Raw genomic sequence first — 56543 nt, 5'->3', positions numbered from 1 at the left:
GATCTGGGCGGTGCTGACGAACAACACGGCGCTGGCCGCGATCCCGCACACCCTGGCGGGCGCGTTCTCGGTGGCGGCGGCGTTCCTGGTGGGCGTCGCGGGCTGGCACCTCTGGCGGCGGCGCTCGAACCAGGACGTCTGGCGCTCGTCGCTGCGGCTCGGCGGCTGGGTCGGCATCGCGGCCTTCGCGGTCCTCGCCGTCACCGGTGACGCGCAGGGCAAGCTGATGTTCGAGCAGCAGCCGATGAAGATGGCGTCGGCGGAAGCGCTCTGCCACACGGAACAGCCGGCGAGCTTCTCGATCATCGCGATCGGCGACGTCGCGGGGTCGAACTGCGAGGACGTCAAGACGTTCAACGTGCCGGCGCTGCTCTCGTTCCTGGCCCACAACGACTTCAAGACCGAGGTCAAGGGCGTCGAGGACCTGATCACGGAGTACCAGGCGAAGTACGGCACGAACTACCCGGACGACCCGGCGCTCGGCTCGCTCGCGGGCAAGCCGATCGACTACGTGCCCAACCTCCCGGTGACCTACTGGGGCTTCCGCATGATGATCGGCTTCGGCGCGGTGTCGGCGGGCATCGGGCTGCTGGCCCTGTGGCTGACCCGCCGCGACCGGATCCCGACCGGGCGCTGGTTCCCGCTGCTGGTGCTGGGCGGCATCGCGACGCCGTTCCTCGGCAACAGCGCAGGCTGGATCTTCACGGAGATGGGCCGTCAGCCGTTCGTGGTGGTCCCGAACCCGTCGGGCGTCGACGGGGTGTGGATGTTCACGGCCCAGGCGGTGTCGCGGCTGACGACCGGTGAGGTGTGGACGTCACTCATCGCGCTGACCACGGTGTACGCGGCTCTCGGCCTGGTCGAGCTGTTCTTGATGCGGAAGTACATCCGCGGCGGCGTCGAAGCGGTGATGCCTCCGGAAAAGCAGGATTCCGACAAACCGGGCGACGACACGCTCGCTTTCGCCTACTGAGGTGCTGACGATGAGTGCCGATGTGATCACCCTCGCGGGTTACCCACAGCCTACCTGTGGACAACTCGGCAAGTTGTGGACAACTCACGGCGACCACGTGGGAGGAGCGGCCCGATGACCCTCGAAATCGTCTGGTTCGTCGTCATCGCTTTCTTCTGGCTCGGCTACCTGTTCCTCGAAGGGTTCGACTTCGGCGTCGGCATGCTGCTGCCGATCCTGGCGCGCGACAACACCGAGCGCCGGGTCATGGTCAACACCATCGGGCCGGTCTGGGACGGCAACGAGGTCTGGCTGATCGTCGCCGGCGGAGCCATGTTCGCGGCCTTCCCCGGCTGGTACGCCAGCCTGTTCTCGGCCGCCTACCTGCCGCTCCTGCTCCTGCTGCTCGCCCTCATCGGCCGCGGCGTCGCCTTCGAGTACCGCGGCAAGGTCGACTCCGACCGCTGGCGGCGGAACTGGGACCGCGTCATCGTGCTCGGCTCGTGGATCCCGCCGCTGGGCGTCGGGCTCATCCTCGCGACCACCGTGCTCGGCCTGCCGCTGGACGCCGAGGGCAACCGCGCCGGGTCCGCGTTCGCCGCCCTCCGCTGGGACACCCTGCTCGGCGCGGTCGCCATCGCCGCCTTCTCGATCACGCACGGCGCCGCGTTCCTCGCCCTCAAGACCAGCGGTGACCTGCGGGAACGCGCCCGCAGGCTGGCGATTCGCGCGCTGCCGCTCGCGATGGTGCCGATCGTCGCCTTCCTGGCGGTCGTCCAGTGGCGCGAAGGCACGCTGTGGACGCTGCTCGCGTTCGGCGTTGCCGCCGTGGCGGCGGTCGTCGCCTGGCTGCGGCTGCGCGCCGACCGCGACGGGCAGGCGTTCGCCGCGCTCGGCGTCGTCATCGCCGGGGCCGCGGTGGTCCTGTTCGGTTCGCTCTTCCCGAACGTCCTGCCCTCGACCCTCGACGCCGCCAACACGCTCACCATCGAGGGCGCCGCGTCGAGCCCGTACACGCTGACGGTGATGACCTGGGTCGCCGTCTTCGGCGCCCCGGCCGTGCTGATTTACCAGGGCTGGACGTACTGGGTGTTCCGCAAGCGCATCGGGACCCAGCACATCCCGGCGGTCCACGCACCGTGAGGCCCCGGCCGTTCCCGCTTCCCGGGCGCGCTCCCCTTTCCGCCTCGGAGTCCACAGTGGACTCGGCGCGGCCGGGAAAGGGCCCGCTCGGCGCATTGCCGGCCCTGGTGCCGGCCGTGCGTCGAGCGCTGGCCCTGGTGGGGTTCCTTTCGTTCCTCAACGCCGCCGCGCTGGTGGCACAGGCGTTCCTGCTCGCCGACGTCCTCGCGGCGATCGTGGGAGCAGGCTCCGGGGGAAGCACCGCCCAGCTGGCCGCGCTGCTCGCGCTCGTCGCGACGCGCGCGCTGACCGGCTGGGCGGTGCGCACGGTTTCGGCCCGCGCGGCCGCGACGTCCCAACGCGAGCTGCGCGCCCGGGCCGTCGACCACGCGCTGCGCCTCGGCCCCGAGTGGATCGCCCGGCGCGGCCACGGCGAGCTGACCGCGCTGACCACCCGCGGCCTCGACGCGCTCGACGCGTACTTCCGCGAATACCTGCCCGCCCTCGTGACGGCGGCCGTCGTCCCGCTCGGCGCCGGCGCGGCGATCCTGTTCGCCGACTGGCCGTCCGGCGTGATCATCGCCCTGACCGTCCCGCTGCTCCCGATGTTCGCGATCCTCGTCGGCAAGTACACGGCCGGACGCGTCGCCGGCGCGACCGACGCAACGCACCGGATGTCCGGACTGCTGCTCGAGCTCGTGCGCGTACTGCCGGTGCTGACCGCGTTCCGCCGCGCGGCCGCGCAGGCCGAGACGGTCCGGCGGCTGTCCGAACGCCACCGCCGCGCGACGCTCAAGACGTTGAAGGTCGCCTTCTCCTCGGCGTTCGTCCTCGAGCTCGCCGCGACGCTGTCGGTGGCGCTGGTCGCGGTGGTCATCGGCGTCCGGCTGGCCGGCGGTCACCTGCCGCTGGCCATCGGGCTCGGCGTGCTGATCCTCGCGCCGGAGTGCTACCAGCCGCTGCGCGCGGTCGGCGCCGCGTTCCACGCCAGCGAGGACGGCGTCGAAGCGGTCCGGCGCGTCGCCGACCTGCTGGCCACGCCGGCCCCCGCGGCCGGCACCGCGATCCCCGCCCGCGGCGAGCTGCGGGTGTCATCGCTGCGCGTGGCCCGGCGCGACGGGTTCGCCCCCGACGGCGAGACGTTCTCGGTCCGCCCCGGTGAAACGGTCTGGCTCCGCGCCCCGAGCGGCGGCGGCAAGTCGACGACGCTCTCGGCCCTCCTCGGTTTCGTCCCGGCGCACGACGGCGCCATCGCGGTCGGCCCGGTCGACCTCACCGACGCCGACCTCGAGCGGTGGCGCGAGCAGGTCGCGTGGGTGCCGCAGTCGCCGGTCTTCACCGGCGGCACGGTCCGCGAGGAGGTCGGCTCGGCCGCCCTGCTCGACGAACTCGGCCTGACCGGGCTCGCGGACCGTCCGGTCGCGAAGCTGTCTCTCGGCCAGCGCCAGCGCGTCGCCGTCGCCCGCGCGCTGGTCCGGGTCCAGCGCGGTGCCTGGCTGCTCCTGCTCGACGAGCCGACGGCCCACCTCGACGAGACCACCGCGCGCCTGGTCCTCGACGCCGTCCAGCGCGCGGTCGACAACGGCGCCGCGGCCGTCATCGCGGCCCACGAGCGCACGGCGGCGGTTTCCCTCGCGCCCGAGGGTTTTGCTGTTCCTGAACCGTCCACAAAGGACACTTCGAACGAGTCCCTGGGCTGGCGCGCGCTCCTCGACGGCCGGCTTTTCGGGGGAGCGGCGTTGGGCGCGGTGGCGCTGCTGGCAGGGGTGGCGCTGACCGCGACGTCGGGCTGGCTCATCGCGAAGGCGTCGCAGCAGCCGCCGATCCTGACCCTGACGGTCGCGGTCGTCGGCGTCCGCGCGTTCGGGCTGGGCCGCGCCGGGCTGCGGTACGTCGAGCGTCTGGTCACCCACGACGCCGCGTTCCGCATCGCGGGCCGGCTGCGCGTGCGGTTGTGGAATTCCCTGGTCCGCCTCGGCCCCGCGCGCGGCCTGCGGGCGGGCGAGGGGCAACGCCGCCTGGTCGCCGACGTCGACACCGTGCGCGACCTGCTGCCCCGGGTGGTCTCGCCGCCGCTGGTGGTGGCACTGGTCGCGGCCGGTGCGATCGCCGTCCAGACGTGGGTCCTCCCCGCGGCCGGCCTGACCCTCGCGGCGGCGGTGGCCCTCGGCCTGTGCGCGCCGTGGGTCGCGCTGCGCACCGAACGGCGGGCGACGTCGGCGCTGGCGACCGGCCGCCGGGACGTGGCCTCGCGAGTCCTGGTCCTGTTCGAAGCGGCGGCCGAGCTCCTCGCCTTCGGCACGGCCCGCGCCCACCGCGGCGCGCTGGCGGACGCCGACACCCGCCTGGCCGCGCAAGCCCGCCGTCAAGCGTTCGGCGCGGGCGCGGCGGAAGCGCTGGTGACGTCGGCCTGTGGAACGGCCGCGGTCCTCAGCACGGCGTTCGCCGCTTCGGCGGTCTCGGCCGGGCAGCTCGACCCGGTCCTGGCGCCCCTGCTGGCACTGGTGCCGCTCGCGCTGGCGGAAGTCCTCGCGCTGCTGCCGCCGGTGGCGCAGCACTGGGACACGCTGCAGCGCGCCCGCCACCGTCTGGCCGACGCGCCGCCCGCGGCTACCCGGCCCACGCACCCCGGGACGGGCGTCGAGCTGAAGGGAGCGGACCTCGGCTGGCCGGACGGCCCGCTCGTGCTCCACGACGTCGACGTCACCCTCGCGCCGGGCACGTACGCCGCGGTGGTCGGCCCGAGCGGCGCGGGCAAGTCGACGCTCGTCGCCGCCCTGCTGGGGTTTCTCACCCCGCGAGCCGGCGTGGTCAGCGTCCCGGACGTCGTCGCGTGGGCACCGCAGGAGCCGATGCTCGCGGCCACGACGGTCGCCGAGAACCTCCGCCTCGCCCGCCCCACGGCAACCGAGGAGGAGCTCCGGCAAGCGCTCCACGAGGCCGCCCTCGACGACGTCGACCCGGCCACACTCCTCGGCAGCGGCGGCACCGGCCTGTCCGGCGGCCAAGCCCAGCGAGTCGCACTGGCCCGAGCGATCCTCGGCGCACCGGCGGCGGGGCTCGTCCTGCTGGACGAACCGACCGCGCACCTGGACGAACCGACGGCCCAGGCGGTGCGCGCCCACCTGCGCGAAGCCCTGGCCGGCCACACGGTGCTGCACGTGACCCACCGAGCCGACGAGGCCGCCGGCGCGGACGTGGTCCTCGAGGTCCGCGACGGCCGCGTGGTGACCCGGGTACCGGTGCCGTGATCGCACCGCCACTGCGCCGCGCGATAATGACGGCACTCATGGATCCGACGCTTGCCGCGCGGGCACTGTCCGCCGCCACCGAGATCACGAGCACCGCCCTTTCCGGCGACGACCCGGGCGCGGTGCTCGACACGGTCGTAGCCCGAGCAGCCGAGCTAGCCGACGCCGACTTGGGCTTGGCGATGGTGAGCGCCGACGACGGCCGCGTGGTGGTCGAGGCCGCGCACTACGCCAGCCCCCACCCGACCGCGGGCGGCCACGTCGGGTCCGCAGCCGGCCTGGGGTTTGGTGCGCGCACGGCCGAGCTTGGTGCCGCGTCCGGCGAGCCGACCGCGGGCCAAGGGGTTGATCGCACCGCCGGTCTGGCCGCAAGCGGCCCTGCCAGCGCGCCTGCCGGTCCGAGCGGGGGCGGCACCGCGGGCCAGGGGGTCGATCGCACCGCTGGTCCGGCCGCTAGCGGCTCCACCAGTGCGCTCGCCGGTCCGAGCGCTGGCGACACCGCCAGCCCCCGCGCCGCCGGCCCGGCTGCAAGCGGCCCCGCCAGCGCGCCCGTCGGGTCGAGCGCGGGCGACCCCGCCAGCCCAGGTGCCGATCGCACCGCCGGTCTGGCCGCAAGCGGCTCCACCAGCGCGCCCGTCGGCCCGAGCGCGGGCGACCCCGCCAGCCCAGGTGCCGATCGCACCGCTGGTCCGGCCGCAAGCGGCTCCACCAGCGCGCCCGTCGGCTCGAGCGCGGGCGACACCGCCGACTCGAGCGTCGACGGCACCGCCGGCCAGGGCGCAAGCGACCCCGTCAGCCCAGGCGCCGGCCGCACCGCGGGCGACCCCGCCAGCCAAGGCGCCGATCGCACCACCGGCCCGGCCACGGATTCCGCTGGCTCAGGTGCCGGCGCGTCGAACGGGGAGTCGCTGCGGGGCCTCGCCCTGCCCGCCGATTCCGCTGCCGGGCACGTCGCACGCGGGGGAGAACCCGTGGCGAGCGATGACTTCACCGTCGATCCGCGGACCGCGCCCTACGTTCCCGCCGAACTGCACGGCTATGGGCCGTTCGCGGCGGCGCCGTTCGGGTCCGGGGGGCGGGTGCTCGGGGCGCTGACCGTCTACCGGAAGCGGGGCAGGGAGCCCTTCTCCGCGGGGACCGTCGAGATGCTCGTCGCTTTCGCCGCGCAGGCCGGGGTTGTGCTCGCGCTCGCCGAGGGGGCCAACGCGCGGCATCGGGTCGCGCTGTACGAGGAGCGGGAGCGCATCGCTCGCGAGCTCCACGACGTCATCGTCCAACGGCTCTACGGCGCCGGCATGCAGCTGGACCGGGTCCGGCGCAACATGCGCAAGCGGTTCGCCCAAGCCGACGGGGCTCGGCTCTCCGACGCGATCGACCAGCTCGACCAGACCATCGAGGAGATCCGCGGCACCGTGCGCGCTCTGCGGTCGCCGGAGCCTCGCCACGACACCGGCACGCCCACCGACCTCGCCGAGTCGGCGCGCGGCGAGGTCCGCATCGCCGGCGAACTGCTCGGCTACCCGCCGACACTGGAGCTGTCCGGCGAATTCGCCGACATCCCCGCGGAACACGCCGACCACATCCGGGCCGCTCTGCGCGAAGCACTGTCCAATGTGGTCAGACACTCCGGCGCGAGCGAAACCCGCGTGACGCTGGCCAGGGACTCCGACGGTGTCAAACTCCGCGTCCGGGACAACGGTTCCGGTGTCCCCCAGGGCGTCGCCACCCGTGGTCTGCGTCATCTCGCCGAACGCGCGGACGCCGCGGGCGGGAAGTTCTTCCTGAACTCCTCACCCAGTCTCGGCACACTCGTCGCGTTCGACCTCCCACTCGACTGACCGGTTCTCCTGCGGACTCAACCTTCTCGGGTCATCCAGCCTCCCTTCCACGCCCTCGAAATGATCGTACCGCTTGATCGAACACACATTCGACTCACGTTCGAGTGAATCTTGTGCGGCAAATGGCCAGGACGGCATGGCGGACCGTGACCGGTCCGTAAAAAGCAAGCAGCGAACGGCGGATTGCGGACGCGCCGGTCGCGAGGGGTTACTTCTCGCGCCGCGCGATCCAGGCGGCGGCCTGGGTCCGGCGCTGCATGCCGAGCTTCGCGAGCACCGAAGTGACGTAGTTCTTGACCGTCTTCTCCGCGAGGAACAGCCGCTCGGCGATCTCGCGGTTGGACAGTCCCTGGCCGATCAGCTCGAGCACGTCGCGCTCGCGCTCGGTCAGCGTCGCCAGCTCGTCCGTCGGCGGGTGCCGCATCTTGTCCAGCACCCGCGCGGTGCTCAGCGGGTCCAGCAGCGAGCGCCCGGCCGCGACCTCGCGCACCGCGTGCACGACGTCCTGCCCGCGCACCTGCTTCAGCAGGTACCCGGCCGCGCCGGCCATGATGGCGCCGACCATCGCCTCTTCGTCGTCGAACGCCGTCAACATCAGGCAGGCCGGCGGGTTCGGCTTCGAGCGCAGTTCGCGGCAGAGCGTGATGCCGTCGCCGTCGCCGAGGCGGACGTCGACCACCGCGACCTCCGGTTCGACGTGCATCGCCACCGCCAGCGCTTCTTCGACGCTGCTCGCCTCGGCGACGACCTCGATGTCGGGCTCGTCGCCGAGGAGGTCGCGGAGCCCGCGGCGGACCAGTTCGTGGTCGTCGACGAGCAGCACCTGGATCGGCATACCCCGAGGTTACGGGGTCGCGCACGGCCCGGCGGCGGCCGGTCGGCGCCGTCACACGTGAATTACGTCAAACGTGTGAACGCGTGAGCCGTAACATTCCGCGCGGTACGCATTTCCGGTCCGAACACCCGCAGGTCGAAGCCGAACCGGGAAAGAATCACGGAAATCCCGCGCAGTGGTGGATCGCTGCCATTCCGGAAATTCGGGAATGGTCCGTAACGGTGTCGCGGACGTCGCGATACTAACCACGCAATCGCACCGATTCCCCTCTGAAAGGACTTCCGTTGTCCTTGTTCCGCCGTGCCCTGACGACGTCCGTCGCCGTCGCCGGGCTCGCCATCCTCGGTCCGGTCCCCTTCGCGTCCGCGCAGCTCGCGACGCCGCTCGCGGCCGACGTCGACTGCCCCGATTTCCAGTACCAGGAAGACGCGCAAGCCGTCCTGGACGCGACGCCGGGAGACCCGAACCACCTCGACGCCGACAACGACGGCATCGCCTGCGAATCCCTGCCGCACCGCCCGCAGCAGGGCAGCACCGCGCCCGCGCCGACGTCCGAGCGGCCCACCACGGCGACGAAGACCCGCACCCAGCCGGCCCCGAAGACGACCACCAAGCAGCACGCCGGCACCCAGGTCAAGGTCAAGCCGGTCGGCGGCGTGGCCACCGGCGGCGGCGAACCCGATCCCGAAGTCCCCGGCTTCCTGCTGCTCAGCGGCGCCCTCGTCGCCGCGGCGGCGTCCGGCGGCATGGTGCTCTACCTGCGCCGGCGCCCGAGTTGAGGCACCCGCGCCTGTGGCCCGCGGTCACGGCGGTCGTCGCCGCGCTCGGGGTGGTCCTGGCCGTGGCCCTCGTCCTCGTCCTGTCGCCGCGGACGCCGGACCCGATCGCGCCGCCGAGCCCCGCGGTCCCGGCCGCCACGGGCACCTCGGGCGCCCCGGGGACCGCGGCCGCGACCGCCGGCGGCCTGCCGGCGGCGAAACCGGCGTCACTGAGCATCCCGGCGATCGGCGTCCGGGCGGACGCGCTCGAGGACCTCGGGCTCACCGCGGACGGCGCGCTCGAGGTCCCGCCGGACGCCACGACGGTCGGCTGGTTCACCGGGGCGCCGTCGCCCGGCGAGGTCGGCCCGGCGGTGCTGGCCGCGCACGTCGACTACAAGCACGTGCCCGGCGCGTTTTCCCGGCTCAAGGAATTGCGCCCCGGCGAGCAGGCCCGGGTCGGCCGCGCCGACGGCCGGATCGCGGTCTTCACCGTCTACCGCGTCGACCGCTACGCGAAAGCCGAATTCCCGACCGGTCAGGTGTACGGCGACACGGCCGATCCCGAGCTGCGGCTGATCACCTGCGGCGGCGCGTTCGACCGGGCCAGCGGCAACTACCTGGACAACGTCGTCGTCTACGCCCGGCTGAGCGCGGTCGAGGTCTGAGCCAGGTCGATCCGCGCGAGCTCGAGCCGCCGGTAGGCGTGGTCCCCGAGCGACCAGACGTCGAGGACGTCGCCGTCGAGCTCGGGGTACGCGATCACCAGCCGCGCGGGCTCGGCTTCGGCCGCGCGGTACACGACGTCCACCGGGATCCCGGCTTCGAGCTGCCAGCAGAGTTGCTGCTGCTTCGGCGTGAGCCGGCCCGCGTACCGGTCGCTCATGGCGCGCGCCAGCTGGCCGCGCAGCAGCACCGGGCCGCTCGCCGGGGCCGCCAGCAGCCGTTCGGCGTGGTCGGCGGGATCGGGCGGGAGGTCCCCGGGATCGGCGTCGCGGAGGACGGCCTTCGGTTCGGACTGTTCGCGCGCGGGCAGCAGGATGGTGCCGTCGGGGGCGTGGCGGGTCGGCGCGTAACCGGCTTCGCGCAACGCTTCGAGCGTGCCGGCGGCGTCCACAGTGGACGTCAGCACCGTCGGCGCCACGGACCGCAGCCCGAGCTTGGCGAGCCTGCGGTGCGCGGCGAGCTCGGCCAGCATCGCGGGTTCCCCGACGACGACGCTGGCGACGTCGAGCACCTGGACTTCCCCGTGCCGTCGCGCGACGTCGTTGACCAGGTACACCAGCGGTTGCGGCAGCTCGCCCGCGGCGATCGCGCCGAGGTCGGCGAGCAGCTCGGCGGCCGTCGCGCCGTGGTCGAACGCGCGCCGGACGGACGCGGGGGAAAACCGCCAGCTCGTCGCGGTGCCCTGGGCTTCGCGGTCGCCGACGCGGTCGAGCAGCGCGGCCAGCCGGGCGTCGGGTGAGCCCGGCACGATCGCCGTCAGGTCGGTGCCGAACAGCGCCGTCGTCCGCGCGCGGGCGACGAGTTCGCCGGTGACCTCGACGAGCCCGTCGCCGGACAGCAGCGCGCGCCCGGTGGCGGTGACCGCGCCGTGCGCGAGGACGCCGAGCAGTTCGCCCTCGGCGACGGCGGCCTCGACGGACGCGGCGAGGTCGTCGGTGGGCAGCAGCGGCGCGTGCCACTCGGCCAGGTGGGTCAGGTCGCCGGTGAGCGCCGCGCCGGGCTCGAGCCGCGCCAGCAGCCGCACGACCAGCCGCCGGACGAACGCGTCGACGTCCGTTCCGTGGTCGGGCGGCACCGGGTGCCACCAGGTCGTCAGCAGCAGGCGGTACAGCAGCGCCGGCGCGGGCCGGGCGAGGTCGGGATCCGGCGCGAGCGTGGGCGGCGGTGCCTTCTGGCCGCGGCGCGGAACCGGCGGCTCGTCGGCGAGCAGCAGGCCCGCCTGCGCCGCGAGGTCGATGGCCAGCTCGATCTCCGCCGGTGTCGCCCCGGTGTCCTTGGCGACCTTCTTGATCAGCCGGGCCCCGATCGTGCCGTCCTTGAGCAGCGGCAACGGTTCCGCGGCAGCCAGGTCGAGCACCGCCGAAACGCGGTCGAGCAGCCGCAGCGCGGCGGCCGACGACGTGGCCTCGCCCGCCTCGGTCCCGACGTGCGTGACGGCGTACTCCGGCTCCTCGGGCGTGAACGGCAGCCGGTGGTCCGCCCCGCGCAGGGCGAGCGAGATCTCGATCGGCATCGCGGTGCCGCCGTAGTAGGTGCCGAACAGGAACCCGTGGTCGAGCGCCCAGCCCAGCGGCGGCATGCCGTCGACCTCCGGGACGCCCTCGGCCATGTCCCGCAACACTTTCCGCGTCTGCTCGGGTGCCGTGGCGAACAGCGCGCGGACGCGGTCGCCGTCGCGGAAGTACCGGACGAGGTCCGCCGGCGGCACCCCGAGGTTGCGGGCCAGGCGCGCCCGCTGGATCGTGGTGAGGTCCGCGAGCAGGTCGGCGACGGGCTGCCCGAGGCCCTCGGCGCGGAAGCTGTTCCGCTGCAGCACTTCCAGCAGCACGATCCGGTCGCCGTCGCGCCACAGCAGCGCGCGCTCGGCGAGTTCGTCCACAGAGGACTCGACGGCGGCACCGCCGAGCAGCGCGCGGACGTCGTCGAGCGGCACGGGCCCTTGGCTGAGCGCGTCGCACAGCTGGACCGCGCGCAGCACCTGGGTCAGCGGCAGGGACAACCCGAGCAGGACTTCGTCGACGGATTCGGGTGACGCGAGCCTCGCCGCGACGACGTCGAGCCGCCGCGGCCACGGCTCCGCCAGCACGTCCGGCCGGTGGGCCAGCACCTTCGCCAGCCCGTCCCGGTCCAGGCCCGCGAGCCTGCCGAGCAGTTCCTCGGCGGTGGTCATCGGACCAGGTTAGATCACCGTTCGCAGGCCACGCCGTCGCCGTCGCGGTCGAGTGCGGACCGGTAACCCGGTTCCCCGCGGTAGAGCGGGGCGGCGCCGGCGGCCTTCGCGGCGGAGCAGTTCGCGTAGTAGGCGCTGTGGTCGGGTTCCGGGGCCGGCGGAGCTTCCTCGGTCGTCCGGACGACCGGCGGCGGCTTCGGGGCCGCCTTGGTCGCGGGCGCGGGCGGGGCGACCGGCGGGGCCGCGGTGGTGGGCAGCGGGGCCGGCGCGGGCGCGGGGGCGTCGATGGTGCCGTTGCACGGCGGGCCCCACAACCCGGTCGTGGCCTGCTTCGCCGCGGTTTCGGCGGCCGCGAGCGCCGGCAGGGTCGCGTTCGCCGCGTACTTCAGATAACCCAGCTGGATCGCGAGCGCCGCGTAATCGCGGCCGTCGGCCAGCGTCACCGCGATGCCTTGCGCCGTTTCCGCGCCGAGCGTCACGACTTTGCCGGAAAGCGTCGTGGCGGCCCAGCCCAGCGATTCCGTCGCGTAGCACCCGGTGCCGGCGAGCGGGGCGACGACGCCGAGCACGTGCACCGTTTTCGTGGTGCCGTCGCTGCCGTTCACGACGACGGTGGCGCCGTCGGTCACCGTGCCGACGGTGTGGGTCACCGCGACCGGGGTCGGCGTCGGCGACGGAGTCGTGCTGGTCGGCGGGGGTGTGGCCGACGCCGGCGCCGCCGCGGCGACCGGTTTCGGTGCGGGCGCCTCGCCGAAGACGGCGCCGAGCACGAACAGGACGCCGAAGGCGGCCAAGACGATCTTCAGCCAGTTCGGAATGCGTTTCATCCGGGATTCCCTGTTCTCCGACGCGGTGTGCCGACGGTGTACTCGCGAAATCTCCCGCCGTTGTTACGCGCGTTCCCGTGATCGACCACCAGTCGTTATCGGACGGAATGTTGCCGTCACGATCCCGTCACGAACCACCGATCCACGCCGAAAAGCTGTCACAACGCCCGCCGGGAAAACGACCAGCGGGGCGTGATCGAATCCCTCTCGCTGCTCGGTGCCGGCGGCCATCCCGCGCGGGGCACCGACTTCACCGCGCTGGACATCCGCACGACCGGGCTGCGGCCGGGGCACGTCGTCGAGCTGGCCGCCGTGCGGGTCCGCCCCGACGGCACGGTCGCGGGCGAACTGTCGACCCTGGTCGACCCCGGACCCGGCGTGCCGCCCGGCCCGGTCGCCCTGCACGGCATCACGCGCGCCGACCTCGACGGCGCACCCGCGTTCGGCGCGGCGCTGGGCTCGCTGCTGAACCTGTGCCGCGGCAGCGTCGTCGTCGCGCACGACCTGCCGTTCGTCGCGTCCTTCCTGGACTCGGAGGCCGCCCGGATCGGCGCCCGCGTGCCGGTGCTGCCCGGTGTGGACACGCTGGCCGCCGCGCGGACCGCCGTTGGGCTGCCCAACCACCGGCTCGCCACCGTGGCGCCCGCCTTCGGGATCGCGGCCCGGCCCGGCCGGACGGCGTTGTCCGGCGCGCGCACCGTCGCGCAGCTCGCCGTCAGCCTCTTCGGCCGCCACGGCTTCACGTTCGCCTCGCCACCCGTTCTCCCCGCGCTGCCGCAGTTCGCGGCCGGCCCGCTGCGCCCGCGCGCCGACGTCCCGGCCGGCGAACCGGGGTGGATGGCCGAGGCCGTCGAGCGGGTGGCGATCGGCGCGGACGGCGACGCGTACCTGGACCTGCTCGCCGGCGTCGTCGCCGACCGGCACCTGGCGCCGGACGAGGTGGCGGCGCTGGCCGGGCTGGCGGCCGAAGCCGGCTGGCCGGCCGAGCGCGTGCGCTCGACGCACGAGCGGTTCGTGGTCGCCCTGCGCGAAATGGCGGAACGGGACGGCGTGGTGACCGCCGCGGAAGCCCGTGAGCTGCGGCAGGTGGCGACCGCTCTCGGCGTCGCGGACGCCGGTGACCTGCGGCCGACGGCGGACGGCAGACCGGCCCGGGTGCTCGTCCTCGGCACCACCGCGGCGGCCGACCGGCTGCGCGCCCGCGTGCTGGCGGAGGGCGTGCAGCTGGCCAAGAAGCTCACCGCGAGCGTGACGCACCTGGTGGCCGACCCGAGCGTGCCCGCGAACGAGCCGCGCCTGGCGCGCGCCGCCGAGCTCGGTGCGGACGTGCTCGACGTCCACTCGGCACCGGTCGCGCTCGGCTTCGAACCACCGCCCGCGCCACCGGCGCCCGCGCCCGCGCCGGTTCCGGCGAGGGCCCGGCTGCCGAAGGTTGTCGGCGGGCGGGTCCTGATGGGTGCCGGGCTGCTGCTGATGTTCTTCACCGTCGTCGGCATGTTCGCGGGGACACCGCTGGTCGCCGGGATCTTCTTCGCCTTCTTCGCGGTCGGCGCCCTGCTCGGCGGCTGGTGGCTGGCCGAGCCCGCGCCGCGCTAACGTCGGGGAAGTGCCGAAGCTGATCCACTTGAACGGGCCGTCCGGGATCGGGAAGTCCACGATCGCGCGGGCCTACGCCGAGCGGCACCCCGGAGTGCTGAACCTCGACACCGATCGGGTCGTCTGCCTGATCGGGGGGTGGCGGGAGACCTTCTTCGAGACCTTCCGGGCCGCGCAGCTGCTCACCCGGGCCATGGCCGAGACGCACCTGAAGAGCGGGCACGACGTCGTCATGCCGCAGCTCGCCACCCGGGTCGCCGACATCGAGGCCTTCGAGCGGGTCGCCGCGGACTGCGGGGCCGAGTACCGGGAAATCCTGCTCACCGCCGGCAAGCCCGTCGCCACCCGGCGGTTCGCCGAGCGGGCCGCAAAGGGGGACGCCGAAACCGAAGGGGTCGACGGCGTCCTGAACGCGCGCGGCGGCACCGCCATGGTCGAGCGGATCCACGACCAGCTCACCGCCTACCTCCCGCAGCGGCCCGGGTGCGTCGTCGTCGAGACCGGCGGGCGGGCGCCCGAGGAAACCTACGACGCCGTCGTCGCCCAGCTGAGCGGGCGGTGACGCGGTCCGGTTCACTGTCGGCATGGCGGGCATCCCGGAATTCGCGCTGCGGCAGATCGAGCGCTGGTGTGCCCGACGCGTGCCCGAGCACCTGCGGGACCAGGTGCGGGTCGAGTGCCGCACGCGGGGGCGGGCCGTCACCATCGTCGAGCTGCGGGGCGGGAGCGAGCAGAAGATCGCGCAGCTGCGCGTCGACGACTTCGGGATCTGGTCGGTGTTCTGGGCCGAGGAGAACGGGCGGTGGCTGGCGCACCCGGACGCGCCCGTCGCGAGCACGCCGCCGCCGTTGCTGGCCGAGATCGAACGGCGCTGCGAGCGGGACTAGGCGGGCGGCGGGAAGCGGACCTCGTTGCGGTCGATCTTCGCGTGCGCCGCGGCCGGCAGGTCGACGCCGAGGCGGTCCGCCAGCTGCAGCAGGTACAGCGTGACGTCGGCGATCTCGTCGAGCACCTTCGCCTCCAGCTCGGCGTCTTCACGCCACGCGTCGGACTCCTCCGGCGTCAGCCACTGGAACAGCGAGGTCAGTTCGCCGACCTCGCCGGAGAGCGCCATCACGAGGTTTTTGGGCGTGTGGAAGGGCTCCCAGGCGCGGGCCGCCGCGAAGCCGCGCAGCCGCTGGGTCACGTCGTCGAAGGTCACGCGGCGATTGTGCCCGGCCGTCACGGTGCGCTAACGGCCGTATGGCGGATTGGCGTTGACCGGTGAATCTCTCACTCAATAGGTTGCACTTCGTCGGGATGCTTGCGGGGCCCAAGGCTGGGAAAGGAACGTCTTGAAGTACCTGCGGTCCGTCCGCGGCCGGATGCTGGGCATCGCGCTCCTCCCCGGTGGTGCCCTCGTCGCCGTGGCGATCGTCATCACCGCTTTCCTGCTCCACCAAGCGGTTCGCACGCGCGACCTCGCGGTCGAGACGGCGAACGCCGCGGACCGGACGGCTCGGGCCGTCGTCGCGTTGCAGGCGCAGCGGAGCGCGGCGATGGCCGCGCCGGAGCTGCGGACGGCCGCGTACGCGAGCTACACCCAGCGCATCGAAACCGCCATCGCCGGGCTGCGCGACTACGTCCGCCGCGCGCCGGACGCCGAATCGGCCTACCAGCAGACGACCGCCGTCGAGCTGCTGTCCGTCGCCGAAGGCATGGATCGCTCGGATTCCCTTGCGCTGGCGGGACTCGACGGCGTCACGCGGCGGCCGTACGCCTCCGCCGTCGCCGCCTACCGGGCCGGGCTGACGCGGGTCGCGCCGCAGCTGACCGACAGCGGCCGGATCGCTTACGAGTCGCTCACGCGCAGCGCCGACTGGAGCCGGCTGGCCGCCGCCGAGGATGCGTTCACCGCCGCCGAACCGCTGCCCGTGGCCGAATCCACGTGGCGCAGCGCCGCCTTCACCGTCTCCGAGCAGCTCGGCCGGCTCTACACCCAGCAGAGCCAGTACGCCGTGCAGCTCACCCTCGACGACGGCCGCCGCACGCTCGCCGGCGCGCTCGCCGCGGGGACCGCGCTGCTGCTGGGCGCGGTGCTCCTGCTGGTCGTGGTGCGGCGGCTCGTGGCGCGGGTGCCGGTGCCGGTCGTCCCGATCATGGTCCCGACCGTCTGCTCGCCCATCCCGCGTCCCCGCCACGCACGGTCACGACGGCCGCGCGTGCCCGAGCCGTGGCCGCTGAAAGCCGTGCTCGACGACTTGCGCCGCCAGTGAGCGCCTCACCGAGAGTCACTCGTTACTCCGAAAAGAGCACGCGGTTGGCCCACACGCCGCCTTGCCGGGCTCGGGCAGACTGGTGCGCGTGAGTCCCCCCTCGGATCTTCGCCCCTACCTGCGCACTTTGGACGCGGAGACACTGGCGGACCTGCTGCACGCCCAAGCCGAGCGTGACCCTGAGTTGCGGCACTCGCTCGAACTGCGCGCGGCAACCCAATCCGGTGACGTCAGCGAGGCGCACCGCTTGCTCGACACCGCCGTGACCGACGGGAACGTCGAGTACACCGCGAAGGTCGGCGCGGTGCTGGACACGCTGCAGCGGATGCTCGACGCCGGCAGCCGCGCCGACCTGGCGCCGCTGGCCCGGCGCACGGTCGACGACATCAGCGAGGTGCTGGAGCAGGCCGGCGACCACCCCGGCGACCTCGGCGAGCGGCTGGACCGGGCCGTCGAGCTGTACGCCCGCGCGTGCGCCGCCCGCCCGCCGGACCCGGAGAAGCTGGCCGGCTGGATCGTCGAGGTGGAGTTCGACGGCCCGGGGTGGCCGGTCATCGACCTCGCCGATTTCGCGACCGCGCTGGGCGAACGCGGACTCAAGCTGATCAAGTCCGTGGTGGACGACGTGCTCGCGGCGAACGTCCCGGGCCACCGCCGGGACGTGGCCGAACGGCTGCGGGAACAGCTGGCCGAGGTGCGCGGCGACGTCGACGAGCTGGTCGCGATCCTGTCGGCCAAGCCACCGCGCGTCGACGTCAGCCTCAAGATCGTCCGGGTGCTGCGGGCCGCGGGACGGCACAGCGAGGCCATCGCGCACGCCGCCCGCGCGCTCACCCACGACAAGCAGCCGCCGGCGCCGCCGGAACCCGAGGACGAGACTTCCCGCCGCCGCAAGGACTTCGACGCCCGGCCGGACCGCGAGACGTTCGCCGCACTGCGCGAAGCCGCGCAGGCCGCGGGCAAGTGGACGGCGCAGCGCCGGGACGCGCTGGCGACCCTGCGCGAACGCGCCGCCGAAGGCGGGGCCGACGAACTCGTCCGCGTCCTGCTCGACGACGGCCGTCCCGACGAAGCCTGGCGCGCCTGCGTCCGGTTCGGGGCGTCGCCGGAGCTGAAGCTCGAACTGGCCGAGCTGCGCGCGGCCGGGCACCCGGCCGAGACGATCCCGGTCTTCCGCGAGCACGTCGATGAGCTCATCGAGCGCAAGGACCCGCAGGCGTACCAGGAAGCCGCCCGCCGGCTGAAGCTGTTGCGCGGCTTGCACAAACGCGCCGAAACGCCGGAAGAATTCACGGCCTACCTGGCCGCGCTGGTGGAAACCCACCGCCGGAAGTCCCGGCTGATCACGGAAATCCGCACCGCGCGGATTGCGCTGCCCAAAGCCGTAACTTCCCCGCGCGCACCTCGTTGACCGCAGTGAACCGGTGTGCACGTGCACCGGGGCACCGCGAGCCCGCCATGGCGGAGACGTCCTGGCCAGCGCCGTCGCGGTGGCCCTGTCCCGTCGCCCCGCCCGGCGCCTCCCCGCCGGGCACGCGACCGGGACCCGCGCCAGGGCCACCGCGACCGGCTCGCCGGTAGGTGAAAACATGGGCCTATGAGCCCGGTTAGTCGTGCCCGCAAGAGGCAGCCGCAGCCCGTCACCCACAGCGTGACCGGCCTGTTCAAGGACGTCCTGAACGACTTCTCGGCGCTGGGTGCCGAGCCCGCGCCGGTCGACGTCGAGCTGCTCGCCTCCGAGGTGCTCGGCCAGTTCCACGACGTGCCCGTCGAAGACGGCGAAGAGCCGCTCGGCCTGGAGCTGATCGCCTTCGCGCAGCGCAAGATCACCCCCGGTGCGGCCGCGCTGCTGGCCGCGCTGAAGGTCGTCGCCGAAACCGACGTCGAGCGCAAGGCCGCCGACGCCGGGCTGCAGGTCGTGCTCGGCCGCGGCATCCCCGCGCCGACGTGGGCCGGTGACCTGGGCCGGGTGCGCGCCGGCGAGTGCTGGCGCACCGGTGACGTCTACGGCGACGAGTCGTCCCTGCTCTGCGTCTTCTCCCACGGCGACCAGGCGTACGGCCTGCTCGCGCTCCTCGACTTCACCGAGGGCGGCCGGGTGCGGGACCTCGTCGTCATCGACCAGCCCGCCGACGTCCTCGGCGAAATGCGGGAGCAGGCCGAAGCCGATCCGGAGCTGGTCGTCTTCGAAGCCGTCGAGCCCGCCGAGGCGCACCGCCTGATCGCGGACGGTCTCGCCGCGACCGACCACCTCGAGGACGCCGACGTCAGCGAGGACTACGCGCGCTTCCACGCGGTCACGCTCACCTGGTGCCGCGCGCTGCCGGAGCCCGCGCTCGTGCCCGAGGTGGCCGAGTGGTCCGAAGCCGAGCGGGCCGCGGTCGTCGAGCAGTTCGTCGCGGCGAGCGGTGAGGACGCCGACGCCGCCCGCGCGATCGGCCGCCTGCTGCTGGAGCACGGGCTGCGCACCGACCCGGCGAACCCGCTGCGCGTCGGCCCGGAGAAGGTGGCGCGGTTCCTCGAGGGCCTGCTGGGCGAGGAGTACGAGCTCGACGCCGACCACGAGGAAGCCGTCGAGCCGGTCGTGCTGGCCTGGGTGCAGTGGACGGGGGAGCGGGCCGGCCTGACCGAGACTGCCATCGCCGCCCTCGACGAAGCCGTCGCCGACTACCTCAGCGAGTACGCCGACGAGGACGACTCCCCGCTGGAGCGCTACTTCGACGGCGTCGGCGACCTGTCGCCGAGCGAACTGGCCGACGCGCTGGAGCGCCGGATGTTCGCCGTGCCGTCGCTGACCACGGAGATCGACGACGAAGAGGTCGACCTCGACCCGACCGACGCCGAGCAGCGCCGGGCGCTCGTCATCGCCGAGGCCGACGAGGACGAGGAAGAACAGCGCCTGATCCTGCGCGCGACCATCGTCGACCAGCTGTGGGACAACGAGCCCGCCGACGTCTGGCAGACCGTGGAGCGCCTGAACGAGGGCGAGCTCGACCGCGACGAGATCTTCGAGCAGCTGATCGACGCGCTGGAAGGCAGCTTGGTGGAAGGCGAAAGCCTCGAGTACGACGCGGACGCCTACGTCGAGGCGCTCGGCGAACTCTGACGGCTACGGCAGGGGGCCCGCCGGTTCGGCGGGCTTCTTGCTGCGGCGCTCCTGCAGCCGGTCGTCGAAGTCGACGACGAACGTCCCGGCGGCCATCGCGATCAGCAAGACCAGACCGAGCAACGCGCCGACCCACGTGAGGACCATCGAGAACATCGTGGGCCTCCTCCCCAGCTCAGAGCCGTTTTCCTGACTCCTTCAGGGTCGCTTTCCGAACGGGCGTCCGGTATCGGCCAACCGGTTAGGCCTCGCTGCCTCCCCTCGGCCGATCGGCCGGTGTTCGGGGGCTCAGCGTGGGAATGGTGCGCGTGTGGGTGACGGATCAGAGCTTGCGGAGCCGGACGCGGTTGATCGCGTGATCGCAGTCCTTGCGCAGCACGAGCGTCGCCCGGGGCCGGGTCGGCTTGATGTTCTCCATCAGGTTCGGCTCGTTGATCGAGCGCCACAGGTGCTTCGCCTCGGCGCGGGCCTCGTCGTCCGGCAGGCCGGCGAAGTGGTGGAAGTGCGACGCCGGGTCCGCGAACGCCGTGTGCCGCAGCTCCAGGAACCGCTCGATGTACCAGCGCTGGATGTCGTCGGTGTGCGCGTCGACGTAGATCGAGAAGTCGAAGAGGTCCGACACCATCAGCCGCGGGCCCGGCTGCAGCACGTTCAGGCCCTCGAGGATGAGGATGTCCGGCTGCTGCACGACCTGCTCCTGGCCGGGCAGGATGTCGTAGGCCAGGTGCGAGTACACCGGCGCGGCGACGCGCTCGGCGCCCGACTTGACGTCGGTGACGAACCGCAGCAGCGCGCGCCGGTCGTAGCTCTCCGGGAAGCCCTTGCGGTGCATGATCCCGCGCCGCATCAGCTCGGCGCGCGGGTACAGGAAGCCGTCGGTGGTGACCAGGTCGACGCGGGGGTGGTCCGGCCAGCGGGCGAGCAGCGTGCGCAGGATGCGGGCGGTGGTCGACTTGCCGACCGCCACGCTGCCCGCGATGCCGATCACGAACGGGACCTTCGTGCCGCGGGAGTCGTCACCGAGGAACGTCGTCGTCGCTTCGTAGAGCCGCTGGCGCGCGGCGACCTGCAGGTTGATCAGGCGGGACAGCGGCAGGTAGACGTCGGCCACCTCGGCCAGGTCGACCTGCTCGCCGAGGCCGCGCAGCCGCAGCAGCTCGGCCGCGGTCAGCGGCAGCGGAGTCGAACTCCGCAGTTCTTTCCATTGTTCCCGGTGCAGCTCGACATACGGGCTGAGTTCGCGGACCCGGGTCATCGCACACTCCTCCGGCCGTCGCCTGCACTGGCGCACGTTCTACCTGCGTGATTAACGGTAGGGCTTGCGACGGGTGAACGCGCTGTGATGTAGTCCACCCCCTGATTTTCAGGGGTTACCGCGGGTAACGGTTCCCGAAGACCTCGTCCCACGCGGCCGCGACCTGACGGGCGCACGTCGCCGGGTCGACGCCGCCGACGCCGGTGCCCAGTCCCGGCATCGCGATGGTGTCGACGTGCTCGCGCACCGGCCCGTGGTCGAGCTGCCCGTCACGCCACTGGAGGAACACCGCGCGGGCGGCGAGGTAGGGGTGGACGGTGTCGGCGGGCAGCAGCTCGCCGGGCTCGCGCATGGTCGGTGCGCTGATCAGCCAGGCCGGCTCGGGCTCGCCGGTCGGGACGATCACGGCCTCGCCGATCGGCAGCTCGCCGCCGTGGAACGCCAGCACAGCGCTGCGAACGCTCTGCTCGACGTCGGGGAACGCCCGCGCGTAGACCGCGTCGATGCCGCCGCGCATCCAGCCGTAGGAGTTGGCCGGGCTGACCACGGCCTGCGCGACGACGTCGAGGACCGACCCGCGGTGCACCCGGACCCGGCCGGCCAGTTTTCCCACGGCGGCGGTCCAGGCGGTGGCGAGTGGTTCATCGACGGCGCACAGCACCAGCTCGGGGGTCCGAGGGGAGACCGGGGGACGTGCGTCCCCGCGGCCGGTGTGCGTGCCCGAGTCGGCGGTCACAGTCCCCAGCATCGCAAAAAACGCCACCCGGCGTAACCGGTTCACGTACCGGCTGTCCGAGTGAAAGTCGCCACGCGGCACCCCCGTAACCTGGGCGCTGTGTCACGGATCGCATACTTCGGCCCCCGGGGGACCTTCACCGAACAGGCCGCGCGGGCGCTCGCCCCCGGCGACGAACTGATTCCGGTCGAGACCGTGCGGCAGGCGATGACGACCGTCCGCGAGGGCGGGGCGGACGCCGCCTGCGTGCCGATCGAGAACTCGGTCGAAGGCGTGGTGCCGACGACGCTCGACGCGTTCAGCGAGGCGACGCCGCTGGTCGCCGTCGCCGAGGCCATCCTGCCGATCCACTTCAGCGTGCTGACCCGGCGCGGGGGCGGCGAGATCCGGACCGTCGCCAGCCACCCGCACGCGCTGGCCCAGGTCCGCGAGTGGCTCGAAGCGAACCTCCCGGGCGCGCACCCGGTGGCGTCGTCGTCGACGTCCGCCGCCGCCGTCGGCGTGCTGGAGGGCGAGTTCGACGCGGCGGTCTGCGCGCCGGTCGCGGTCGAGCACTACGACCTCGACGTGCTGGCCACCGAGGTCGCCGACGTGACCGACGCGGCGACGCGGTTCCTGCTGGTCCGCCCGCCGGGCGAGCTGCCGGAGCCGACGGGCGCGGACCGGACGTCGGTGGTCGCCGCGGCCGTCAACCGCACCGGCACGCTCGCCGAGCTGCTCACCGCGCTGGCCGACCGGGGGATCAACCTGACCCGGCTCGACGCGCGGCCGACGCGCAACAACTTCGGCGAGTACCGCTTCTTCATCGACTTCGAGGGGCACGTGGCCGAGCCGCGCATCCTCGACGCGCTGACCGCGCTGCGCCGGCACTGCCGCAACCTGCGGTTCCTCGGCTCGCACCCGCGTGCGGACGGCACCCGCACCACGATCGAGCCCGGCGCCGGCAACGACGACTTCGTCGAAGCAGCGGTGTGGGCCGAAGCGGTCCGCAAGGGGGAGCTCGCGTGAGGCTGCTGCTCATCCGCCACGGGCAGACCGACGGGAACGTCCGCGGCGCGCTCGACACGGCCCTGCCCGGGCCGCCGCTGACCGACCTCGGCCGGCGGCAGGCCGAGCAGCTCGCGGTGCGGCTCGCGGGCGAACCGCTGGTCGCGGTCTACGCCTCGCAGGCGACCCGCGCCCAGCAGACCGCGGCGCCGCTGGCCGCGCGGTTCGCCATGGACGTGCAGGTCGTCGACGGCGTGCACGAGGTCGTCGCGGGCGATCTGGAGGGCGCGACCGACCACGAGTCGATCCGGGTCTACATGGACACGGTCCGGCGCTGGACGCTCGGCGAGCTGGAGCCGTCGCTGCCCGGCGGCGAGAGCGGCACCAGCGTGCGCAGCCGGATGCTCGACGCGGTCGGCGCGCTGCGGGCCAAGCACGAGCAGGCCGACCCGGACGGCGTGGTCGCGCTGGTCAGCCACGGCGGCGCGATCCGGCTGGCCGGCGAGTGGCTGGCGCCGAACGTCCACGCCGACGTCGCCAACGCGGCGCTGATCCCGAACACCGGTCTCGTCGAGCTGACGGCCCGGCCGGACGGGGTGTGGCACTGCCTGACCTGGGTCGACACCCCGATCTGAACGTCACGAAAGTGTGATCTCGTCACGTTTGAGAAACGTTTGGTGGGGAATTAACGGTGCGAACCAACCTGCCGGAGATCCGTACGTCTACCCAGTAGCAAGACATCAGGGAGGCGATTGACATGGTTCGGACGAAGCTTTCACGGTTGTTCCCGGTGGTCGCGGCTTCGGCAGGCGTTTTCGCGCTTTCCGCCTGCGGGGGCGGCGGGGCCACGCCCGCGGCCAGCAGCTCGACGCCGTCGACCTCGGCGTCGCCGAGCTCCACCACCGTCACCACGGCCACGTCCAGCCCCAGCAGCTCGACGCCGGCCTCGTCGCCGCCCGCCCAGCCCGCGGACAACGGGCTCTGCAAGGCCGGCGACGTCAAGCTCGCGCTCGGCCAGGGCGACGCCGGTGCCGGCTCGACGTACCGGCCGCTGCTGATCACCAACTCGAGTTCGAAGCCGTGCCTCATCCAGGGCTTCCCCGGCGTGTCCTACGTCGCGGGCGCGGACGGGCACCAGGTCGGCAAGGACGCCTTCCGCGAAGGCAGCAAGGGCAACGCCGTCAAGCTGAACCCGGGCCAGACCGCGGCCGCCGACCTCCAGTTCGTGAACGTGCAGAACTTCGACTCGAACACGTGCCAGCCGACCGCGGTGAAGGGCCTGCGGATCTACCTGCCGCAGGAGACCGCGTCGAACTTCCTGCCGTCCGAGGGCACCGGCTGCGCCAGCACGAAGATCCCCGGCAACCAGCTCGCGGTGAAGACGGTTCACCCGGCCTAAATGCGGCCGCAGATCTCCTTGGCCTCGGTCAGGTGCCGCTGCCCGGAGATGTCGTTGAAGTGCAGGCTCAGCACCATCCGGCTGACGCCGTCGATGTGGTCGGCGAGCGGCTGGTAGTTGGCGTTGACCTGGGCGGCGGCCGCGGACAGGGCGCGGGCGGCCGTCATCCGCTGCAGCCGTTCCGCGCTGAGGCCGGGCGTCAGCGACGGCTGCGCGTCCCGGCTCGTGTCGGGTAGCTCGCCCACCCGGTCGAGCGCCTGGCACGCCGCGACGGCGTCGTCGAGCGCGCCGGCGTGCACCCCCGACAGCCCCCAGAGCAGCCCGAGCACGCTGCCGCCGAGCACGAACCCGGCGACCGCGCAGAGCACCAGCAGCCGGCGTGACGGCTGCGGTGCGGCGGGCTCGCCGGTCTCGGCCGGGGACTCCTCGAAGTCGGGAACGGCGTCGGTGCCGGTGCCCGGGTCCACGGTGCGCATGGTCGCCTCCTCACCACCTGGGTGAGGAGCTATTTCAGCTCACAATCACGGATCCTGGTGCATCAGCGCCGCGGCTGAGTCCGATTCGTCACCGAGCGGGAACCGCCGCAGCGCCCCGAAGGCGAACGCGGCGATCACCAGCATGGCCACCCCGGACGCGGCGAACGTCCGCGCGGCCGAGCCGAGCGCGCCGGTCAGCACCCCGCCGAGCAGGGCGCCGATCGGGATCGCGCCCCAGACCACCGTGCGCCAGACGCCGAGCACCCGGCCGAGCAGCTCGCCCGGCACGAGCGTGTGCCGGGCGGTCGCGAGCACGACGTTCACCGCGACCACGGAGGCCGCGAACAGGCCGAACAGCACCGCACCCGTGACCGGCGAGCGCACCAGGCCCATCCCGCCGAAGCCGAGGCCGCAGCCGAGGATCCCGCCGACGACGACCGCGCGCCGGCCCGCCGCGCGCACCAGCCGCGGCGCGACGCCCGCGCCGGCGAGCCCGCCGATGCCGCCGACGAACGCGAAGAGCCCGAAGGCCGCATCGGACAGGTGGAGGTCGTCGAGCGCGTAGAGCACCAGCTGCGCCTGCGCGAGCTCGCTGACCAGGCTGAGCAGCCCGGCGACGACGACCAGCCGGAGCAGCAGCGGGTGCCCGCGCAGCCAGCGCAGGCCGTCGGCCAGCTCGGTGCGCAACCGAGCCGGCCGCGCCTCGCCGCGTCCGCGGTAGGTGCCGGTCAGCCCGAGCAGCACCGCGGCCGCGATCGCGAACCCCGCGGAGTTGAGGACGAACGGGAACGCGGCGAAGAGCGCGAAGGCCAGGCTCCCGATCGGCCCGCCGAGGAACGTCTGGCCGACGATCTCGCAGGCCTGCAGCTTGCTGTTGGCGGCGTCGAGCGAGCCGTCGCCGACGACCGCCGGGACCAGCGCGTTCGCCGCGCTGTCGGCGATCGTCTCGGCCGTCCCGATGACCAGCGCGGTCAGGTAGACCAGCCAGATCGTCATCCCGCCGGTGGCGACCAGCACCGCCAGCACGCCCACCGCGGCCGCGCGGACGGAGTTCGCGACGACCATCGCGCGCCGCCGGTCGATCCGGTCGACCAGCGCGCCGGCGACGGCGGCGAACAGCAGCCACGGCAGGAACTGGGTGGCGGACAACCCGGCGATGAGCACCGGGTCGTGGGTGAGGGTCGTGGCCAGCAAGGGGAGGGCCACCTTGCCGATGCCGTCCCCCAGGTGGGAGGCCGCGCTCGACGTCAGCAGCCACGGGAGTCTTCGCGCGTTGTCCATCGGGGCCCCCAGCACGTATCGCAGTCACCCAATGACTTCGGGTAACAGGATAAGGGGGTCGTCACCCGATCGGGGTTACAGTGCGGGCTCAGCCCCAGCCGAGTTCGTGCAACCGGGCGTCGTCGATGCCGAAGTGGTGACCCAGCTCGTGCACGACGGTGATCAGCACCTCTTCGACGACCTCGTCCTCGTCTTCGCACATCGAGAGGATCGGCTGCCGGTAGATCGAGATCCGGTCGGGCAGCACCCCGCCGTACGACGACGTCCGCTCGGTCAGCGCGACGCCGTGGTAGAGCCCGAGGATGTCCGGCGCCTCGTCGTTGAACTCCTCGACCAGCACGACGACGTTGTCCATCGCGCGCGCGAACTCGGCCGGTACCTCGTCCAGCGCCGCCGAGACCAGTTCTTCGAACCGCTCCCGGCTCATCTCGACCGGCATCAGCCGTTCGTCTTCGTCGACGGCGGGGCCGAGTTCGACGTGGCCGGGCCGCCGCCCCCGTCCGACGGCGGGCCGCCGTCCTGGGGCTGGCCGCCGTCGGGACCGGCCGGCGCGGCCTTGACGCTGCCGGTGACCGCCTGCAGGCCGCTCTTGTCCGGCAGGAGCGCCGCCACCTTGCAGTTGACCTTGGCCGACCCCGCGTCCCAGCTCTCCTGCTCGCGCAGGTCCCAGGTCAGGATCAGCTTCTTCTGGTCGAGGTCGGCGCCGCCGGTGTAGTCCGCCGCGGCCTTGGTGCACTCGGTGTCGAGCCAGGCCTTCTGGTCGTCCTGCTTCGGGTAGCCGTCCTTGAACTTCGTCTTGAGGTCGAGGGTCGCGATGATCTCGTAGGAGTGCGGCTTGGCGCAGTCGAGCGGGTCGCCGACGCCCTTGCCCTGCAGTGCGAGGCAGGTGCCGGGCTCGAAGACCAGCGACTGGTCCTGCGTCTTGGCCGGCCCGGTCGTCGGCAGCAGCTTGCCGCCCGGGCCCGCCCACTGCAGGCCGCACCGCAGCTGGCGGTCGCCGTCGTCCCACTGCGACGGCGTCGGGCGCAGCAGGTTCGTCGTCAGCTTTCCGTAAGGATCGAGGTTGTGGCCGAGGTAGGGCTTCACGTCGGCGGTGCACTTCTGCTGCGCGATCTGCTGCCACTGCTCCAGCGACGGCACCGGCGCACCCTCCGGGAACTGGGCGCCGATGTCCGCCAGCGCGGTCACCTCGAACAGGTGCGGTTCGGTGCAGGCCACCTTCCGCGCGTCGCTCGCGTCCGGGTTGTCCCAGGTCAGGCAGCTGCCTGGGGGCGAGTGGAACGCCTCCTGGGCGGCCGCGGACAGCTTGCCGGCGCCACCGCCGGAGCCGCCGGTGATGCCGTCGCTCCAGGAAAAGACGACACTGAGGGCGAGCGCGATGAGCGCGCCCGCGAAGATCCCGCCCATCACGACGCGGGTGCGCAGCGTCTGCGTGGCGGTGGGGAACCGATCGGCGCTGGGAGACATCGCAGTCCATGATGCCCGCGCCGCGCGCGACGTGCGCGATCCGGGTGGTTAGGGTGGGTCACGGTTTCGTGGTGGCCGGGATTACGGAGCGCACATGACGCAGGACAGCAACACTGGGGACCAGCCGCCCCCCGAGCCGCCGAAGCGCGGTTCGATGAGGTTCCAGGACTCGAACACGCAGCCCAAGCAGCCGTCGGTCGCCGAACAGCGGGCGCGGCAGCAGGCGCTCGCGCAGGAAGAACGCGACGAGGAGCTGGCCCGCCAGGCCGACGCCAAGGCGGCGACCCGGCGCAAGATCCTCATCGGCAGCGGGGTCACGGTCGGGCTCGTCGGCCTGGTCGCGACGTTCTACTCGGTCGCGAAGCCGGCCGGCGAGGTCACGGCCGTCTGCACCGACAAGGACGGCGTCGTCCAGAACGACGACTACTGCGACGACAACTACGTCACCAGCCACGGCGGCTACCACAGCGGTGGCTTCCTGTTCCTGCCGATCGGCGGTGGCGGCTACCAGAGCTACCGCTACAACTACGGCGGCACCGGCACCATCGGCCAGCGCGTGAGCGGTGGCTCGTACGACGCGCCGTCGTCGCGGACCAGCGTCAACACGAAGTCCGGCAAGTCCGTCCAGCGCGGCGGCTTCGGCATCAGCGGGAAGAGCGGCAGCACCGGGGGCACCGGCGGCAGCGGCAAGAGCGGGGGATCGTAGGTGTACCGGGACCGGCGTGAGCCGCGGCGCGACTGGCAGCGGATCGTCGAGGAGCAGGGACTCGTCTACGGCACGCCGGCCCGCGACAGCAGCGGCCGGATGCGGCCGTACTGGGACGAGTCCGTGCACTACGTCTTCGACATGGACGAGGTGCTCTCGCTCGAAGCCGACGTCGAACTGCTGCACTCGATGTGCCTCGAGGCCGTCGACAACGTCGTGACGACCGAGGGCTACCAGCGGTTCGGCATCCCCGAGTGGGTCTGGCCGCACATCGCCGAGTCGTGGAAGCGGCAGGACCCGCACGTCTACGGCCGGTTCGACCTGCGCTACGACGGCAAGTCGCCGGCGAAGCTGCTGGAGTACAACGCGGACACGCCGACCACGCTGCTGGAGGCGTCGCTGCTGCAGTGGCACTGGAAGACCGACGTCTTCCCGGACGACGACCAGTGGAACTCGATCCACGAGAAGCTCGTCGAGCGCTGGGCGTTCCTGCAGGACAAGCTGCCGTCGAACGAACTGCACTTCACCTGGTCGGCGGCCGATCCGAGCGGCGAGGACAACGTCACCACGGCGTACCTCCAGGAGACGGCGGCCGAGGCGGGGCTGGACACGGTGGGGCTGGCGATCGAGGAGATCGGCTGGGACCCGGTGCTCAAGCGGTTCGTCGACCTCGAAGAGTCGCAGATGGCGACCGTGCTGAAGCTGTACCCGTGGGAGTGGGTGGTCGACGAGGAGTTCGGCCGCAACGCCGTCGAGTCGCTGCCGCGGACGCTGTGGATCGAGCCGCTCTGGAAGATGATCCTCTCCAACAAGACGCTGCTGGCGATCCTGTGGGAGAACTACCCGGGCCACCCGAACCTGCTGCCCGCGTTCGCCGACGACCCCGGTCTGCTCACCGAGTACGTCCGCAAGCCGAAGCTGGGCCGCGAGGGCGCGAACGTGCAGATCGTCGCGACCGGCTACGAGACCCAGACCGACGGCGTCTACGGCGCCGAAGGCTTCGTCTACCAGGCGTTCGACCCGCTGCCCGAGTTCGACGGCTACCGGCCGGCGCTGGGCGCGTGGATCGTCGGCGACAGCTCCGCCGGCCTCGGCATCCGGGAGACCGGCGGCCTGGTCACCGACGACGGTGCGGCATTTGTCCCACATCGCATCGTCGAGTCGTGATAGAACACCGTCGCTGATCAGCTCTTTTCCCCTGGGAGACACACCGTGAACACGACCCTTGCGCTGTCCGACACGTTCGGCTCCGACCTCGTGCGGGGGATCGGCGCGATCCTGCTGTACGGCGTCATCGGCCTGATTCTGATGTTCGCCGGCTTCTACGCGATCGACTGGACCACGCCGGGCAAGCTGTCGAAGCTGGTCACGCAGGGCCTGCCGAACGCGGTGATCGTGACCGCGTCCGGGATGCTCTCGATGGCGTTCATCGTCGTCGTGGCGATCTTCAACTCGGCCAGCGACCTGACCGAGGGCCTGATCACGTCGCTGGTCTACGGCCTGCTCGGGATCATCGTGCAGGTGATCGCGGTCCGGCTCCTGGAGTGGGCGACCCGCATCGACGTGGCCTCGACCATCGAGAGCGAGAAGTTCGCCCCGGTCAGCATCGTGGTCGCGGCCGCGCACATCGGCCTGGGCCTCGTGGTGGCGGTCGGCATCTCCTGACGCCCGACCCCATGAACGACGTGAGCCGGGTCACGCAGCGCGTGGCCCGGCTCTGCCATTCGCACTAGCGTGGGTCTGGTGCGCCTGCTGAGGACACCGGAAGACCGGTTCACGGACCTGCCCGACTTCCCCTTCGAGCCGAAGTACGCGGAGCTCGACGACCCGCACGGCGGCGTGATCAGAGTGGGTTACGTGGAGGCGGGCCCGGCCGACGGCCCGGTCGTGCTCCTGCTCCACGGCGAACCCAGCTGGTCGTACCTGTACCGCAAGATGCTCCCGGTGCTCGCGTCCGCGGGCCTGCGCGCGATCGCCCCGGACCTGGTCGGCTTCGGCCGCTCGGACAAGCCGGGCGACCTGGTCGACCACACCTACGCCCGGCACGTCGAGTGGATGCGCGGCTTCGCGTTCGACGCGCTGGACCTGCACGACGTGACGCTCGTCGGCCAGGACTGGGGCGGCCTGATCGGCCTCCGCCTGGTCGCTGAGCACCCTTCGCGCTTCGCCCGGGTCGTCGCGGCCAACACCGGCCTGCCCACCGGCGACGTCGACATGCCACCGCAGTGGCACGCGTTCCGCGAGGCCGTGGACAAGGCCCAGGTGCTGGACGTCGCCCGGTTCGTCCAGTCGGGCTGCCGGTCTCCCCTGACGGAGCAGGAGCGGGCGGCGTACGACGCACCGTTCCCGAACGAGATGTACAAGGCAGGCCCCCGGGCGATGCCGTCCCTGGTCCCGTACCGCCCCGACGACCCGGCTTCAGCGGCGAACCGCACGGCCTGGCGAACGCTGACGGAACTGGACCTGCCGTTCCTGGTGGCGTTCTCCGACAGCGACCCGATCACCGGCGGGATGTCCCCGATCCTGCAGCGCTCGATGAAGGGCGCCCAGGGGATCGACCACCCGGTGATCGCCGGCGCGGGACATTTCCTGCAGGAGGACGCGGGCGAGGAGCTGGCCGAGCACGTGGTGCGCTTCGTCAGGGGCTAGCAGCAAACCGGGAACCGCCGGCCGGCAACGCAACCCGACCACGAGGTCACCAGACCTCCCCCGCCCCTCGTCCCAGCCTGCACTTCAGCCGACGGTCGGGTTTGTCAAGGCACGCTTTCCCGCCTTGACAAACCCGGGCGGCGGCTGAAAATCCCACCGGAGGGGCGGGGGAGGTCGGACCCGCTTTCCGCCGGTGAACAAGCAAAAGCTGTCCTCGCCGGACGGGCAGGCTCCGGGATGACCACCAGCCCCGCTGTCCCCTCACCTTCTCGAGGGGGTCGCTGGGTGGTCATCCCGTCGCCTGAGCGAGGCCTATCACTTTGAGCCGGGCCCGCAAGCTTGCGCTGTCCACTCGCGTTGGACTCTGGGTTGCGGGCCCGGCTCAAAGTGATTTGACGGCCTCAGGCGACGGGAGGACCACCCAGCTCTTCGGGTCAAAGCGCTGCGTGGGTTGCTGACAGGGCGTCCACCAGGATGTTCAGGCCCTCCTGGGCCTCCTCGGCGGTCAGGGTCATCGGGGGGCCCAGGCGCAGGACGTTGCCGTGCAGGCCGCCCTTGCCGATCAGGAGGCCGCGCTTCTTCGTCTCCTCCAGCATCCTTGCGGCGGCCGGGACGTTCGGCTCGGTCGTGCCCGGTTTGATCAGCTCCACGCCGATCATCAGGCCCTTGCCTCGTACCTCGGCGACGATCGGCGACTCGGCGGCTCGCAGGCCGGAGATGAGCTGCGAGCCGCGGGCCGCGCAGTTGGCCTGGAGGTCGTGGTCCTTGATGTAGTCCAGGACCGCCGTCGCGCCGGCCATCGACACCGGGTTGCCGCCGAACGTCGAGAACGACTGGGCCTGGAAGCAGTCCAGGACGTCGCCGCGGGCCACCACGCCGCCGACCGCCAGGCCGTTGCCCAGGCCCTTCGCGAAGGTCATCATGTCCGGTGTCACGCCGTGTGCGTCGATGCCCCAGAAGTGCTCGCCCGTGCGGCCCCAGCCGGTCTGGACCTCGTCCGAAATGAACAGCACCCCGTACTCGTCGAGGACTTCCTTCATCGCCCGGAACAGCCCGTCCGGGGGCAGGCTGAAGCCGCCGACGCCCTGGATCGGCTCGGCGATCAGGCACGCGACGTCGCCCGCGGTCGCCGTGTCCAGCACGTCCACCAGGTCCGCGACGCACGCCTTGATGTAGTCCGCGTCCGACATGTCCCGGAACGGGCTGCGGTAGCGGTAGCCGCCGTGGACGTAGTTGACCTTCACCGGGCTCAGCGCCGACGCCGACCAGCCGCGGTTGCCCGTGATCGCGACCGTCCCGAAGGACCGGCCGTGGTAGGAGTTGCGCATCGCCAGCACCTGGTTGCTGCGCCGGAACTGGGTCGCCAGCATCAGCGCCGTGTCGTTGGCCTCGCTGCCGGAGTTGGTGAAGAACACCTTCGCGTCCGGGATGTTCGACAGCTTCGCGATCCGTTCGGCCAGCTCGACCTGGGAGCGGATCAGGTACAGCGTCGAGGTGTGCAGGATGCCGGTGTCGAGCTGCTTGCGGACCGCGTCGCCGATCTCCGCGACGTCGTAGCCCATCGAGTTGGTCAGCACCCCGGCGAAGAAGTCGAGGTAGGTGCGGCCCTGGGAATCCGTCATGCGCCGGTCGTGGGCGTGCACGATCTCGATCGGCTCTTCGTAGAGCAGCGACATCCAGGACGGCATCACTGCGCGGTGCCGGGCGAGCAGCTCGTCGGTCATCGGGGCGCCTCCTCCGGGGTTTCCCTGGAGTATGGGGACGCCGTGAACAGCGCTTCAACGATCAGACTGTCGGGATAACCCAGTAGGGCCGCACAGTCTGTACGGACTACCCTCTGTCTTCGTGATTGACCCCAGGACTCTGCGCGATGACCCGGAAGCCGTGCGCGCGTCGCAGCGCGCTCGTGGTGAAGACGAGGGAGTGGTCGACAAGCTGCTCTCCCTCGACACCCGGCGCCGCTCTTCGATCGCGGCCGCGGACAAGCTGCGCAACGAGCAGAAGCTCCTGGGCAAGCAGATCCCGAAGGCGCCGCCCGAGGAGAAGCAGCGGCTGCTGGCCACGGCCAAGGAGCTCGCCGCGCAGGTCAAGGCGGCCGAGGCGGAGCAGAACACGTCGTCGGAGGAGTTCGACCAGCTCTTCCGCACCGTGCCGAACCTCGTCCACCCGGACGCCCCGGTCGGCGGCGAAGACGACTTCACCGTGCTCAAGCACGTCGGCGAGCCGACCAAGCTCGGCTTCACCCCGAAGGACCACCTCGAGCTGCTCGAAGCGCTCGGCGGCGTCGACATGGAGCGCGGCGCGAAGGTGTCGGGCTCGCGGTTCTACTTCCTCACCGGCGTCGGCGCGCAGCTGCAGCTCGGCCTGCTCAACATGGCCATCGCGCAGGCGCTCGAAAACGGCTTCACGCCGATGATCACGCCGTCGCTGGTCCGCCCGGAGATCATGGCCGGCACCGGCTTCCTCGGCCAGCACTCGAGCGAGATCTACCACCTCGAGGACGACGACCTGTACCTCGTCGGGACGTCGGAGGTGCCGCTCGCGGGCTTCCACGCCGACGAGATCCTCGACCTGAACGACGGTCCGAACCGCTACGCGGGCTGGTCGTCCTGCTACCGGCGCGAGGCCGGCTCGTACGGCAAGGACACCCGCGGCATCATCCGCGTCCACCAGTTCGACAAGGTGGAGATGTTCGTCTACACCAAGCCGGAGGACGCCGAAGCCGAGCACGAGCGGCTGCTCGGCTGGGAAGAGCAGATGCTCGCGAAGATCGAGGTGCCCTACCGGGTGATCGACACCGCGACCGGTGACCTCGGCACGTCCGCGCACCGCAAGTTCGACTGCGAGGCGTGGATCCCGACCCAGGACACCTACCGCGAGCTGACCTCGACGTCGAACTGCACGACGTTCCAGGCCCGCCGCCTGTCGGTCCGCTACCGCGGCGAGAACGGCAAGCCGCAGATCGCCGCGACGCTCAACGGCACGCTGGCGACCACCCGCTGGATCGTCGCGATCGTCGAGAACCACCAGCAGGAAGACGGCTCCGTCCGCGTGCCGGAGGCGCTGCGCCCGTTCGTCGGCGGCAAGGAAGTCCTCACCCCTCGCTGAATCGGGCGGATCCGCGGTGCTCCTCCGTTCGTCCCAGTACAGTCCGGGCCGAACGGGAGGATTCATGCGCAACAAGTGGCAGGTCGCGGCGGCGGTGGCCGCCGCGGCCGTGGTGACCGGGTGCACGGTGACGGTCGGCGGTGCGGCGTCGCCGGTGCCGGGGCAGGGCCCGGTCGCCAAGGCCGTCAACGCCTGTGACCTGCTCGACGAAGCCCAGGTCGACGCGCTCGGCTACCGGTCGCCCGGCAATTCGGTGGCCGAGAACAAGGACCGGCTCCTGCCGCCGATGTGCCTGTGGAACTCGAAGGACGACATCGACCCGTCGGCCGTGCTCACCGTCGGCCTGGCGACGGACATGGACTTCAACGAGTACATCGCCGGTGCCGTCCCGAAGTCCTCGCCGCAGGAGATCGGCGGGCTCAGCTGGACGCAGTACGGCTCGATCCTCCCCGACGACTGCACGTTCTACGCCTCGCTCGGCGACAAGTCGTTCGCCTTCGTCGGCGTCTCGACCAGCAAGCTCGAGAAGTCGTGCGAACTGGTGAAGCTGGCGATCCCGCAGGCCGCGGCCCACCTGCCCGGCGGGCAGGACGCGCCGCCGGTCACGCCGCAGACCTCGGCGAAGCCGGAGCCGGGCGGGCCGCTGCTCTCGGCCGACCCCTGCGCGGCGCTCAAGCCCGACCAGGTGGCGCAGCTGAAGAACATCTCGCCGAACGGGGAGAAGACCGTCTCGAACGTCGTGCCGAACGCGTCCTACTGCCTGTGGGACGACACCGACGGCAGCGAGGGCCAGAAGGCGTTCGAAGTCTGGTACGGCCCGAGCACGCCGGTGGCCCAGTGGCCGGGCGTCAACGGCGTCGCCCCGGCCGAGACCGTCGACGTCGGCGGCAAGAAGTGGGGCGTCTACCCGAACCTGGGCGGCCTGCGGGTCACCTGCGGCGCGTTCCTGCCGATCACCGACACGTCTTCGGTGCAGGTGGTCAGCGGGTTCATCGGCGACGACACCAAGACCTGCGACGTCGTCAAGCAGGGCCTGCCGCTGGTGACCGCGAACCTGCCGGGCTAACCCTCGGAAACCTGGTCGGCGATGTGGCGCGCGATTTCGAGCGCACTCGTCGCGGCCGGTGACGGCGCGTTCAGGACGTGCACCTGGTCGCGCGCGGTCTCGATGAGGAAGTCGTCGACGAGCGAGCCGTCGCGGCGCATGGCCTGGGCGCGGACGCCGGAGCCGTGGCGGACGATGTCGTCCTCGGTGACGGCCGGGACGAGCCGGGCGAGGCTGGCGGCGAAGCGCTTCTTCGAGAACGAGCGGCGGACCTCGTCGAGCCCGGTCGGGAACGCGTACTTCTTCGCCAGCCGCCAGACACCGGGGAAGGCCGCGACCTCGGCGACGTCCTTCGCGGAGAAGTCGCCCCAGCGGTAGCCCTCGCGCCGCAGCGCCAGCACGGCGTTGGGGCCGGCGTGCACGCTGCCGTCGAGCATCCGCGTGAGGTGCACGCCGAGGAACGGCAGCGTCGGGTCCGGCACCGGGTAGATCAGGCCCTTGACCAGGCCGCGGCGCTCCGGCTTGAGCTCGTAGTACTCGCCGCGGAACGGCACGATCTTCGCCGACGGCGTCAGCCCGGCCAGGCGCGCGACGCGGTCGGAGTGCAGGCCGGCGCAGTTGACGAGCGCATCGGCCTGGACGACGTCGTCGCCGGTCGCGACCTCGACCCCGCCGTGGCTCCCGGCCCGGATGGCCAGCGCGGGCGAGTCCAGCCGCAGGTCGACGCCGGCTTCGTCGAGCAGCCGGACGAGCGCGTGGCAGACGGCGGGGAAGTCGATGATCCCGGTGGACTCGACCCGCAGCGCGGCGACGCAGGCGACCTCGGGCTCGTACTCGCGGGCTTCCGCGGGCGAGATCTTCTTGGCCGGGACGCCGTTGGCCTCGGCCCGCTCGGCGAGCGTGTCCAGCGCCGGGATCTCGCGTTCGTCGGTGGCGACGACGAGCTTCCCGCACACCTCGACCGGCACGCCGTACTGGCGCGCGAAGTCCACGATGGACCGGTTCCCGGCGACGGACATCCGCGCCTTGAAGGACCCGGGCTTGTAGTAGAGCCCGGCGTGCACGACGTTCGAGTTGTGCCCGGTCTGGTGGGCCGCCCACCGGGATTCCTTCTCCAGCACGGTGACGTCCAGCCCTCGCCTGGTGAGTTCCCAGGCCACGGCCAGACCGACGATCCCGCCCCCGACGACCACCACGTTGCGCACGATCGACCAGGCTACGCGAGGACCGCGGCGCGGTCAGCCCGCCATGCCCGCCGTGGTCAGCGCCTTCTGCGCGCTCATCCCCGCGCCGGCCGCGTACGCCCGCTCGAAGCCGTCCGGCCCCAGCGACTCCCGCACCCGGGCCCGCACCGAACCGGCGTCCGGATCGCCCGCGATCGCCGTCCCGCGCACGCCGGCCGCGGCGCCCAGCAGGACCGCCGCCTGCTCCGGCCGGGCGGCTCCGGCCAGTCCCTCCAGGGCGAACGCCACGACGTCCCCCGCGTGCCACCGGTGCCCCGTCAGCAGCGCCTCCCGGTGCAGCCGGCCCGCGTCGGCCGGGTGGCCCTCCGCCAGCGCCAGCCAGCCCAGCGAGATCAGCACGCCCGCGCGGGCCGTCTCCGCCGAGAACGAGCCACCGGGGCACTCGGCCAGCGCGCGCTCGTTCAGCGCCCGGGCCGCGGTCAGGTCGCCCTCGTGCCGCGCGAGGTTCGCCAGGCCGACGTACGCGGCCGCGCGGGACTCCGGCATGCCCGTCCGCCGCGCGGTGGCGGCCGCGAGTTCGTAGTCGGCCCGGGCGCCCGCGCGGTCGCCCGAGAGCAGGCGCGTCCACGCGCGGCGGCAGATCAGGTCGGCCACGTCGTCGGTCGCGCCGATCTCGTGCATCAGGCCCAGTGCTTCGTCCATCAGCGGCAGGGCGGCCTCGTGCTCGCCCCGCCAGGTCAGCAGCTGCGACAGGTGGTCCAGCGCCATCGACAGGCCCCACCGCTCGCCCAGCGCGCGGAACTGCGTCACGCCTTCGCGCAGCCCTTCCTCGGCCTCGGCCAGCTCGCCCGCCATCATCGCCCGCAGGCCGAGGCCCATCGGCAGCAGCGCCCAGCCCCACGCGTCGCCGCCGGCGAGCAGCCCCTCGCCGCGGCCGAGCACCTGCGCGTCGTCGCCGGGCGGCCCCGCGACGACACCCATCAGCATCACCAGCATCGGGTTCCGCGGCGTCCAGTCGCCGTCCACGGCGTACCGGCGGACCAGCGGCAGGTACTGCTCCAGCGCCTCGCGGGGGTGCCCGGACAGCGCGCCGAGCACGCACACCAGGAACTCCTCGGGGTAGCGCTCCTGGACCTCCGGGGAGCAGCGCGAAACCACCTCCATCGACAGCCCGGCGCCCTCGAACCGCCGTCCGCGCATCCACCAGTACATCGCCAGCAGCGGCACCAGCCGCAGGGCGAGCACGACGTCGTGCTCGGTGGCCCAGCGCAGGGCGGCCAGGAGGTTTTCGTACTCGGCGTCGACCCGGTCGAGCCACGCGAGCTGCGCCGCGGTCCGCAGCATCGGGTCCGCTTCCTCGGCGAACCGCAGGAAGTGCTCGGCGTGCGCGCGGTGCACCCGCTCGGTCTCGCCCGCTTCGGCGAGCTTCTCCGCGCCGAACGCCCGGATCGTCTCCAGCATCCGGAACCGGCCGCCTGCCGCCTCGACGAGGGACTTGCCGGCCAGCTCCGGCAGCAGGTCGACGTCGGCGCCGCACACCTCGGCGGCGGCCGCGGCGGTCGCGCCGCCGGCGAACACCGTGAGCCGCCGCGCCAGCTCGCGCTCTTCGTCGTCGAGCAGGTCCCAGCTCCACTCGACGACGCCGCGCAGCGAGCGGTGCCGCGCTTCGGCCGTCCGGCTGCCGCGGGCCAGCAGCCGGAACCGGTCGTCGAGCCGGGCCGCGATCTCGCCGGCGGGCAGCGCGCGGACGCGGGCCGCGGCCAGCTCCAGCGCCAGCGGCAGGCCGTCGAGGGCCGCGCAGATGTGCTGGACGTCGCCGATCGTCGTCTCGTCGAGCACGAACGCCGGGTCGCTCGCGGCGGCGCGGTCGGCGAACAGCCGGATCGCCGCGAACTCGCCGGCCTGCCCGGCGGAAGTCCCGGGCGGCGGGACGGCCAGCCGCGGCACCGGCGCCAGCTGCTCGCCGGTGATGCCGAGCGGTTCCCGGCTGGTCGCCAGCACCCGCAGCCCCGGGCACGCGGCGAGCAGCCGCGCGATCAGCCGGGCCGCTTCGTCGACGACGTGTTCGCAGTTGTCGAGCACCAGCAGCGTCGAGCGGTCGCGCAGCGCGCCGATCAGCCGCTCGACGGGGTCCTGGGGGCCGCCGCGCGAGCTCTCCCGCAGGCCGAGCGCGCCCAGCACCGCGTGGACGACGCCGCCCTCGTGCGGGGCCAGCTCGACGAACGCGACCGGCCCGGCGCCGGCGGCCGTGACCTCGATGGCCAGCCGGGTCTTGCCGGTGCCGCCCGGGCCGGTCAGCGTGACGAGCCTGCTGCGTCCGAGCAGCTCCACCACCTGCCGCAGCTCGGCGGCCCGGCCGACGAAGCTGGTCAGCTGGGCGGGCAGCGCCGGGAGCACCGGCTTCCCGGGCTCGCCGCGCAGCACCGCGAGGTGGGCTGCGGCCAGCTCCGGGCCCGGGTCGGCGCCCAGCTCGCCGGCCAGCGTCCGGCGGGCGTCCTCGAACGCGCCCAGCGCGTCGGCGGACCGGCCCGCGGCGGCCAGCGCCCGCACGAGCTGCGCCCGCGGCCGTTCCCGCAGCGGCTGCGCGGCGACGGTCTCCCGGAGTCCGATGAGGACGTCCTCGGCCTGCCCCAGCGCCAGCCGGGCCTCGACGTGGTCGTCCACCGCGTCCGCCCGCAGCTCCTCGAGCCGCGCGGCCTGGGCTGCGGCGAAGGGCGCCTCCGGCAGATCGCTGAACGCCGGCCCCCGCCACAGCGCGAGCGCGTCGCCCAGCAGCTGCGCGGCGCGGCCGGCTTCGCCGTTCTTCAGCAGCGCACGCCCTTCGCGCGCCAGGCGTTCGAAGGCGTGAGCGTCCACTTCGTCCGGTCCGACGGCCAGCCGGTACCCGGCCGCGGTGAACTCGACCGGGGCCAGTTCCTTCAACGCCGTCCGCAGCCGGGACACCTGGGACTGCAGGGCGTTCGCGGCGCCGTCCGGCGGGTGTTCGCCGTACATGCCGTCGATCAGCCGTTCGGCCGGGACGAACCGCCCGGCCGCCAGCGCGAGCAACGCCAGCAGCGTCCGCGAGCGCGGTCCGCCCACCGCCACCTGCGTGCCGTCCGGGGTCCACGCGGCGACGGCCCCCAGTACCCCGAATCGCATGTGCCCAGCGTAGGACGTCCATCGGGCCGCGGCGGGCGTCACTCGAAAGTGGAGTACGGCGTGGGCCTGTGAATCAGCTGAGCGTACGTCTATACACTTCGCCGGGTCCCCACGCAATGGGAGAGGTATGTCGTCCGAGAGCATTGCCCTTGGTCAGCCGACCGTCGGCGAAGAGGAACTCGCCGCCGTCGCCGAGGTCTTCCGATCCGGCTGGCTGGCCGGTGCCGGTCCGGCGTGCCGCCGGTTCGAGGAGCGGTTCGCGCAGGTCACCGGCACCGCGCACGCGTTGGCGACCGCGAACTGCGGTTCGGCGCTCTTCCTGGGGCTCAAGGTCCTCGGCGTGCGGCCGGGTGACGAGGTGATCGTCGGCGACTACACGTTCCCGGCCACCGGCCACGCCGTCGTCCAGGCGGGCGCGAAGCCGGTCTTCGCCGACATCCGCCCGGACGTCTTCAGCGCGGACCCGGCCCACGTCGAGTCGCTGATCACCCCGAACACCGTCGGCATCCTCGCCGTCGACGTCGCCGGCCAGCCCGGTGACTTCGACGAGTACCGGGCGATCGCCGACAAGCACGGCCTCTGGCTGTTCGAGGACGCCGCGTGCGCCGCCGGTGCGACGTACAAGACGCGGCCCGCGGGCAGCCTCGCCGACCTCGCCGCGTTCTCCTTCCACGGCCGCAAGGGCATCACCGCCGGGGAGGGCGGCGCGCTCGTCTCCGACCGCGAAGACCTCATCGCGCACGCGCGCAAGCTGCACACCTACGGCATCGAGCCGGCGATCAGCCGCGAAGGCTCGAACACGCTCCCGATCCCGGAGTTCCACGAGCTCGGCTACAACTTCCGCATGTCGGACGTCCAGGCCGCGATCATGAACGTCCAGCTCGACCGGCTGCCGGACCTCCTCGCCGCCCGCCGATCCGTCGCGAAGCGCTACCACGAGGCCTTCGCGGACGTCGCCGCGCTGACCGTCCCGGTGGAACTGTCCGATCGCGAGCACCCGTGGCAGGCCTACCTGCTCACGGTGGCGCCCGAGATCAGCCGCGACACCCTCGCGCTGCGCATCCGCGAAACGGGCGTGCAGTGCAACTTCGGCACCTACGCCTCGCACCTCCAGCCGATCTACGGGCCCCAGACCCCGCTGCCCGTCTCCGCCGACGCGTTCGCGCGCCAGCTCGCGGTCCCCATGCACGCCAACCTGACGGACGCCGAAGTGGCGCGCGTCGGCGAGGTCGTGCGCGAAGCCGTGCAGTCCCTGTCTTGAACCCGCCGAGCGAGGAGAAATTGGTGTCCGACAAGAAGGTGCTCTTCACCGGGGCGGGTGGGTTCATCGCCGCGCACGTGATCCCGCTGCTCATCGAGGGCGGCTACACCGTGCGGATCTTCGACAACATGACCCGCGGCGACCGCGCGCGGGTCAACGAGTTCGTCGCCACCGGCAAGGTCGAGCTCGTCGAGAAGGACGTCCGCTACGGCGGTGCGGTGCGCGAGGCCATGCGCGGCTGCACGCACGTCATCCACTTCGCCACGGTCTCGATCAACAAGTCGATCGCCGACCCGCACGAGTCGTTCGACATCAACATGACCGGCAACCACAACGTGTTCGCCGCGGCCGCCGACGAAGGTGTCGAGCGCCTGGTGTTCGCGTCGACCGCGTCGGTCTACGGCGAGCCGAAGCGGCTGCCGATGCACGAGGACGACGAGCTCAAGCCGCTCACGCCGTACTGCATCTCGAAGCGCGCGGGCGAGGACATGCTCGGCTTCTACGAGCGCCAGAAGGGCCTGTCCTGGAACGCGCTGCGGTTCTTCAACGTGTACGGCCCCGGCCAGAAGATCGAGGCGTACTACACCTCGGTGATCAACCACTTCATCCAGCGCCTGCGCGCCGGCCAGCCGCCGATCATCGACGGCCGCGGCGACCAGTCGATGGACTTCGTGCACGTCACCGACCTGGCGCGGGCCGTCGTCGCGGCGCTCGAGTCGGAGCGGGCGAACCTGCCGATCAACATCGGCACCGGCATCGACACCTCGATCGCCGCGCTGGCGAAGATCCTCATCGAGGCCGTCGGGGTCGACGTCGAGCCGCTGTTCAACGAGCGTGACGTGCTGGTCTCGCGGCGCGCCGCCGACATCACCCGCGCCCGCGACGTGCTCGGCTGGGAGCCGCGGATCACCGTCGAAGAGGGCATGCGGCAACTGGTCGAGGAATCCGAGTGACTGCCACCGCGGGGCCGGCCCAGGGACGTGCGATGCGCATCGCGGTGGTGAACAACTTCTTCCCGCCCCGCGTCGGCGGCAGCGCGCACATGTCGGCGTCGCTGGCGGCGCAGTTCGTCGAGGAAGGGCACGAGGTACTGGCGATCACGGCCGCCTACGGCGAGGCCCCGGCCGAGGAGGAGCGCGACGGCTACCGCGTCGTGCGCCTCCCGGCGGTGAAGATGCCGCAGATCGGCCTGTCGATCGACTTCGACATGAGCTTCGCGTCGCCGCGGCCGGGCAACTGGCGGCGGCTGTGGAAGCTGCTCGACGAGTTCAAGCCGGACGCGATCCACCTGCACGGCCAGTTCTTCGACCTGTCGTGGCTGGCCGGCATCTACGCGCGGCGGCACGGCGTCCCGACGCTGCTGACCATCCACACGCTCCTGATCAGCGACAACAAGCTGTACGGCAGTGTGTTCCGGCTGCTGGACGCGGTGCTGGTCCGGCCGATGCTGGCCTACATCAAGCCGCGGTACGTGATCCTCGACAAGCTGGGCGTCGACTACTGCGTCGACCGCTACGGCACGAGCGACGCGAACTCGGAGTACTTCCCGATCGCGGTCGACACCGGGCACTTCGCGAAGCCGGTGACGAAGGACGTCCGCGCGGAGCACGAAATCGGCGACGCCCCGCTGATCGTCTCGCTGGGCCACGTCATCCCGCTGCGCAACCGGCTGCCGCTGATCGAGGCCCTGCCGTCCATTTTGGACAAGCACCCCGGCGTCCGGGTGGTCGTGGTCGGCCGCGTCTACCACGACGCCTTCCTGAAGCGGGCGGCGGAACTGGGCGTCTCGGACGCACTGGTCGTCACGGGCGCGGTCCCGAAGGAAGACGTCCCGGCGTACTTCGCGGCGGCGGACATCGTGACGCACGACCTCAACGGTGGCTGCGGCACGGCGTCCCTGGAGGCGATGCTCTCGGGCACGGCGACGATCGCGTCGGTCACCGAGGACAACTACCCGGGCATCGAGCTGCGCAACGGCGAGAACGTCCTGCTGGTCCGCCCGGACGACGCGGAAGCCGTGGCCCGCACGGTGGTCGAGCTGCTCGACGACCCGGAGCGCCGGGCCCGGATCGCGCAGCGCGAGAGCGAGATGGTGCGCTCGAACTTCGGCCTCGACGTCGTCGCGGAGGAGCACCTGCGCACCTTCGAGAAGCTGGTGTCGGAAGCCGATGTTCTTCGATGACGAGCGCAGCCACCGGCTGCGCCCGCAGATCCTGACCGAGCTCGTCTCGCAGTACATGAACGACGCCGAGCGGGCTCAGTTCTACGGGCTGCCTTCGACGTGCCGCGTGCGTGAGCGCGTGAAGATCATCAGCCCCGAGAACCTCAAGATGGGCGACCACTGCTGGGTGGGCGAGGGCGCGGCCCTCGACGCGAGCGGCGGCCTGGAGATCGGCGAGCACACCAGCATCGGCCTGAACACGCTGATCTTCACGCACTCGAGCTGGCTGGCGAACATGACGCTGCAGAACCACTCGGGCAGTGACCTGATCGAACGCAAACCGGTGAAGATCGGCAAGGGCTGCTTCATCGGCGGCCTGGTGGTCATCATGGCGGGCGTGACGATCGGCGACTTCGCCACGGTGCAGCCGAATTCGGTGGTGGCCAAGGACGTGCCGCCGCGAACGCTGGTGGCGGGCAACCCGGCGCGGGTGTTCCAGCGGTACGACGAGGAGTACATCCAGTCCGAAGTGGACCGGGTGCGGGCGGAGAACGCGCGCCGCCGCGAGATCGCGGAGTCACACGGGCAGAACACTTCGGGCTGGGGAGCCCCATCGGGCGACTACACGGAGGAGTAGCGATCCGGCAGGCTCGGATGTCGTGGAGTTGCCTCGCGACATCCTGTCCCTCGAAGACTGGACAAGCCTGCCGGAGACCTCCGAGCACCACGTCGAAGTGGTCGAGGTGCTGTCCGAGGGCACCCGGCGGACCGACCAGGTCACCAAGTTCTCCGGCGTCGCCGAACTCGACTTCGCCGGTACTCCGCTCACCCTCGACCTGAACGCCCTCACCACCAGGCGCGCCCAGCGGCCCTAGCTGGATGACGGCAGCGCCGGCGCCGACCGCCGGCGCCGCCGTCGTGAAACCGCCCGGGTGGACGCTGCAGCAGGTCAGCGTCCTCCGGCGGCGAAGCTCGCGCACGTAGGCGCACGTCCGACAATCTAGTCCTTCGTGACCGAGCGCGAGATATCGGTTACACAACGTTTAAAGGCGTTCGCCGAGCAGTTTCGCGAGCGATTCGCAGACGTCGGCCCGGCTGCGGCCCATCTCGACCTCGGCGACCCGCAGCTGTCCGTGCGCGTGCTTGGCGACCACGACCAGTGAGCTGTAGCCCGTCCCGTAGCAGTAGCTCGCCACTTCACCCGCGCCCGCGACCGGCTTCGGGGGCTCCGAGCACTCCGACTCCAGCTGCTTGACCATCGCGGCCGGCGACTTGCCACCCGAAACCGCGAGGACGTAGAGCTCACCGACCGGGTAGGAGCACCGGAACGCCTTGCCGGGGCCGATCTGTTCGGGCGGCATCTCGCTCGGCTCCCGGGTGTTCCAGGCGACGCCGAGGACCTGCGCCAGCTCGACGTTGCCCAGGAGCGGACAGGCCCCGGTCAGCTTGGCCGGCGACACCACCGGCGTGAACGTCGGCGGTACCGGTGTGGGCGTCGGCTTCGGCTTGCTCGCCGTGGTGGACGACGGCGGTGCGGACGGCGCCGCCGCTGTCGTGGTGGAGCCGCCCGAACACGCTGCGACGCAGGTCAGCAGGCATGCGGCGGCGAGGATCCCCCTCAATGAACGCATGGGGTCAATCTAGCCCGCGCGTACGCTCGGAAGATCGACGAGCAACCTTTCCGCGGCCCGCCCGTCGCTGGGTGAGGAACAGGGGGTGGCGCATGGCTCGCGGCGACGACGAGTTCGCGGAGTTCGTCCGCGCGTCCTCGGCCCGGCTCACCCACGCCGCGTTCCTGCTCACCGGTGACCGCCACCAGGCCGAGGACGCCGCCCAGACCGCGTTCACCCGCACCTACGCCGCCTGGTCGCGCGTGCGGCACAAGGATGCCTACGGCTACGCGCGCACCGTCCTGGTGAACCACGTCATCGACGGCTGGCGGCGCCCGATCCGCGAGTACGCCACCGAGGCGATGCCCGAGCGGCAGGACCGCCTCGACGTCGACAAGGCCGTCACCCAGCGCGCGTGGCTCACCGCCGTGCTCAAGACGCTCACCGACCGCGAACGCGCCGTCGTCGTGCTGCGGCACTTCTTCGACCTGCCGGAAGCCGACGTAGCCCGTGAGCTCGGGGTTTCGGTGGGTACCGTGAAGAGCACGAATTCGCGGGCGCTGGCCAAGCTGCGGATCGAAGCGGGCACCGAAGACACGCTGATCGGGGGGAGCGGGAGATGAACGACCTCGACGACTTCCGCGCCGCGCTCCGGCAGCCGCCCGACGAGCCGTTCGCCGAGCCCGACCTCGCCGCGATCATGGCCGGCGGTGCGCGCCTGCGCCGTCGCCGCCGGGTGCTCACGGGCACCGCCGGGATCGCCGCCGCGGCCGCCGTCGTGCTCGTGTTCGTCTTCGCCATCCAGGTGCGGCAGCCCGCGCCGGCGCCGGTCGCGCAGCCGCCGGCCCCCGTGCCGTCCACGCTGACGACCGCGCCGACGACCGCGGCACCGGCCGAGGCGCCGCCGATCGGGGACGTCATCGGGACCGGGATCAAGACCGCCCGCGGCGAGATCGTCTTCTTCGCGCGCGCGGTCGACCTGCCGCAGCTGCCGGACATCCACTTCGGCCTGGTGGCCGGGTTCCGCTCCGGCGAGACGTTGCAGCCGGTGCTCATGACGAACGAGTTCCGCGGATCCGACCGGTCGTTCGGCTTCCACGCGACCGACGGCGGCGAGCTCTCCGGCGACGAGGTCATCCCCGTCTTCGGCTACTTCGCCGGCCAAGCGGCGCGGATCACGACCACCGTGCACGGCAAGACCGTCGAAGCGAGCCTGGCGAGGTGGAGCGGGGATCCGGCCGTGGTCGTCTTCTGGTTCGACCCCGCCGCCGTCCCGGACTCCGCCGTCCTGACGCCGCTGATCGCCTACGACGCCGACGGGAAGCGGCTCACCAAGTAGGCGGTACCCGCGGGGGCGGAGCGGGCGTAAGAACCCGACCGTGACCTCTCGACGAGCGTTCCTCACCGCGACGGCCGCACTCGGCCTGGCGGCGTCCGCGGCCCCGGCCGGTGCCGCCGAACCCGGAGACCGCGGGCCCGGCGTCCCGGTCCGCCCGCAGCGTCCCGGTCCCCAGCTGCGGGCCCTGCTCCGCCAGGTCGACGAACGGCGGATCGAAGCGACCGTCCGGCGGCTGGCCGCGTTCGGCACCCGGCACACGCTGTCGGCGCAGGACGACCCGGTCCGCGGCATCGGCGCCGCGCGCGACTGGCTGTTCGCACAGTTCCAGCAGATCGCGGCCGCGTCCGGCGGCCGGCTGACCGTCGAGCTGCAGTCCTACGTCCAGCCGCCCGCCGACCGGATCCCGGTGCCGACGACGATCACCAACGTCGTCGCGACGCTGCACGGCTCGAGCGATCCGGGCCGCGTGTACGTCGTTTCGGGGCACTACGACTCGCGCCGCACCGACGTCATGGACTTCACCGGGGACGCGCCGGGCGCGGACGACGACGCATCGGGCGTGGCGGTCGCGCTGGAGCTGGCGCGGGTGCTCTCGACGCGGCAACCGGCGGCGACGATCGTCTTCGCCGCCGTCGCGGGCGAGGAACAGGGCCTGTACGGCTCGCGGTTCATGGCGCAGCAGTTCAAGGCGGCGGGCACCGACGTCCAGGCGATGTTCACCGACGACATCGTCGGGTCGAGCCGCGCCGACGACGGCACGCGCGACCCGACGACGATCCGCCTGTTCGCCGAGGGCGTCCCGACCGCGGAGACGCCGGCCGAGGCGAACCTGCGCCGCAGCATCGGCGGCGAGAACGACTCCCCGCCGCGGCAGCTGGCCCGGTTCGTGAAGTCGGTGGCGGAGAACGACGCGACCGGCATGACGGTCCGGGTCATCTACCGCCGCGACCGCTACCTGCGCGGCGGCGACCACATCGGCTTCCTGGAGCAGGGCTACCCGGCCGCGCGCTTCACCGAGCCGAACGAGGACTTCGCGCACCAGCACCAGGACGTCCGCGTGGAGAACGGCGTCCAGTACGGCGACCTGCCGGAGTTCTGCGACTTCCCGTTCACCGCCCGGGTCGCGCGGGTCAACGGCGCGGCGCTGTGGTCCCTGGCGACGGCCCCGGGCACCCCGAAGGGCGTGAAGATCCGCACGGCGGCGCTGACGAACGACTCGGAACTGCTCTGGGACGCGACTCCGGGCGCGGCGGGCTACGAGGTCCTCTGGCGCGAGACGACGGCCCCGGACTGGACCCACGCACTCGACGTCGGCCCGGCCCGCACGGCGAAGATCGACCTGTCCAAGGACAACGTCTTCTTCGGCGTCCGCGCGATGGGCCCCGACGGCAGCCGAAGCCCAGCCGCGTTCCCGTCCCCGGTGAGCTAGGCGGCGGCCTGCGTGAGCACCTGCTCCACCACGTGGTGCGAAGGCAGGATCAAGTCGCGCTCGGTATCCGCGTCGACCTTGCCCTCCAGCAGATCGCAGAACCGGTCCAGCTGCGTCGCCAGCGGCTCGCGGGCGGTGACCAGCTCCGGGATCTCGATCACCGTCTGCTGCCGGTAGCCGAGGCCGTCCGGGGTGACCGAGTCGTGCGAGATGTGCCGGTAGATCGTGACGTCGCGGCGCAGCAGGTCGATCTCGATCAGCCGGTCCAGCTCCGAGACCACCAGCGAGCGGACCTTCTTCTGGCCCAGCCGCGAAGCCGACACCGTGGCCAGGCCGGTCGGGAACGACAGCACCGTCTCGATGGTGTCCTCGGCGCCGTCGACCGACGACGGGTGGAAGTACCCCGCGCCGGACGTCACGCGCGAAGGCGTCGCGCCGCCGAAGAACTGGATCGCCAGGTCGACGTCGTGCACCAGGAGGTCCCAGGCGACGCCGGTCTTGATGCGCGGCGCGTACGGGCCGTGGCGGCGGGCCATCAGGTGCACCGGCTCCTGCACCAGCGCCCGCGCGGTCATCACCGCCGGGTTGTAGCGCTCCAGGAGCCCGCACATCAGCGGGACGTCCTTCTTCGCCGACAGCCCGACGATCTCCTGGGACTTCTCGAAGCTGTTGCAGACCGGCTTTTCCACCAGCAGCGGCTTGCCCTGGCCGAGGATCTCCTGCGCCAGGTCGTGGTGCGCCTCGGTGGCCGAAGCCAGCACGACGGCGTCCACATCGGACAGCGAGCCGATCTCCGGCGTCCACCGGGTTTCGTAGCGGTCGGCGACGGCCTTGCCCGCTTCCTCGCGCGGATCGATCACGCGGACCAGGTCGACGCGCTCGTTCCCGGCGAGCACGCGAGCGTGGAGGGAACCCATGTTCCCGGTACCGACAAGAGCGATCCGATGCGTCATGCGCCCAGTACCTCGCGAACGGTTTCGATGATGGTGTCCAGGTCGGACTCGGTCAGGTGCGGGTGCACCGGCAGCGAAAGGGCCTGCTCCGAAACGGCCTTCGCGACCGGGAAGTCTTCGACGCGCGCGCCCGGGATCAGGTCGTGACCCGCGTAGCAGTCGTAGTCGAAGACGATCTTGGGGTAGTAGATGCCGTTGCCGATGCCGCGCTCGGTGAGCGCCGCGGCCAGCTCGTCGCGCGAGAGGAACGCGTGCGGCCCGACCAGCACGGTGTACTGGTGCCACACGTGCTCGCGGCCCGGCAGCACCTTCGGGACGTCGAGGCCCGGCGTGCCCGCGAGGCCCTCCGAGAGCCGCTTCGCGTTGGCCTGGCGGGCGGCGGTCAGCTGGTCGAGCTTCGCCAGCTGCGGGATGCCGACGGCGGCGTGCAGGTCGGTCATCCGGTAGTTGTGCCCGGCGACCTCGTACTGGTAGCGGGCACGCATGCCCTGGTTGCGCAGCACGCGCAGCTTGTCGGCCAGCGCGTCGTCGTCCGTCGTGATGACGCCGCCCTCGGCGGTGGTGATGTTCTTCGTCGCGTACAGCGAGAAGCAGCCGATGCCGAACGAGCCGGCCTGCTTGCCCTCGAACGACGCCCCGACGGCCTGCGCCGAGTCCTCGATCACCTGGAGGCCGTGCTCGGCGGCCAGCGGGGCGAGCTTGCCCATGTCCGCGGTCTGGCCGTAGAGGTGCACCGGCATGAGCACCTTGGTGCGGTCGGTGACGGCGGCCGCGACGGCGTCGGGGTCGATCGCGAAGTCGTCGCGCCGGATGTCGGCGAACCGCACGGTCGCGCCGGCTTCCAGGATCGCGTTGAGCGTCGCGACGAAGGTGAACGGCGAGGTGATCACCTCGTCACCCGGCTTCAGGTCGAGGACCTGGAGGGCGGCGACCAGCGCGGTGGTCCCGTTGTTGACCGCGATCGCGTGCTTCGTCCCGGAGACGGCCGCGAAGGCGTCTTCGAAGCGCTTGACCATCGGTCCCTGTGCGATGGCGCCGGAGCGCAGCACCTCGACGACGAGGTCCTCCGCGTCGCGAACGTCGACCACGGTGATGGGGATCATGGGCAGTCTCTCTCGGCAGGCGATTTCGGCGCGTCCGGTACAGTGGGCCGCCGGTTCTGCGCCCGGCCGCCCTGCAGCAACGCGGGCCACACGTTACCGGGCGCGGTAGCACGCCCAGTACCCAGCCGCCGACGAACGGACGACCACCCGTGGCCAACCGCATCCACCCGACCGCCGTCATCGGCGAAGGCGTCGAACTCGGCGAGGACAACGTCATCGGGCCGTTCGCGGTGCTCGTCGGTCCCCTCCGCGTCGGCGACGGCAACTGGATCGGCCCGCACGTGACGATCGGCACGCCCGGCGAGGACCGCAGCCGTCCCCACCCCGCCGCCTGGGACGAAGCGCCGACCGGTGATCCGGATCACGACGGACACGGCGTCGTCGTCGGCAGCCGCAACCGGATCCGCGAGTACGTGAGTGTCCACCAAGGGACCTGGCGGACGACGACCCTCGGCAGCGACGGCTACTACCTCCGCAACTCCCACATCGCGCACGACTGCCTGGTCGGCGACGCCGTGACGATCGCATCCAACGCCGTCACGGGTGGCCACTGCCACATCTGGGACGGCGCCAACCTCGGCATGGGCGCGGTCCTGCACCAGAAGGTCGTGATCGGTCCCGGGGCGATGATCGGCATGGGTTCCGCGGTGCGCCGCGAGATCGGCGCGTTCACCATCGCCGTCGGCAACCCGGCCCGCGTCACCGGCGTCAACGTGGTGGGCCTGTCCCGCCGCGGGCTCGACGAGGCGACCGTCGAGGCGCTCGGGCCGTGGCTGAAGGGCAAGGAAGGTCTCCCGGACGTCACGCTGCCCGAAGACCTCTCTACCTTGGTAAAGGCGTGGGACGCCCGCCCGCGCGAAGAGCACTAGGAGTCACGAACATGCCGGATGTCGCCCCCAAGCTGCGCGAGGTCTTCGTCGAGGCGCTCGACCTCGAAGGCACCGTGGACGTCGAGAACCTGAAGTACCGCGACATCGAGGCGTGGGACTCGGTCGGTCACATGGCGCTGGTCGCGGCCATCGAGGACGAGTTCGACGTCGAGTTCGACACCGACCAGGTCATCGACATGTCGAGCTTCAAGGTCGCCGTGGACATGGTCACCGAGCTCCAGTCGAAGAATGACTGATCTTTCCGGTCGCGTCGCGCTCGTCACCGGCGGGACGCGGGGGATCGGCCTGGCCACCGCCCGCGCGCTCGCCGAGGCGGGCGCGACGGTGGTCCTGACCGGCCGCGACGAGGCCCGCGCCAAGGAGGCGGCCGCTTCGGTGGGCGCGGCCTCCGGGCTCGCCCTCGACGTCACCGACGCCAAAGCGGTGTCGTCGCTGGTCAGGGGCGTCGCGAAGGAGCACGGCAAGCTCGACGCCGTCGTCGCGAACGCCGGGATCATGGAAGACGCGCTCCTCGGCATGATCCGCGAGGAGCTGGTCGACGCGACGCTGAGCACGAACGTCGCCGGCACGCTGCACACCGTCCAGGCCGCGGCCCGGGCGATGATGCGGAAGAAGACCGGGTCGATCGTGGTGCTCGCGTCGATCGTCGGCGAGCAGGGGAGCGCCGGCCAGACGGTGTACGCGGCGTCGAAGGCGGCGGTGGCGAACATCGCGAAGTCGGCGGCGAAGGAGCTCGGCCGGTCCGGCATCCGCGTCAACGCGGTCGCGCCGGGCGTGATCGAAACCGACCTGACCGCGGGCCTGAGCGAGGACGCGAAGGCGGAAAACGCCGGCAAGACGCCGCTCGGGCGCCTCGGCCGCGCGGAAGAAGTGGCGAACGCGATCCGGTTCCTGGTGAGTGATGAAGCGTCCTTCATCACCGGTCAGGTGCTGGGCGTCGACGGAGGCTTGGTGTTGTGACGCTGTTGGGTGCGGGAGCCCGGCTGGTCGATGTGGCCGGGGGCCGCACGCTGGCGGGCGCGGAACTGTCGGCCGAGGTCGGCCAGCGGATGGACGAGCTGGCCGCGCTGCCGGTCGGCGTCGTCTTCGCGCGGATGTCGATCGACCTGCCCAGCGTGCTGACCTACCTCGCCGCGTTCGAATCCGGCCGGGCGATCGCGCTGATCGACCCGGCGCTGGACGTCGACGTGCTGGCCGGGCTGGTCTCGCGCTTCCGGCCGGCGGCGGTGCTGTCGGCCTCGGGCGACGCGCCCGACGGGTACTCGGTGCGCGGCGACGACTGGGTCCGCGACTCCGCCGACGGTGTCCGGCCGCACCCCGATCTCGCCGTCCTGCTGCCGACCAGCGGGTCCACCGGCAACCCGAAGCTCGTGCGGCTCTCGCGGCAGGCGATCCTGGCCAACGCCGACGCTATCGCGCAGGTGCTGCACATCGACTCCGACGAGGTCGCGCCCACCTGCCTGCCGCTGCACTACAGCTACGGCCTCTCGGTGCTGAACTCGCACCTGGTGCGCGACGCGACGATCGTCATCGAGCCCTCCGGCGTGCTCGGCCGCGGCTTCTGGGACGCGGTGAACACCTACGGCGTCACGTCGCTTTCGGGTGTCCCGTACCACTACGAAATGCTGCGGCGGCTCAAGTTCGACCCCGCGAAGTACCCGACGCTGCGCACGCTGACGCAGGCCGGCGGGAAGCTGCGCGACGAGCTGATCACCGAGTTCAACGAGAAGATGCTCGCCGTCGGTGGCCGGATGTACGTCATGTACGGCCAGACCGAGGCCTCGCCGCGGATGACGACCGTGCCCGCGGAACGGCTGGCCGAAAAGCTCGGTTCCGCCGGGCCGGCGCTGCCCGGCGGGAAGTTCGCGGTCCGCCGGGACGACGGGTCGGAGACCACGCACCCGAAAATTGTCGGTGAGGTCGTCTACCGTGGGCCCAATGTGATGCTGGGTTACGCGGACGACGAGTCCGGCCTGGCCAAGGGCGACGAATTCGGCGGTGTGCTCGCCACCGGTGACCTCGGGTACCTCGACGAAGAGGGGTACCTGTTCATCACCGGCCGGCTCAAGCGCATCGGCAAGGTGTTCGGCAACCGCGTCAGCCTCGACGACCTCGAGCAAGCCGTGCGCACGGCGGCGGTCGGGATCGACGTGGTGGCGGCGGTGCCCGCCGGCGACAAGGTGGTGCTGTTCGCCGAGGGCGTCGACTCCGACATCTGCAAGGACGCGTCACGGGCGCTGTCCGAGCGGCTGCACCTGCACACGAGCGGGTTCGACGTGCGCCCGATCGACACCGTGCCGCTACTGGCCAGCGGCAAGATCGACTACCGGACCTTGGAGGGGCGGGTATGAGTGTGTTCACTCGGTCGCAGGCCGACCGGGAAGCCTTGCTGCTGCCCGAGCTCACTGCGCTCACCGCACACCACCGGGCGAACTCCGAAGGCTACGAACGGATCCTGTCGTCGCTGGGAATCGCGCCGGACGCTGCTTTCGCGTCGATCGCGGACCTGCCGTGGCTGCCGGTGCGGATGTTCAAGACGCACGACCTCAAGTCCGTGCCGGACAGCGAGGTCTTCAAGACGCTGACGTCGTCGGGCACCACCGGCGCCGGCGCTTCGCGGATCTACCTGGACAAGGAGGCGGCGGGCGCGCAGACCAAGCAGCTCGGCGCGACCCTGCAGGAGGTCCTCGGCGGCGAGCGGCTGCCGATGCTGATGGTCGACACCATCGGCATCATCAAGAACCGCCGCTCGTTCTCCGCGCGCGGCGCGGGCGTGCTGGGCATGGCGAACTTCGGCCGCAAGCACACGTACGTGCTCGACGAGAACGACCAGCCGGACGTCGAGGCGGTCAAGAAGTTCCTGGCCGAGTACGGCGACAAGCCCTTCCTGATCTTCGGCTTCACGTTCATGGTGTGGCAGTTCCTCTACGAGGTCGCCCGCGACCACGGCCTGGACCTGTCGAACGGCATCCTCATCCACTCCGGTGGCTGGAAGAAGCTGATCGACCGCGCGGTCGACAACACCGAGTTCCGGCGCCGGTTCAAGGAAGACACCGGATTGACGCGGATCCACAACTACTACGGGATGATCGAGCAGATCGGCACCGTGTTCCTCGAAGGCCCGTCCGGCAACTCGCTGTACTGCCCGGACTTCGCCGACGTCGTGATCCGGAACCCGGAGACGTGGGAAGAGCAGCCGGTCGGGGAGCCGGGCGTGATCGAGGTCGTCTCGACGCTGCCGCGGTCGTACCCGGGGCACGTGCTGCTGACCGAGGACCTCGGCGTCTACAACGGGATCGACGACGGCGACTGGCCCGGCAAGCACTTCTCCGTGCTGGGCCGGCTGCCCAAGGCCGAGGCCCGCGGCTGTTCGGACACCTTCTCGGGAGCGGCGGCGTGACCACCCTGACCCAGCGTTTTCCCGCTGCTCCTTCCGTTTCCGCGACCGACCTGGTCGACGAGCTGCGCGCGTCGCCGCCCGGCGGCCGGCTGCGCGTCGGTGACCCGCGGATCGTCGAGTTCGTCACGAAGTTCGCCCGCAAGCTGCTGGCCCCGGCCACCGCGCGCCGGTTCCCGGAGCTGGCGTCGCTCGGCTTCTTCCTGCGCAAGGGCGAAATCGCGAAGGCGCTGTCCACACTGGACACTTCGGGCCACGCGCTGCGGTTCCCGCGCGGCTTGGTGTTCCACGTGCCGCCGGCCAACGTCGACACGATCTTCGTCTACTCGTGGGCGCTCTCGGCGCTGGCGGGCAACCACAACGTCGTGCGGGTCTCGTCCCGCTCGGCGGGTGCCGCGGAGGCGGTGCTGGACGCGCTGAACGCGGCGTTGTCCGAAGTGGACCCGTCGGTGGCGGACGTGGTCCGGGCGACCCAGCGGATGGTGACCTACGACCGCAGCGACGAGGTGAGCGGCGCCCTGTCGCTGGCCGCCGACCTGCGCGTCATCTGGGGCGGCGACGGCTCGGTCGCGGCCCTGCGCAAGTACCCGCTCGCGCCCCACGCGCGTGACCTGACGTTCCCGGACCGCTCGTCGTTCGCCGTCGCGTCGGTGGCGGGCTGGCAGCGGGCGTCCGAAGCGGAGCGCCGCGCGGCCGCCGAGGGCTTCTACAACGACTCGTACTGGTTCGACCAGGCCGCCTGCTCGTCACCGCGCGCGGTGTTCTGGGTCGGCGACGAGGCCGGTGCCCGGGCCGCGGGGAGCGAGTTCCGGACGCTGCTGGCCGCGGTGCTGGAGACGAAGCAGCACGTCACCGAGCCGGCGATGGCTGTCCAGAAGCGCGTCTCGGCGTACGGCGCGGCGGTCGACGGCGTGGTCAAGGAGATCGCGTTCCAGGGCAACGGCCTGGCGACCCTCGAGCTGGCCGACCCGGCGGTGCTGCCGCGCGAGTGGCTCGGCGCGGGCACCTTCGCGAACGCGCGGGTGTCCACTTTGTCCGACCTGGTGCCGATCGTCCTCCGCAAGGACCAGACGGTCAGCCAATTCGGCTTCAGCGCCGAGGAGCTCACGGCGTTCGCGCACGAGCTGGCCGGCCGCGGAGTCGACCGGATCGTGCCGTTCGGCAGCGCCCTGACGTTCTCGGCGGTCTGGGACGGTTACGATCTGCTCTCCGAGTTCAGCCGCCTGGTCACGGTCCAGGCCTGAGGAGTTGCGTCGATGACGACCGTTGAGGACCTGCCGGCCGCCGGCAAGCCGCCGAAGTCCGCTAAGGCGAAGGTCCTCGACGTCGTCAGATGGGTCGCGATCCTGCTGGTCATCGGCTTCGCGGCCAAGCAGCTCGCCTCGAACTGGGGCGAGTTCTGGCACACCCTGCACGACGTCGCCTGGCAGTCGTCGCTGCTGAGCCTGCTCGCCCTGGTCGCGGCGATCATGGTGTCGACCTGGGGCTGGCAGGCGATGGTCGACGACCTGGGCAAGCCGATCGGCTACGCCCGCGGCGCCCAGATCTGCCTGGTCGGCTCGCTGGGCAAGTACGTCCCGGGCTCGGTCTGGGCGTACCTGCTGCAGATGGAGCTGGGCCGCAAGGCCGGCCTGGCGCGCGCCCGGATCTTCACGGGCTCGCTGATCCAGCTGGGCGTCGGCGTGGTGTCGGCGCTGGTGGTGTCGCTCCTGGCGGCGCCGGCGGTGTTCAGCAACAGCCCGCGCGCGCTGTGGCTGTTCGTGCTGATCCCGGTCGGCCTGGCGATGCTGCACCCGAAGATCCTCACGTGGGGCACGTCGCTGGTGCTCCGCATCCTCCGCCGTCCCCCGTTGGCCCACCCCCTGGGCTGGAAGGTGGTCGGCAAGGTCTTCGGCGCCTCGACGGCCGCCTGGTGCCTCCAGGGCATCCACCTGTGGCTCCTGGCCAACTCGGTGGGCACCCCGGGCTTCAGCGGCTTCGTCCTCTGCGTGGGCGCGATGGCCGTGGCGATGACGGTGGGCACGTTCGCGTTCATCCTCCCCAGCGGAGTGGGCGTCCGCGAGGTGGCCCAGGTAGCGGTCCTGACGGCAAGCGGCCTGACGGTCGGCCAGGCCACGGCGTTCGCGGTGGCCTCCCGGGTGATGTTCACGGTGGCCGACCTCCTGACGGCGGGCATCGCCGCGGTAGCGGCCCGCTCGACCCGCCCGGCGACGGCCACCGCCTGACCAGGGCCCCCACCCCCGGACCCGCCCGGCCGCGGCCCGCACCACCCCGCCTGGCCTCCCCGCGGCGCTGCCGCTGCCGGCCTGGCCTGGGTTGCCCACAGGTTGTCCACAGGGCTTACGCACATGTGGACAACTCGGCCCGCATCACCCCACGAGCCGGTAGATCACCGCGTCCGGGTTGTGGAAAGCCTCCTTCAGGAACGGCTCGCCCGCCAATCCGATCAGCCCGGCCTGATAAGGCTTTCCGGGCTCGGTCGAGGGTTTGCCGAGAATCACCCAATGGATGTTCAACCGCCGGACCGCGGCCCGCACGCCGGGGTCGCTCTCGTAATCGCGAAAGCGGTCCGCGAGCAACCGCGCGTCCGCCGGTGGCAAAGTTTCGTCGAAATGCCCGGCGACCGTGCGAATACCCGACAACGCATAAGTCCACGCTGTTCCGTCGAAGCGGTCGTTCATCGCCCATTCACCGGGCGCGGCCAGTTCGCCGAGCTTCTCCATCGCGGCCACCTCGCCGGGCGTCGTGCGCAGCTTCGCCGGGTCCGCCGCCTGGTAACCGGTGTACACGCGGGCGCCGTTGGAGCGGACGTACAGCCCGTTCGACAGCCCCGCGAACCCGAGCAGCACCACCACCGCCACGGCGGCCGCCGGGATCCGGGCGGGCAGCCGGTCGCGCAGCCACGCCTGCGTCGACGCCAGACCGTGCGCGGCCAGCACGGACAAGGGGATCGCCGCCATCGAGAAGAAGCGGTACGGGTCGTCCCACCAGGGCCGGGACAGGGCCATCACGATCGGGGCGTTCGACGACGCCACCGCGATGTACGCCAGGCCCGTCACCGCCGCCGTCAGGCCGATCCAGCGCAGCGCGCCCGCCCGCGCGAAGAACACGATCCCCAGGAACAGCGCCACCGACAGCCACACCTGCGGGTGCGGCTCGAAGTGCTGGAACCCCAGCAGCGCCCCCAGCGCCGTCGACGCGCGGTACTCGCTCGGCCAGCCGTAGTACGGCACCGCGCCCCTCGCCAGGCCCAGCGCGCCGGACAGCTGCAGCCACGCCACCACCAGCGACACCAGCGCGATCGGCAGCAGCGCGAGCAGGTCGCGGCCGATCCGGCGCCACCCCGTGAGCCAGCGCTGCACCAGCAGCGGCCCGGCGAACAGGATCCCGCCGAACAGCGTCGACGAGTGGACGCACAGCAGGCCCACCGCGGCCAGCACCAGCACGAACCCCGTGTCGAGCGCGGCCCGCTCCAGGTACCGGTGCAGCGCCACCGCGCCCAGCGGCGTCAGCGCCACCCCCAGCGCGAA

General features: G+C 72.1%; 53 protein-coding genes and 2 pseudogenes (2 of these 55 running past the window's edge). 37 read left to right on the top strand and 18 right to left on the bottom strand.

Annotated features, from left to right (window positions below):
- From AB0B33_RS22975 to AB0B33_RS22955, 5 genes and pseudogenes are all read left to right on the top strand, one after another.
- A protein-coding gene (locus AB0B33_RS22975) for a cytochrome ubiquinol oxidase subunit I (RefSeq protein WP_360775054.1) crosses the window boundary here: on the top strand, positions 1-973 show its 3' portion. The gene continues 500 nt to the left of window position 1, outside the view; the window shows 973 of its 1473 coding nt (coding positions 501-1473); the start codon falls outside the window, past its left edge; its stop codon occupies positions 971-973.
- A gap of 114 nt (positions 974-1087) precedes the next feature.
- Positions 1088-2095 (top strand): cytochrome d ubiquinol oxidase subunit II, encoded by a 1008-nt coding sequence (cydB, locus tag AB0B33_RS22970; protein WP_360775051.1) that lies wholly within the window; start codon positions 1088-1090, stop codon positions 2093-2095.
- Between the two features lie 56 nt (positions 2096-2151).
- Positions 2152-5325: a thiol reductant ABC exporter subunit CydC gene (gene cydC, locus AB0B33_RS22965; RefSeq protein ID WP_360775048.1), complete on the top strand. Its 3174-nt coding sequence runs from the start codon at positions 2152-2154 to the stop codon at positions 5323-5325.
- A 38-nt stretch (positions 5326-5363) separates the two neighbouring features.
- Positions 5364-5552 (top strand): annotated as a pseudogene (locus tag AB0B33_RS22960) (sensor histidine kinase); the annotation flags it as partial.
- A gap of 657 nt (positions 5553-6209) precedes the next feature.
- Positions 6210-7163 (top strand): annotated as a pseudogene (locus AB0B33_RS22955) (histidine kinase); the annotation flags it as partial.
- Positions 7164-7371: 208 nt separating this feature from the next.
- On the opposite strand, the gene AB0B33_RS22950 reads toward AB0B33_RS22955, so the two are convergent.
- Entirely contained in the window at positions 7372-7998 is a 627-nt protein-coding gene (locus AB0B33_RS22950; RefSeq protein ID WP_072475190.1) for a response regulator transcription factor, read from the bottom strand.
- Positions 7999-8282: 284 nt separating this feature from the next.
- Between AB0B33_RS22950 and AB0B33_RS22945 the strand changes: the two genes are divergently transcribed.
- The gene (locus tag AB0B33_RS22945; RefSeq protein ID WP_360775045.1) at positions 8283-8777 is read left to right on the top strand and encodes an excalibur calcium-binding domain-containing protein; all 495 of its coding nucleotides are present in this window, start codon (positions 8283-8285) and stop codon (positions 8775-8777) included.
- Positions 8774-9424: a class F sortase gene (locus AB0B33_RS22940; RefSeq protein ID WP_360775042.1), complete on the top strand. Its 651-nt coding sequence runs from the start codon at positions 8774-8776 to the stop codon at positions 9422-9424. Before AB0B33_RS22945 ends, AB0B33_RS22940 begins: the two co-directional genes overlap by 4 nt.
- On the opposite strand, the gene AB0B33_RS22935 is transcribed toward AB0B33_RS22940, so the two are convergent.
- A complete protein-coding gene (locus AB0B33_RS22935) occupies positions 9394-11652 on the bottom strand; it encodes a helicase-associated domain-containing protein (protein WP_360775039.1) in 2259 nt (752 codons plus the stop codon). The two genes, AB0B33_RS22940 and AB0B33_RS22935, sit on opposite strands and share 31 nt — an antisense overlap.
- A 14-nt stretch (positions 11653-11666) precedes the next feature.
- Positions 11667-12479 (bottom strand): excalibur calcium-binding domain-containing protein, encoded by an 813-nt coding sequence (locus AB0B33_RS22930; RefSeq protein ID WP_360775037.1) that lies wholly within the window; start codon positions 12477-12479, stop codon positions 11667-11669.
- A gap of 192 nt (positions 12480-12671) precedes the next feature.
- On the opposite strand from AB0B33_RS22930, the gene AB0B33_RS22925 reads away from it, so the two are divergent.
- The 3 genes from AB0B33_RS22925 to AB0B33_RS22915 are packed head-to-tail and all read left to right on the top strand — an operon-like array spanning position 12672 to position 14962.
- Complete coding sequence (locus AB0B33_RS22925; RefSeq protein WP_360775035.1) at positions 12672-14075, top strand: 3'-5' exonuclease; 1404 nt, start codon at positions 12672-12674, stop codon at positions 14073-14075.
- Between the two features lie 10 nt (positions 14076-14085).
- Complete coding sequence (locus tag AB0B33_RS22920) at positions 14086-14637, top strand: AAA family ATPase (RefSeq protein ID WP_360775032.1); 552 nt, start codon at positions 14086-14088, stop codon at positions 14635-14637.
- A gap of 22 nt (positions 14638-14659) precedes the next feature.
- Positions 14660-14962, top strand: a complete 303-nt coding sequence (locus AB0B33_RS22915; RefSeq protein ID WP_360775029.1) for a DUF3024 domain-containing protein — start codon at positions 14660-14662, stop codon at positions 14960-14962.
- On the opposite strand, the gene AB0B33_RS22910 is transcribed toward AB0B33_RS22915, so the two are convergent.
- On the bottom strand, positions 14959-15276 hold the full coding sequence (locus tag AB0B33_RS22910) for a nucleotide pyrophosphohydrolase (protein WP_086857376.1): 318 nt from the start codon (positions 15274-15276) through the stop codon (positions 14959-14961). The two genes, AB0B33_RS22915 and AB0B33_RS22910, sit on opposite strands and share 4 nt — an antisense overlap.
- A 133-nt stretch (positions 15277-15409) precedes the next feature.
- On the opposite strand from AB0B33_RS22910, the gene AB0B33_RS22905 reads away from it, so the two are divergent.
- The 3 genes from AB0B33_RS22905 (at position 15410) to AB0B33_RS22895 (ending at position 19436) form a co-directional block, all read left to right on the top strand.
- Complete coding sequence (locus AB0B33_RS22905; RefSeq protein WP_360775025.1) at positions 15410-16330, top strand: nitrate- and nitrite sensing domain-containing protein; 921 nt, start codon at positions 15410-15412, stop codon at positions 16328-16330.
- 88 nt (positions 16331-16418) lie between these two features.
- Complete coding sequence (locus AB0B33_RS22900; RefSeq protein ID WP_360775022.1) at positions 16419-17741, top strand: hypothetical protein; 1323 nt, start codon at positions 16419-16421, stop codon at positions 17739-17741.
- Positions 17742-17927: 186 nt separating this feature from the next.
- Positions 17928-19436, top strand: a complete 1509-nt coding sequence (locus AB0B33_RS22895) for a hypothetical protein (protein ID WP_360775020.1) — start codon at positions 17928-17930, stop codon at positions 19434-19436.
- A gap of 3 nt (positions 19437-19439) precedes the next feature.
- On the opposite strand, the gene AB0B33_RS22890 is transcribed toward AB0B33_RS22895, so the two are convergent.
- From AB0B33_RS22890 to AB0B33_RS22880, 3 genes are all read right to left on the bottom strand, one after another.
- A complete protein-coding gene (locus AB0B33_RS22890) occupies positions 19440-19592 on the bottom strand; it encodes a hypothetical protein (protein WP_191983943.1) in 153 nt (50 codons plus the stop codon).
- A gap of 166 nt (positions 19593-19758) precedes the next feature.
- A complete protein-coding gene (gene coaA, locus AB0B33_RS22885) occupies positions 19759-20691 on the bottom strand; it encodes a type I pantothenate kinase (RefSeq protein ID WP_125306249.1) in 933 nt (310 codons plus the stop codon).
- Positions 20692-20806: 115 nt separating this feature from the next.
- Complete coding sequence (locus AB0B33_RS22880) at positions 20807-21427, bottom strand: macro domain-containing protein (protein ID WP_360775015.1); 621 nt, start codon at positions 21425-21427, stop codon at positions 20807-20809.
- Between the two features lie 99 nt (positions 21428-21526).
- Here AB0B33_RS22880 and pheA point away from each other — a divergent pair, with 99 nt between their 5' ends.
- The 3 genes from pheA to AB0B33_RS22865 all read left to right on the top strand — a co-directional run bounded on the left by pheA (position 21527) and on the right by AB0B33_RS22865 (position 23813).
- Positions 21527-22435 carry a prephenate dehydratase gene (gene pheA, locus AB0B33_RS22875; protein WP_247015936.1) on the top strand — a complete coding sequence of 303 codons (909 nt, stop codon included), beginning with the start codon at positions 21527-21529 and terminating at the stop codon, positions 22433-22435.
- Positions 22432-23049 carry a histidine phosphatase family protein gene (locus AB0B33_RS22870; protein ID WP_360775013.1) on the top strand — a complete coding sequence of 206 codons (618 nt, stop codon included), beginning with the start codon at positions 22432-22434 and terminating at the stop codon, positions 23047-23049. The genes pheA and AB0B33_RS22870 overlap by 4 nt, the downstream gene beginning before the upstream one ends.
- 116 nt (positions 23050-23165) lie before the next feature.
- Complete coding sequence (locus AB0B33_RS22865; RefSeq protein WP_360775462.1) at positions 23166-23813, top strand: DUF4232 domain-containing protein; 648 nt, start codon at positions 23166-23168, stop codon at positions 23811-23813.
- Here the strand turns inward: AB0B33_RS22865 and AB0B33_RS22860 are convergent.
- From AB0B33_RS22860 to AB0B33_RS22845, 4 genes are all read right to left on the bottom strand, one after another.
- Complete coding sequence (locus tag AB0B33_RS22860) at positions 23810-24289, bottom strand: hypothetical protein (RefSeq protein WP_247015932.1); 480 nt, start codon at positions 24287-24289, stop codon at positions 23810-23812. The two genes, AB0B33_RS22865 and AB0B33_RS22860, sit on opposite strands and share 4 nt — an antisense overlap.
- Positions 24290-24334: 45 nt before the next feature.
- Positions 24335-25570, bottom strand: coding sequence for an MFS transporter (locus AB0B33_RS22855; RefSeq protein WP_360775459.1), 1236 nt, complete (start codon positions 25568-25570; stop codon positions 24335-24337).
- Positions 25571-25658: 88 nt separating this feature from the next.
- Positions 25659-26009 (bottom strand): metallopeptidase family protein, encoded by a 351-nt coding sequence (locus AB0B33_RS22850; RefSeq protein WP_360775010.1) that lies wholly within the window; start codon positions 26007-26009, stop codon positions 25659-25661.
- Positions 26009-27037 (bottom strand): septum formation family protein, encoded by a 1029-nt coding sequence (locus AB0B33_RS22845; protein ID WP_360775007.1) that lies wholly within the window; start codon positions 27035-27037, stop codon positions 26009-26011. Before AB0B33_RS22845 ends, AB0B33_RS22850 begins: the two co-directional genes overlap by 1 nt.
- A gap of 154 nt (positions 27038-27191) precedes the next feature.
- Between AB0B33_RS22845 and AB0B33_RS22840 the strand changes: the two genes are divergently transcribed.
- From AB0B33_RS22840 to AB0B33_RS22825, 4 genes are all read left to right on the top strand, one after another.
- Positions 27192-27743 carry a hypothetical protein gene (locus AB0B33_RS22840; RefSeq protein WP_360775004.1) on the top strand — a complete coding sequence of 184 codons (552 nt, stop codon included), beginning with the start codon at positions 27192-27194 and terminating at the stop codon, positions 27741-27743.
- Positions 27744-28910: a glutathionylspermidine synthase family protein gene (locus AB0B33_RS22835; protein WP_247015924.1), complete on the top strand. Its 1167-nt coding sequence runs from the start codon at positions 27744-27746 to the stop codon at positions 28908-28910.
- A 45-nt stretch (positions 28911-28955) separates the two neighbouring features.
- Complete coding sequence (locus AB0B33_RS22830; protein ID WP_247015922.1) at positions 28956-29408, top strand: DUF350 domain-containing protein; 453 nt, start codon at positions 28956-28958, stop codon at positions 29406-29408.
- A gap of 69 nt (positions 29409-29477) precedes the next feature.
- The gene (locus tag AB0B33_RS22825) at positions 29478-30392 is read left to right on the top strand and encodes a haloalkane dehalogenase (RefSeq protein WP_360775000.1); all 915 of its coding nucleotides are present in this window, start codon (positions 29478-29480) and stop codon (positions 30390-30392) included.
- Between the two features lie 434 nt (positions 30393-30826).
- On the opposite strand, the gene AB0B33_RS22820 is transcribed toward AB0B33_RS22825, so the two are convergent.
- A complete protein-coding gene (locus tag AB0B33_RS22820; protein ID WP_247015918.1) occupies positions 30827-32116 on the bottom strand; it encodes an aspartate aminotransferase family protein in 1290 nt (429 codons plus the stop codon).
- Between the two features lie 121 nt (positions 32117-32237).
- Between AB0B33_RS22820 and serS the strand changes: the two genes are divergently transcribed.
- Positions 32238-33500, top strand: a complete 1263-nt coding sequence (serS, locus tag AB0B33_RS22815) for a serine--tRNA ligase (RefSeq protein WP_247015916.1) — start codon at positions 32238-32240, stop codon at positions 33498-33500.
- A gap of 64 nt (positions 33501-33564) precedes the next feature.
- Positions 33565-34566: a DUF3558 family protein gene (locus AB0B33_RS22810; RefSeq protein ID WP_360774996.1), complete on the top strand. Its 1002-nt coding sequence runs from the start codon at positions 33565-33567 to the stop codon at positions 34564-34566.
- Here the strand turns inward: AB0B33_RS22810 and lhgO are convergent.
- Both lhgO and AB0B33_RS22800 read right to left on the bottom strand, forming a co-directional pair.
- Positions 34563-35750: an L-2-hydroxyglutarate oxidase gene (lhgO, locus tag AB0B33_RS22805; protein ID WP_360774994.1), complete on the bottom strand. Its 1188-nt coding sequence runs from the start codon at positions 35748-35750 to the stop codon at positions 34563-34565. The two genes, AB0B33_RS22810 and lhgO, sit on opposite strands and share 4 nt — an antisense overlap.
- Positions 35751-35783: 33 nt before the next feature.
- Entirely contained in the window at positions 35784-38870 is a 3087-nt protein-coding gene (locus AB0B33_RS22800; protein WP_360774991.1) for a BTAD domain-containing putative transcriptional regulator, read from the bottom strand.
- Between the two features lie 127 nt (positions 38871-38997).
- Here AB0B33_RS22800 and AB0B33_RS22795 point away from each other — a divergent pair, with 127 nt between their 5' ends.
- From AB0B33_RS22795 to AB0B33_RS22775, 5 genes are read left to right on the top strand one after another with little or no spacing between them, the layout of a single operon-like run.
- Positions 38998-40131 carry a DegT/DnrJ/EryC1/StrS family aminotransferase gene (locus tag AB0B33_RS22795; RefSeq protein WP_360774988.1) on the top strand — a complete coding sequence of 378 codons (1134 nt, stop codon included), beginning with the start codon at positions 38998-39000 and terminating at the stop codon, positions 40129-40131.
- A 23-nt stretch (positions 40132-40154) separates the two neighbouring features.
- Complete coding sequence (locus AB0B33_RS22790) at positions 40155-41084, top strand: NAD-dependent epimerase/dehydratase family protein (protein WP_247015906.1); 930 nt, start codon at positions 40155-40157, stop codon at positions 41082-41084.
- A 32-nt stretch (positions 41085-41116) separates the two neighbouring features.
- Positions 41117-42313, top strand: a complete 1197-nt coding sequence (locus AB0B33_RS22785; protein ID WP_360774985.1) for a glycosyltransferase family 4 protein — start codon at positions 41117-41119, stop codon at positions 42311-42313.
- Positions 42300-42929 (top strand): acyltransferase, encoded by a 630-nt coding sequence (locus tag AB0B33_RS22780; protein ID WP_360774982.1) that lies wholly within the window; start codon positions 42300-42302, stop codon positions 42927-42929. Before AB0B33_RS22785 ends, AB0B33_RS22780 begins: the two co-directional genes overlap by 14 nt.
- A gap of 22 nt (positions 42930-42951) precedes the next feature.
- Positions 42952-43167 carry a hypothetical protein gene (locus AB0B33_RS22775; RefSeq protein ID WP_360774979.1) on the top strand — a complete coding sequence of 72 codons (216 nt, stop codon included), beginning with the start codon at positions 42952-42954 and terminating at the stop codon, positions 43165-43167.
- A gap of 168 nt (positions 43168-43335) precedes the next feature.
- Here the strand turns inward: AB0B33_RS22775 and AB0B33_RS22770 are convergent, their stop codons facing one another.
- Entirely contained in the window at positions 43336-43923 is a 588-nt protein-coding gene (locus tag AB0B33_RS22770) for a hypothetical protein (RefSeq protein WP_360774976.1), read from the bottom strand.
- A 92-nt stretch (positions 43924-44015) separates the two neighbouring features.
- Here AB0B33_RS22770 and AB0B33_RS22765 point away from each other — a divergent pair, with 92 nt between their 5' ends.
- The 3 genes from AB0B33_RS22765 to AB0B33_RS22755 are packed head-to-tail and all read left to right on the top strand — an operon-like array spanning position 44016 to position 46670.
- Positions 44016-44525: a SigE family RNA polymerase sigma factor gene (locus AB0B33_RS22765; RefSeq protein WP_247015895.1), complete on the top strand. Its 510-nt coding sequence runs from the start codon at positions 44016-44018 to the stop codon at positions 44523-44525.
- Positions 44522-45241, top strand: a complete 720-nt coding sequence (locus AB0B33_RS22760; protein WP_360774973.1) for a hypothetical protein — start codon at positions 44522-44524, stop codon at positions 45239-45241. The genes AB0B33_RS22765 and AB0B33_RS22760 overlap by 4 nt, the downstream gene beginning before the upstream one ends.
- A 40-nt stretch (positions 45242-45281) precedes the next feature.
- Positions 45282-46670 carry a M20/M25/M40 family metallo-hydrolase gene (locus AB0B33_RS22755; RefSeq protein WP_360774970.1) on the top strand — a complete coding sequence of 463 codons (1389 nt, stop codon included), beginning with the start codon at positions 45282-45284 and terminating at the stop codon, positions 46668-46670.
- On the opposite strand, the gene AB0B33_RS22750 is transcribed toward AB0B33_RS22755, so the two are convergent.
- Entirely contained in the window at positions 46667-47623 is a 957-nt protein-coding gene (locus AB0B33_RS22750) for a Gfo/Idh/MocA family oxidoreductase (RefSeq protein WP_247015890.1), read from the bottom strand. The genes AB0B33_RS22755 and AB0B33_RS22750 overlap by 4 nt on opposite strands.
- Positions 47620-48726, bottom strand: a complete 1107-nt coding sequence (locus AB0B33_RS22745; protein ID WP_360774966.1) for a DegT/DnrJ/EryC1/StrS family aminotransferase — start codon at positions 48724-48726, stop codon at positions 47620-47622. The genes AB0B33_RS22750 and AB0B33_RS22745 overlap by 4 nt, the downstream gene beginning before the upstream one ends.
- Positions 48727-48875: 149 nt before the next feature.
- Here AB0B33_RS22745 and AB0B33_RS22740 point away from each other — a divergent pair, with 149 nt between their 5' ends.
- Genes AB0B33_RS22740 through AB0B33_RS22710 form a run of 7 tightly spaced genes read left to right on the top strand, consistent with a single transcriptional unit; the run spans position 48876 to position 55238 of the window.
- A complete protein-coding gene (locus AB0B33_RS22740) occupies positions 48876-49595 on the top strand; it encodes a UDP-N-acetylglucosamine acyltransferase (protein ID WP_247015886.1) in 720 nt (239 codons plus the stop codon).
- 11 nt (positions 49596-49606) lie between these two features.
- Entirely contained in the window at positions 49607-49852 is a 246-nt protein-coding gene (locus AB0B33_RS22735; RefSeq protein WP_247015884.1) for an acyl carrier protein, read from the top strand.
- Positions 49845-50576: a glucose 1-dehydrogenase gene (locus AB0B33_RS22730; RefSeq protein ID WP_360774961.1), complete on the top strand. Its 732-nt coding sequence runs from the start codon at positions 49845-49847 to the stop codon at positions 50574-50576. Before AB0B33_RS22735 ends, AB0B33_RS22730 begins: the two co-directional genes overlap by 8 nt.
- The gene (locus AB0B33_RS22725) at positions 50573-51967 is read left to right on the top strand and encodes an AMP-binding protein (RefSeq protein ID WP_360774958.1); all 1395 of its coding nucleotides are present in this window, start codon (positions 50573-50575) and stop codon (positions 51965-51967) included. The genes AB0B33_RS22730 and AB0B33_RS22725 overlap by 4 nt, the downstream gene beginning before the upstream one ends.
- Positions 51964-53016, top strand: a complete 1053-nt coding sequence (locus AB0B33_RS22720) for an acyl-protein synthetase (protein WP_360774955.1) — start codon at positions 51964-51966, stop codon at positions 53014-53016. Before AB0B33_RS22725 ends, AB0B33_RS22720 begins: the two co-directional genes overlap by 4 nt.
- Positions 53013-54257: an acyl-CoA reductase gene (locus tag AB0B33_RS22715; protein WP_247015876.1), complete on the top strand. Its 1245-nt coding sequence runs from the start codon at positions 53013-53015 to the stop codon at positions 54255-54257. The genes AB0B33_RS22720 and AB0B33_RS22715 overlap by 4 nt, the downstream gene beginning before the upstream one ends.
- A gap of 12 nt (positions 54258-54269) precedes the next feature.
- Entirely contained in the window at positions 54270-55238 is a 969-nt protein-coding gene (locus tag AB0B33_RS22710; RefSeq protein WP_247015874.1) for a lysylphosphatidylglycerol synthase transmembrane domain-containing protein, read from the top strand.
- A 144-nt stretch (positions 55239-55382) separates the two neighbouring features.
- On the opposite strand, the gene AB0B33_RS22705 is transcribed toward AB0B33_RS22710, so the two are convergent.
- Positions 55383-56543, bottom strand: partial view of a DUF6541 family protein gene (locus AB0B33_RS22705; protein WP_360774952.1) — the 3' portion only. 726 nt of this gene lie beyond the right edge of the window; only the last 1161 of its 1887 coding nucleotides appear in the window; the start codon falls outside the window, past its right edge — the gene reads right to left on this strand; the stop codon is at positions 55383-55385.

The sequence above is a fragment of the Amycolatopsis sp. NPDC049159 genome, assembly GCF_040648295.1.
Classification (GTDB): Bacteria; Actinomycetota; Actinomycetes; order Mycobacteriales; family Pseudonocardiaceae; genus Amycolatopsis; species Amycolatopsis pretoriensis_A.
The sequence above is the reverse complement of the archived record's forward strand: the minus strand, read 5'-3'. Positions and strand labels throughout refer to the sequence as shown.

Coding starts and splice junctions, on each gene's coding strand:
- AB0B33_RS22950 (WP_072475190.1), bottom strand. CDS start 7,998: ATGCCGATCCAGGTGCTGCTCGTCGACGACCACGAACTGGTCCGCCGC.
- AB0B33_RS22850 (WP_360775010.1), bottom strand. CDS start 26,009: ATGCCGGTCGAGATGAGCCGGGAGCGGTTCGAAGAACTGGTCTCGGCG.
- AB0B33_RS22820 (WP_247015918.1), bottom strand. CDS start 32,116: ATGACCGACGAGCTGCTCGCCCGGCACCGCGCAGTGATGCCGTCCTGG.
- AB0B33_RS22860 (WP_247015932.1), bottom strand. CDS start 24,289: ATGCGCACCGTGGACCCGGGCACCGGCACCGACGCCGTTCCCGACTTC.
- AB0B33_RS22770 (WP_360774976.1), bottom strand. CDS start 43,923: ATGCGTTCATTGAGGGGGATCCTCGCCGCCGCATGCCTGCTGACCTGC.
- AB0B33_RS22750 (WP_247015890.1), bottom strand. CDS start 47,623: ATGACGCATCGGATCGCTCTTGTCGGTACCGGGAACATGGGTTCCCTC.
- AB0B33_RS22785 (WP_360774985.1), top strand. CDS start 41,117: ATGCGCATCGCGGTGGTGAACAACTTCTTCCCGCCCCGCGTCGGCGGC.
- AB0B33_RS22760 (WP_360774973.1), top strand. CDS start 44,522: ATGAACGACCTCGACGACTTCCGCGCCGCGCTCCGGCAGCCGCCCGAC.
- AB0B33_RS22745 (WP_360774966.1), bottom strand. CDS start 48,726: ATGATCCCCATCACCGTGGTCGACGTTCGCGACGCGGAGGACCTCGTC.
- AB0B33_RS22890 (WP_191983943.1), bottom strand. CDS start 19,592: ATGTTCTCGATGGTCCTCACGTGGGTCGGCGCGTTGCTCGGTCTGGTC.
- AB0B33_RS22810 (WP_360774996.1), top strand. CDS start 33,565: ATGCGCAACAAGTGGCAGGTCGCGGCGGCGGTGGCCGCCGCGGCCGTG.
- coaA (WP_125306249.1), bottom strand. CDS start 20,691: ATGACCCGGGTCCGCGAACTCAGCCCGTATGTCGAGCTGCACCGGGAA.
- AB0B33_RS22895 (WP_360775020.1), top strand. CDS start 17,928: ATGAGCCCGGTTAGTCGTGCCCGCAAGAGGCAGCCGCAGCCCGTCACC.
- AB0B33_RS22800 (WP_360774991.1), bottom strand. CDS start 38,870: ATGCGATTCGGGGTACTGGGGGCCGTCGCCGCGTGGACCCCGGACGGC.
- AB0B33_RS22720 (WP_360774955.1), top strand. CDS start 51,964: ATGAGTGTGTTCACTCGGTCGCAGGCCGACCGGGAAGCCTTGCTGCTG.
- AB0B33_RS22855 (WP_360775459.1), bottom strand. CDS start 25,570: ATGGACAACGCGCGAAGACTCCCGTGGCTGCTGACGTCGAGCGCGGCC.
- AB0B33_RS22845 (WP_360775007.1), bottom strand. CDS start 27,037: ATGTCTCCCAGCGCCGATCGGTTCCCCACCGCCACGCAGACGCTGCGC.
- AB0B33_RS22710 (WP_247015874.1), top strand. CDS start 54,270: ATGACGACCGTTGAGGACCTGCCGGCCGCCGGCAAGCCGCCGAAGTCC.
- AB0B33_RS22780 (WP_360774982.1), top strand. CDS start 42,300: ATGTTCTTCGATGACGAGCGCAGCCACCGGCTGCGCCCGCAGATCCTG.
- cydB (WP_360775051.1), top strand. CDS start 1,088: ATGACCCTCGAAATCGTCTGGTTCGTCGTCATCGCTTTCTTCTGGCTC.
- AB0B33_RS22735 (WP_247015884.1), top strand. CDS start 49,607: ATGCCGGATGTCGCCCCCAAGCTGCGCGAGGTCTTCGTCGAGGCGCTC.
- AB0B33_RS22730 (WP_360774961.1), top strand. CDS start 49,845: ATGACTGATCTTTCCGGTCGCGTCGCGCTCGTCACCGGCGGGACGCGG.
- AB0B33_RS22765 (WP_247015895.1), top strand. CDS start 44,016: ATGGCTCGCGGCGACGACGAGTTCGCGGAGTTCGTCCGCGCGTCCTCG.
- AB0B33_RS22915 (WP_360775029.1), top strand. CDS start 14,660: ATGGCGGGCATCCCGGAATTCGCGCTGCGGCAGATCGAGCGCTGGTGT.
- AB0B33_RS22840 (WP_360775004.1), top strand. CDS start 27,192: ATGAGGTTCCAGGACTCGAACACGCAGCCCAAGCAGCCGTCGGTCGCC.
- AB0B33_RS22795 (WP_360774988.1), top strand. CDS start 38,998: ATGTCGTCCGAGAGCATTGCCCTTGGTCAGCCGACCGTCGGCGAAGAG.
- AB0B33_RS22930 (WP_360775037.1), bottom strand. CDS start 12,479: ATGAAACGCATTCCGAACTGGCTGAAGATCGTCTTGGCCGCCTTCGGC.
- AB0B33_RS22935 (WP_360775039.1), bottom strand. CDS start 11,652: ATGACCACCGCCGAGGAACTGCTCGGCAGGCTCGCGGGCCTGGACCGG.